At 52.0% G+C, this 46907-nt stretch carries 43 protein-coding genes, 1 tRNA gene and 1 riboswitch; of the genes, 36 read left to right on the top strand and 8 right to left on the bottom strand.

The features are described 5' to 3' along the window. From HMPREF2606_RS10305 to HMPREF2606_RS10210, 20 genes are all read left to right on the top strand, one after another. Nucleotides 1-490, top strand: a 490-nt coding sequence (locus HMPREF2606_RS10305; protein WP_283122363.1) for a pseudouridine synthase, incomplete at its 5' end; no start/stop codon positions are given. 97 nt (nucleotides 491-587) lie between these two features. Then, nucleotides 588-1691: a peptide chain release factor 2 gene (prfB, locus tag HMPREF2606_RS10300; RefSeq protein ID WP_049328751.1), complete on the top strand. Its 1104-nt coding sequence runs from the start codon at nucleotides 588-590 to the stop codon at nucleotides 1689-1691. A gap of 450 nt (nucleotides 1692-2141) precedes the next feature. Then, complete coding sequence (locus HMPREF2606_RS10295; RefSeq protein WP_070843627.1) at nucleotides 2142-3599, top strand: oligopeptide:H+ symporter; 1458 nt, start codon at nucleotides 2142-2144, stop codon at nucleotides 3597-3599. Between the two features lie 325 nt (nucleotides 3600-3924). Then, a complete protein-coding gene (locus HMPREF2606_RS10290) occupies nucleotides 3925-4281 on the top strand; it encodes an NADH-quinone oxidoreductase subunit A (protein ID WP_003708115.1) in 357 nt (118 codons plus the stop codon). Further along, entirely contained in the window at nucleotides 4272-4754 is a 483-nt protein-coding gene (locus HMPREF2606_RS10285) for a NuoB/complex I 20 kDa subunit family protein (protein ID WP_002215610.1), read from the top strand. The genes HMPREF2606_RS10290 and HMPREF2606_RS10285 overlap by 10 nt, the downstream gene beginning before the upstream one ends. 12 nt (nucleotides 4755-4766) lie before the next feature. After that, on the top strand, nucleotides 4767-5360 hold the full coding sequence (locus HMPREF2606_RS10280; protein ID WP_002258030.1) for an NADH-quinone oxidoreductase subunit C: 594 nt from the start codon (nucleotides 4767-4769) through the stop codon (nucleotides 5358-5360). Further along, the gene (gene nuoD / locus HMPREF2606_RS10275) at nucleotides 5350-6606 is read left to right on the top strand and encodes an NADH dehydrogenase (quinone) subunit D (protein WP_049332998.1); all 1257 of its coding nucleotides are present in this window, start codon (nucleotides 5350-5352) and stop codon (nucleotides 6604-6606) included. The genes HMPREF2606_RS10280 and nuoD overlap by 11 nt, the downstream gene beginning before the upstream one ends. Before the next feature lie 72 nt (nucleotides 6607-6678). Beyond that, on the top strand, nucleotides 6679-7119 hold the full coding sequence (locus tag HMPREF2606_RS10270) for a hypothetical protein (protein WP_049335747.1): 441 nt from the start codon (nucleotides 6679-6681) through the stop codon (nucleotides 7117-7119). 53 nt (nucleotides 7120-7172) lie between these two features. Continuing rightward, nucleotides 7173-7646 (top strand): NADH-quinone oxidoreductase subunit NuoE, encoded by a 474-nt coding sequence (nuoE, locus tag HMPREF2606_RS10265; RefSeq protein WP_070712384.1) that lies wholly within the window; start codon nucleotides 7173-7175, stop codon nucleotides 7644-7646. Between the two features lie 57 nt (nucleotides 7647-7703). Further along, nucleotides 7704-8999 carry an NADH-quinone oxidoreductase subunit NuoF gene (nuoF, locus tag HMPREF2606_RS10260; RefSeq protein ID WP_070712383.1) on the top strand — a complete coding sequence of 432 codons (1296 nt, stop codon included), beginning with the start codon at nucleotides 7704-7706 and terminating at the stop codon, nucleotides 8997-8999. Between the two features lie 58 nt (nucleotides 9000-9057). Continuing rightward, a complete protein-coding gene (gene nuoG / locus HMPREF2606_RS10255; RefSeq protein WP_070843625.1) occupies nucleotides 9058-11319 on the top strand; it encodes an NADH-quinone oxidoreductase subunit NuoG in 2262 nt (753 codons plus the stop codon). Nucleotides 11320-11321: 2 nt separating this feature from the next. Next, on the top strand, nucleotides 11322-12398 hold the full coding sequence (gene nuoH / locus HMPREF2606_RS10250; protein WP_070843624.1) for an NADH-quinone oxidoreductase subunit NuoH: 1077 nt from the start codon (nucleotides 11322-11324) through the stop codon (nucleotides 12396-12398). A gap of 75 nt (nucleotides 12399-12473) precedes the next feature. Further along, nucleotides 12474-12869: a GFA family protein gene (locus HMPREF2606_RS10245; RefSeq protein ID WP_003676990.1), complete on the top strand. Its 396-nt coding sequence runs from the start codon at nucleotides 12474-12476 to the stop codon at nucleotides 12867-12869. 55 nt (nucleotides 12870-12924) lie between these two features. Then, complete coding sequence (gene nuoI, locus HMPREF2606_RS10240) at nucleotides 12925-13404, top strand: NADH-quinone oxidoreductase subunit NuoI (protein WP_002216341.1); 480 nt, start codon at nucleotides 12925-12927, stop codon at nucleotides 13402-13404. Between the two features lie 11 nt (nucleotides 13405-13415). Further along, nucleotides 13416-14087 (top strand): NADH-quinone oxidoreductase subunit J, encoded by a 672-nt coding sequence (locus tag HMPREF2606_RS10235; RefSeq protein ID WP_070843623.1) that lies wholly within the window; start codon nucleotides 13416-13418, stop codon nucleotides 14085-14087. Then, complete coding sequence (gene nuoK, locus HMPREF2606_RS10230) at nucleotides 14084-14389, top strand: NADH-quinone oxidoreductase subunit NuoK (protein WP_003759427.1); 306 nt, start codon at nucleotides 14084-14086, stop codon at nucleotides 14387-14389. Before HMPREF2606_RS10235 ends, nuoK begins: the two co-directional genes overlap by 4 nt. Nucleotides 14390-14391: 2 nt before the next feature. After that, a complete protein-coding gene (gene nuoL / locus HMPREF2606_RS10225) occupies nucleotides 14392-16416 on the top strand; it encodes an NADH-quinone oxidoreductase subunit L (protein WP_070584412.1) in 2025 nt (674 codons plus the stop codon). Between the two features lie 95 nt (nucleotides 16417-16511). After that, nucleotides 16512-18008: an NADH-quinone oxidoreductase subunit M gene (locus HMPREF2606_RS10220; protein WP_070584411.1), complete on the top strand. Its 1497-nt coding sequence runs from the start codon at nucleotides 16512-16514 to the stop codon at nucleotides 18006-18008. A 9-nt stretch (nucleotides 18009-18017) separates the two neighbouring features. After that, complete coding sequence (nuoN, locus tag HMPREF2606_RS10215; protein ID WP_070584409.1) at nucleotides 18018-19460, top strand: NADH-quinone oxidoreductase subunit NuoN; 1443 nt, start codon at nucleotides 18018-18020, stop codon at nucleotides 19458-19460. A gap of 220 nt (nucleotides 19461-19680) precedes the next feature. After that, nucleotides 19681-19980 (top strand): DUF2818 family protein, encoded by a 300-nt coding sequence (locus tag HMPREF2606_RS10210; RefSeq protein ID WP_003686671.1) that lies wholly within the window; start codon nucleotides 19681-19683, stop codon nucleotides 19978-19980. Nucleotides 19981-20065: 85 nt separating this feature from the next. Here HMPREF2606_RS10210 and HMPREF2606_RS10205 read toward each other — a convergent pair whose 3' ends face one another. Next, nucleotides 20066-20518: a hypothetical protein gene (locus HMPREF2606_RS10205; protein WP_036493924.1), complete on the bottom strand. Its 453-nt coding sequence runs from the start codon at nucleotides 20516-20518 to the stop codon at nucleotides 20066-20068. Nucleotides 20519-21095: 577 nt separating this feature from the next. On the opposite strand from HMPREF2606_RS10205, the gene frr reads away from it, so the two are divergent. From frr to murJ, 13 genes are all read left to right on the top strand, one after another. Beyond that, entirely contained in the window at nucleotides 21096-21653 is a 558-nt protein-coding gene (gene frr / locus HMPREF2606_RS10200; RefSeq protein WP_004519127.1) for a ribosome recycling factor, read from the top strand. Nucleotides 21654-21710: 57 nt separating this feature from the next. After that, complete coding sequence (locus HMPREF2606_RS10195) at nucleotides 21711-22457, top strand: isoprenyl transferase (protein WP_070843621.1); 747 nt, start codon at nucleotides 21711-21713, stop codon at nucleotides 22455-22457. Between the two features lie 5 nt (nucleotides 22458-22462). Next, nucleotides 22463-23257 carry a phosphatidate cytidylyltransferase gene (locus HMPREF2606_RS10190; protein ID WP_070843619.1) on the top strand — a complete coding sequence of 265 codons (795 nt, stop codon included), beginning with the start codon at nucleotides 22463-22465 and terminating at the stop codon, nucleotides 23255-23257. 33 nt (nucleotides 23258-23290) lie between these two features. After that, entirely contained in the window at nucleotides 23291-24040 is a 750-nt protein-coding gene (locus HMPREF2606_RS10185) for an SIMPL domain-containing protein (protein ID WP_070843617.1), read from the top strand. 117 nt (nucleotides 24041-24157) lie between these two features. Continuing rightward, entirely contained in the window at nucleotides 24158-25339 is a 1182-nt protein-coding gene (gene ispC, locus HMPREF2606_RS10180; RefSeq protein WP_070843629.1) for a 1-deoxy-D-xylulose-5-phosphate reductoisomerase, read from the top strand. A gap of 132 nt (nucleotides 25340-25471) precedes the next feature. Continuing rightward, nucleotides 25472-26812 carry an RIP metalloprotease RseP gene (gene rseP / locus HMPREF2606_RS10175; protein WP_070843615.1) on the top strand — a complete coding sequence of 447 codons (1341 nt, stop codon included), beginning with the start codon at nucleotides 25472-25474 and terminating at the stop codon, nucleotides 26810-26812. 3 nt (nucleotides 26813-26815) lie between these two features. After that, nucleotides 26816-29218, top strand: a complete 2403-nt coding sequence (gene bamA / locus HMPREF2606_RS10170; RefSeq protein WP_070712376.1) for an outer membrane protein assembly factor BamA — start codon at nucleotides 26816-26818, stop codon at nucleotides 29216-29218. 111 nt (nucleotides 29219-29329) lie between these two features. Beyond that, a complete protein-coding gene (locus HMPREF2606_RS10165) occupies nucleotides 29330-29839 on the top strand; it encodes an OmpH/Skp family outer membrane protein (protein ID WP_070712375.1) in 510 nt (169 codons plus the stop codon). A gap of 101 nt (nucleotides 29840-29940) precedes the next feature. Further along, entirely contained in the window at nucleotides 29941-30981 is a 1041-nt protein-coding gene (gene lpxD, locus HMPREF2606_RS10160; protein WP_070584396.1) for a UDP-3-O-(3-hydroxymyristoyl)glucosamine N-acyltransferase, read from the top strand. Between the two features lie 73 nt (nucleotides 30982-31054). After that, complete coding sequence (fabZ, locus tag HMPREF2606_RS10155; protein WP_003681704.1) at nucleotides 31055-31504, top strand: 3-hydroxyacyl-ACP dehydratase FabZ; 450 nt, start codon at nucleotides 31055-31057, stop codon at nucleotides 31502-31504. Between the two features lie 74 nt (nucleotides 31505-31578). Then, complete coding sequence (gene lpxA, locus HMPREF2606_RS10150) at nucleotides 31579-32355, top strand: acyl-ACP--UDP-N-acetylglucosamine O-acyltransferase (protein WP_070712374.1); 777 nt, start codon at nucleotides 31579-31581, stop codon at nucleotides 32353-32355. A gap of 159 nt (nucleotides 32356-32514) precedes the next feature. Beyond that, complete coding sequence (lpxB, locus tag HMPREF2606_RS10995; RefSeq protein ID WP_070712373.1) at nucleotides 32515-33690, top strand: lipid-A-disaccharide synthase; 1176 nt, start codon at nucleotides 32515-32517, stop codon at nucleotides 33688-33690. 9 nt (nucleotides 33691-33699) lie between these two features. Next, nucleotides 33700-35238: a murein biosynthesis integral membrane protein MurJ gene (gene murJ, locus HMPREF2606_RS10990; RefSeq protein WP_070712372.1), complete on the top strand. Its 1539-nt coding sequence runs from the start codon at nucleotides 33700-33702 to the stop codon at nucleotides 35236-35238. Between the two features lie 91 nt (nucleotides 35239-35329). Here murJ and thiC read toward each other — a convergent pair whose 3' ends face one another. Further along, nucleotides 35330-37219: a phosphomethylpyrimidine synthase ThiC gene (gene thiC, locus HMPREF2606_RS10135; protein ID WP_070712371.1), complete on the bottom strand. Its 1890-nt coding sequence runs from the start codon at nucleotides 37217-37219 to the stop codon at nucleotides 35330-35332. 95 nt (nucleotides 37220-37314) lie between these two features. Further along, nucleotides 37315-37414: riboswitch (TPP riboswitch) on the bottom strand. A gap of 111 nt (nucleotides 37415-37525) precedes the next feature. On the opposite strand from thiC, the gene HMPREF2606_RS10130 reads away from it, so the two are divergent. Then, nucleotides 37526-37602 (top strand) — tRNA-Met (locus tag HMPREF2606_RS10130). A 181-nt stretch (nucleotides 37603-37783) separates the two neighbouring features. Here the strand turns inward: HMPREF2606_RS10130 and HMPREF2606_RS10125 are convergent. Next, nucleotides 37784-38914 (bottom strand): FUSC family protein, encoded by a 1131-nt coding sequence (locus HMPREF2606_RS10125; RefSeq protein WP_070584389.1) that lies wholly within the window; start codon nucleotides 38912-38914, stop codon nucleotides 37784-37786. A gap of 154 nt (nucleotides 38915-39068) precedes the next feature. Here HMPREF2606_RS10125 and rnhB point away from each other — a divergent pair, with 154 nt between their 5' ends. Continuing rightward, nucleotides 39069-39662 carry a ribonuclease HII gene (rnhB, locus tag HMPREF2606_RS10120; protein WP_063068644.1) on the top strand — a complete coding sequence of 198 codons (594 nt, stop codon included), beginning with the start codon at nucleotides 39069-39071 and terminating at the stop codon, nucleotides 39660-39662. Between the two features lie 57 nt (nucleotides 39663-39719). Here rnhB and HMPREF2606_RS10115 read toward each other — a convergent pair whose 3' ends face one another. Next, complete coding sequence (locus HMPREF2606_RS10115) at nucleotides 39720-40724, bottom strand: quinone-dependent dihydroorotate dehydrogenase (protein ID WP_070461070.1); 1005 nt, start codon at nucleotides 40722-40724, stop codon at nucleotides 39720-39722. Between the two features lie 249 nt (nucleotides 40725-40973). Here HMPREF2606_RS10115 and HMPREF2606_RS10110 point away from each other — a divergent pair, with 249 nt between their 5' ends. Next, a complete protein-coding gene (locus HMPREF2606_RS10110; RefSeq protein WP_070584387.1) occupies nucleotides 40974-42983 on the top strand; it encodes an OPT family oligopeptide transporter in 2010 nt (669 codons plus the stop codon). Nucleotides 42984-43323: 340 nt separating this feature from the next. Here the strand turns inward: HMPREF2606_RS10110 and waaA are convergent, their stop codons facing one another. From waaA to HMPREF2606_RS10090, 4 genes are all read right to left on the bottom strand, one after another. Further along, complete coding sequence (gene waaA / locus HMPREF2606_RS10105) at nucleotides 43324-44592, bottom strand: lipid IV(A) 3-deoxy-D-manno-octulosonic acid transferase (protein ID WP_070843614.1); 1269 nt, start codon at nucleotides 44590-44592, stop codon at nucleotides 43324-43326. 138 nt (nucleotides 44593-44730) lie between these two features. Further along, nucleotides 44731-45162: a plastocyanin/azurin family copper-binding protein gene (locus HMPREF2606_RS10100; protein ID WP_070584383.1), complete on the bottom strand. Its 432-nt coding sequence runs from the start codon at nucleotides 45160-45162 to the stop codon at nucleotides 44731-44733. 261 nt (nucleotides 45163-45423) lie between these two features. Beyond that, on the bottom strand, nucleotides 45424-46191 hold the full coding sequence (locus HMPREF2606_RS10095; RefSeq protein ID WP_070843612.1) for an ABC transporter ATP-binding protein: 768 nt from the start codon (nucleotides 46189-46191) through the stop codon (nucleotides 45424-45426). A 10-nt stretch (nucleotides 46192-46201) separates the two neighbouring features. Then, nucleotides 46202-46907, bottom strand: a 706-nt coding sequence (locus HMPREF2606_RS10090; RefSeq protein ID WP_070843610.1) for a FecCD family ABC transporter permease, incomplete at its 5' end; no start/stop codon positions are given.

The following is a 46907-nucleotide window of genomic DNA, read 5'->3' as shown; positions in this document are numbered from 1 at the left end:
CTGTTGGGGAAGGGCTTTTTTGCAAAGGTCTCGGGCGATTGTTCGCGGTCATCTGCCTTCAGACGGCCTGATTGATTACGCCCTCAAATATATGCCCGACAAAATCGCCGAAGCGCAGACCGAAGCCACATTGCAGGAAGCGCAAACCGCCTACCGTTGTCTGGCACAAACCGAGTTGCCGTTCCAGTCCGCCCTGCGTTATCCGACCTCGCGTTATTCGTGGGCCGAACTTACGCCGCACACAGGTCGCAAACACCAACTCCGCCGCCATATGAAACACATTTTCCACCCCATCGTCGGCGACACCAACTACGGCGATTTGCGCCAAAACTATGCCGTTGCCGAACATATCGGCACGCAACGCTTAATGTTGCACGCGCGAAGCCTCAGTTTCCAAAGCATAGAAGACGGCAGCCGGATGACTGTACAAGCGCCGATAGACAACGACTGGCGGCTTTGGATGGAAAAATTCAAAATCGAGGCCGTCTGAAAAGCCAAACTGCACATTTTCAGACGGCCCGGTCATGGAAAAAAACAGGCAAATCCCTTACAATACGCCCCTAAAATTTTGAAAGAACACAAGAATCATGGAAGCCGAAGTAATCAACCAGCTTAACAACACCCTAAACGACTTGGAGAAGCGCAGCGAAGACATCCGTGTCTATATGGACTATCAGGGCAAGAAAGACCGATTGGAAGAAGTCATCGGCCTCTCCGAAGACCCGGAACTCTGGAACGACCCCAAACGCGCCCAAGAAATCGGCAAAGAGCGCAAAATCCTCGAAGGCATCGTGGTGACCCTCGACAACATCGCCACAGGCATCGAAGACAACCGCATGCTGATCGAAATGGCCGTCGAAGAAAACGACGAAGAAGGTTTCGCCGCCGTGCAGGAAGATGTGGCCGGTTTGGAAAAACAAATGGCCGACCTCGAATTCAAACGAATGTTCAACCAGCCTGCCGACCCGAACAACTGCTTTATCGACATTACCGCAGGCGCGGGTGGTACCGAAGCCGAAGACTGGGCGGGTATGCTGTTCCGTATGTACAGCCGCTACGCCGAACGCAAAGGCTTCAAAATCGAAATCCTTGAAGAAGACGACGGCGAAATCGCAGGCATCAACCGCGCCACCATCCGTGTGGAAGGCGAATACGCCTACGGCCTGCTGCGTACCGAAACCGGCGTTCACCGCTTGGTTCGCTATTCGCCGTTTGACTCGAACAACAAACGCCACACGTCGTTCTCGTCCGTGTTCGTGTACCCCGAAATCGACGACTCCATCGAAATCGAAATCAACCCCGCCGATTTGCGTATCGACACTTACCGCGCATCCGGTGCAGGCGGTCAGCACATTAATAAAACCGACTCCGCTGTGCGTATTACCCACGAGCCGACAGGGATTGTGGTGCAATGTCAAAATGACCGTTCGCAACACGCCAACAAAGCCGCCGCGATGGAAATGTTGAAATCCAAACTGTACGAATTGGAAATGCGCAAACGCAACGAAGAGAAGCAGGCATTGGAAGAAGGCAAGTCCGATGTGGGTTGGGGCAGCCAAATCCGTTCGTACGTCTTGGATTCCTCACGCATCAAAGACTTGCGTACAGGCTACGAAGTCGGCAACACCAAAGCCGTATTGGACGGCGACTTGGACGGCTTCATCGAAGCCAGCCTGAAACAAGGTGTGTAAACCGTAAGAGATAAACAGGCCGTCTGAAAGGTTTCAGACGGCCTGTTTGTTGTTGAATATGGCAGTAACTATATCCACTCCGATGATTTATATTTCCAGCGGGTAAAAGGTTTTATCTATTTGAATAAGCTAAAGTCTTATCAGTCTAAATGGAATGCCGAACGCCGTAAATATATCCGTTTTCGGCCGCATGAAAAATACAATATAGCAAATCTAAAAATTAATAGGTTTTTGAATATGTAGGGCATGACGGAGATGGCCGCGATATGCTTGTTATGTAGCTATTGAGTTCTTTTTTAAATGCGAATATTAATCTTTCTGTAAGAATATGCTTTTTAATGTTTTGCAAATGCAAAGATTGACGGTAATATATGGCTTCCATAAAAATGATTGGTAGGTATAACAGGCCGTCTGAAGCCTGAGCCTGTCTAATATATAGGAGAACTCATAATGTCCGGTCAAAAGCCATCTTCTGCCGAGAAAACTTTCTTCGGCCATCCTTTGCAATTATCCACCCTATTCCACATTGAGCTGTGGGAACGTTTTTCCTTCTACGGTATGCAGGGCATCCTGCTGATTTATCTGTATTACGCCGCGAATCAAGGCGGTTTGGGTATGGATAAGGCTTTGGCCGGCGGCATTGTCGGCGCGTACGGTGGCAGCGTTTACCTGTCCACCATTCTCGGTGCATGGTTGGCCGACCGCATTTGGGGTGCGGAGCGTACCCTGTTTATCGCCGGTATCGTCGTGATGACCGGCCATATTTTATTGGCGATTGTGCCGGGCTTAATGGGATTGCTGTTGGGCTTGGTGTTTATCGCGCTGGGCAGCGGCGGCGTGAAATCGTCTGCCGGTTCGATGGTCGGCTCTTTGTATGAACGGGACGACCTGCGCGAATTACGCGATGCCGGTTTCTCCATTTTCTATATTTCCATCAATATCGGCGGTTTCTTAGGCCCTTTGTTGACCGGTATTTTGCAAGACAGAATGGGTTTCCATTACGGTTTCGGCGCAGCGGCCGTCGGTATGGCATTTGGCCTGCTGTGGTATTCGCGCGGCCGTAAAAACCTGCCGCATACTCCGGCTCCGAATCCGTTGCGTCCTGAAAAGATACAGACTGCAATAGCTGTCGGCGTGTTGCTGGTTTTGGTGTTGAGCAGCGTGATTGCTTCCGGCGCGCTCAATCTTGAGAACTTTTCACGCTGGCTTTTGGGCGTGGTCATTATCACCGTTATCGCTTATTTTGCACGCTTGCTGGGCAGCAGCCAAGTTGAGGCAGCCAATAAACGTTACATCATGGCCTATATTCCGCTGTTTTTGACTATTTGTATGTTCTGGGCGGTTTGGTTTCAGGTGTACACCGTTGCAACGGTTTATTTTGACGAAACGGTTGACCGTACTTTCTTCGGCTTTACCGTGCCTGTTTCATGGAAAGATTCGATACAGGCCATGTGGGTGGTCCTCTTTTCCGGCGTGATGGCGGCGGTGTGGACGAAAATGGGCAAACGCCAACCTAAAACGCCGTTGAAGTTTGCACTGGCCATGTTGGTAACCGGCGTCTCTTATTTGAGTTTTATTCCGTATATTTCATCCGGAACCCCGATGCCGATTATCGTGTTTATGCTGGTGTTGCTGGCGATTACGATAGGCGAGCTGATGCTGTCACCGATTTCGCTGTCGTTTTCTACCAAAATCGCACCGAGCATGTTTAAAACACAAATGGTTGCTTTGAATTTTTTGGCATTGTCCATCGGCTTTACTTTGGGCGGAGTGTTGTTTAAAGACTACTACAATGCTCAGTCGCCATTGGATTTCTACTGGATGCTGGCCACCATCGGCGCAGTAACCTGCGGTATCCTGTTGGTACTCGCCCCGGTATTGAACCGCATGCTCAAAGGTGTCGATTGATTTGTCCATTTAAATGGATGTGATGTATACAGGCCGTCTGAAAATAATCTATTTCAGACGGCCTCATGTTTTATTGGGAATTGGAAAGAGGGCGGATTCGGGGCATAAATCGGATAGGCGGAGAATCCGAATGAAATGATACATGATTAAACTGAAATTAAAATTGTGAAATATTAAATAAGAATAATAATTGTTCTCACAACTTTATTGAATTTATTGAGGTTTTTTTGCTGATTTGCTGATATTTACCTTTAAATGGCTTTTGAAATTCGATAAAATGGTAATCTATTTTTAAGATTTGTCTGTCAACCAGTTAGGTACGACCATGTTGGCCAGTTATTTCCCCGTCCTCGTATTCATCCTCGTCGGCCTTGCGGCCGGCGTGCTGTTTATTCTGCTCGGCACGATTTTAGGCCCGAAACGCCACTACGCCGAAAAAGACGCGCCTTACGAATGCGGTTTTGAAGCCTTTGAAAACGCAAGGATGAAGTTCGACGTGCGCTATTACCTCGTCGCCATCCTCTTCATCCTGTTCGATTTGGAGGTCGCGTTCATGTTGCCGTGGGCTGTCGTGTTCAAAGATTTGGGCGCATACGGCTTCTGGTCTATGCTGGTGTTTATCGTCGTTCTGACGGTAGGCTTTATTTACGAATGGAAAAAAGGTGCGCTGGAATGGGAATAGAAGGCGTTTTGAAAAAAGGTTTCATCACCACCAGCGCGGATACGGTGTTGAACTATATGCGTACCGGTTCATTGTGGCCGGTTACTTTCGGCTTGGCCTGCTGCGCCGTGGAAATGATGCATGCGGGTATGGCGCGTTATGACCTTGACCGTTTCGGTATCATTTTCCGTCCGTCCCCACGTCAGGCCGACCTGATGATTGTGGCAGGTACGCTGACCAACAAAATGGCGCCTGCCCTGCGCCGCGTATACGACCAGCTCGCCGAGCCGCGTTGGGTATTGTCTATGGGCTCATGTGCCAACGGCGGCGGCTATTATCATTACTCTTATTCCGTTGTGCGCGGTGCCGACCGCGTCGTGCCGGTAGACGTTTATGTGCCGGGTTGTCCGCCGACTGCGGAAGCCCTGATTTACGGCCTGATTCAGCTCCAACAAAAAATCAAGCGCACTTCCACCATCGCGCGTGACGAGTAAGGAGAGGACGATATGGCAAGCATTCAAAACTTATACGAGACCGTCATCGGCGTGCTTGGCGATCAGGCAAGCAAAGTCATTTCAGCTTTGGGCGAGATTACCGTCGAGTGTCTGCCCGAACACTATATTTCAGTCATGACCGCATTGCGTGACCATGAAGAGCTGCATTTCGAGCTTCTGGTTGACTTGTGCGGTGTCGATTACAGCACTTACAAAAACGAAGTATGGCAGGGCAAACGCTTTGCCGTCGTCAGTCAGTTGCTTTCCGTTAAAAACAATCAACGCATCCGCGTACGCGTCTGGGTTTCAGACGACGACTTCCCCGTAGTCGAATCCGTAGTCGATATTTACAATAGCGCGGATTGGTATGAACGCGAAGCCTTCGATATGTACGGCATCATGTTCAACAACCACCCGGACTTGCGCCGCATCCTGACCGATTACGGCTTTGTCGGACATCCGTTCCGCAAAGACTTCCCGATTTCCGGCTATGTGGAAATGCGTTACGACGAAGAGCAAAAACGCGTGATTTACCAACCTGTTACCATTGAGCCGCGCGAGATCACGCCGCGTATCGTCCGTGAGGAGAACTACGGTGGCCAATAAATTAAGAAACTACACCATCAACTTCGGCCCGCAACACCCTGCGGCGCACGGCGTATTGCGTATGATTTTGGAGTTGGAGGGCGAAACCATCGTCCGCGCCGACCCGCATATCGGCCTCCTGCACCGCGGTACTGAAAAACTGGCTGAAACCAAAACCTATCTGCAAGCCCTGCCCTATATGGACCGCTTGGACTACGTCTCCATGATGGTCAACGAGCAGGCATACTGCTTGGCGGTAGAAAAACTCGCCGGCATTGATGTACCTATCCGCGCCCAGTATATTCGTGTGATGTTCGCCGAAGTAACGCGCATCCTCAATCACTTGATGGGCATCGGTTCGCACGCATTCGACATCGGTGCGATGACCGCCATCCTTTACGCCTTCCGCGATCGCGAAGAGCTGATGGACTTGTACGAAGCCGTGTCCGGCGCACGTATGCACGCAGCCTACTTCCGTCCTGGCGGCGTTTACCGCGACCTGCCCGACTTCATGCCCAAATACGAGAGCAGCAAATTCCGCAACGCCAAAGTATTGAAGCAGCTCAACGAATCCCGTGAAGGCACCATGCTCGACTTTATCGACGCCTTCTGCGAACGTTTCCCGAAAAACATCGATACACTCGAAACCCTCCTGACCGACAACCGTATTTGGAAACAGCGTACCGTCGGCATCGGCGTTGTCACTCCTGAGCGCGCCATGCAAAAAGGCTTTACTGGCGTTATGTTGCGCGGTTCAGGCGTGGAATGGGACGTGCGTAAGACACAACCTTACGAAGTGTACGACAAAATGGATTTCGACATCCCCGTTGGCGTCAACGGCGACTGCTACGACCGTTACCTCTGCCGTATGGAAGAAATGCGTCAATCCGTACGCATCATCAAACAATGTTCCGAGTGGTTGCGTGTCAATCCGGGTCCGGTCATTACCACAAACCACAAATTCGCTCCGCCCAAACGTACCGAAATGAAAACAGGTATGGAAGACCTGATTCACCATTTCAAACTCTTTACCGAAGGTATGCACGTTCCTGAGGGCGAGACCTACACCGCTGTCGAACATCCGAAAGGCGAGTTCGGCGTTTACATCATTTCAGACGGCGCAAACAAACCCTACCGCCTGAAAATCCGCGCACCCGGCTTTGCCCACCTGCAAGGTATGGACGAAATGGCAAAAGGCCACATGCTGGCCGACGTCGTTGCCATCATCGGCACGCAAGACATCGTATTCGGGGAAGTGGACAGGTAAGCCGCAAAAAAAACAGCCTGCACTTTTCAGGCTGCCTGAAAGCTGGGCAAACAAATACGAGGAATATTAGAAATGAATTTTTGGCATATGCAGATGCATCCAACTGGCGAAATGGAATTTTCTGAAAACATTGATTGGATTTTAGAACACAAAAAAATCATCGGTTTGGGACAGTGGAAAGGCGGAGAAGGTCAAATTGCCGCATTTATCAATGAAATTCAGGTTAATGACATTGTTGCGCTAAAACGCGGTCAAGAATTGATTGCGCTTGTCCAAGTTACCGGCGGAGCATATAAGGTTACCGATGATGCAAATCCGGAAACTGCATGGATTGTGAACCGCCGTCCTATCCGCGTATTGGATTGGGCGATTGACCCAAAAATATTAAAACAGCCGCGCGGTACACTAAACCGCTGCGCCAATGATGATGTGGAAACCACTCAAACCATTAAACAATGGTATGAAGCCGTAGTGAAATCATTTGCAAAACGAAGAGTGGATTTAACCGTTTAAATTAGTCTTCAGGCAGTCTGAAACCTGCCCATCATTTTATCGAGAATAAAACCATGTTATCCGCACAATCGTTGCAACAAATCGACACAGAACTGGCCAAATACCCAGCTGATCGCCACCGCTCCGCCATTATGGGTGCGCTGCGTATTGCCCAGACCGAAAAAGGCTGGCTTGCTCCTGAGACCATCGCCTTTGTCGCAAACTATATCGGCATCTCGCCTGCACAAGCCTACGAAGTCGCTACTTTCTACAATATGTACGACCTTGAGCCCGTCGGCAAATACAAACTGACCGTCTGCACCAACTTGCCCTGCGCTCTGCGTGGCGGCATGGATACCGGCGAATACCTGAAGAAAAAACTCGGTATCGGCTACGGCGAAACCACGCCCGACGGCAAATTCACCCTCGTCGAAGGCGAATGCATGGGCGCATGTGGCGATGCTCCGGTCATGCTGGTCAACAACCACAGCATGTGCAGCTTTATGACCGAAGAAGCGATTGACAAGAAACTTGCCGAACTGAAATAAAAGGCCGTCTGAAAACAACGGCTGCAACCGATACGAAAACGAACAGGCACACCAAAAATGGCTATTTACCAATCAGGCGTGATTTTTGACCAAGTGGATACCGCCAATCCCGATTGCTGGACATTGGACGAATACGTCAAACGTGGCGGCTATTCCGCCCTGCGTAAAATCCTGTCCGAAAACATCTCGCAAACCGATGTGATTGACGAAGTCAAAACCTCCGGCTTGCGCGGTCGTGGCGGTGCGGGCTTCCCGACCGGTTTGAAATGGAGCTTTATGCCCCGTTCCTTCCCAGGCGAAAAATACGTCGTCTGCAATACCGACGAAGGCGAGCCGGGTACATTTAAAGACCGCGACATCATCATGTTCAATCCTCATGCCCTGATTGAAGGCATGATTATTGCCGGTTACGCGATGGGTGCGAAAGCCGGCTACAACTACATCCACGGCGAAATTTTCGAAGGTTACCAACGTTTTGAAGCTGCTTTGGAGCAGGCGCGTGCCGCAGGCTTTTTGGGTAAAAATATTTTGGGTTCGGATTTTGAATTTGAACTCTTCGCCCACCACGGCTACGGCGCATATATTTGCGGCGAAGAAACCGCATTGCTCGAATCGTTGGAAGGAAAAAAAGGCCAGCCTCGCTTTAAACCGCCATTCCCTGCTTCGTTCGGCCTGTACGGCAAACCGACTACCATCAACAATACCGAAACGTTCTCCTCCGTCCCCTTCATTATCCGTGACGGCGGACAGGCATTTGCCGATAAAGGTATTCCGAATGCAGGTGGTACCAAATTGTTCTGTATTTCCGGTCATGTCGAGCGTCCGGGCAACTATGAAGTGCCATTGGGTACGCCGTTTGCCGAAGTCTTGAAAATGGCGGGCGGTATGCGTGGCGGTAAAAAACTTAAAGCCGTCATTCCCGGCGGTTCGTCCGCGCCCGTGTTGCCTGCCGATATCATGATGCAGACCAATATGGACTATGACTCGATTTCCAAAGCCGGCTCGATGCTGGGTTCCGGCGCGATTATCGTCATGGACGAAGACGTGTGCATGGTCAAAGCCCTTGAGCGCCTGAGCTACTTCTACTATGACGAGTCTTGCGGTCAATGTACGCCTTGTCGTGAAGGTACCGGCTGGCTCTACCGCATCGTCCACCGCATCGTAGAAGGCAAAGGCCGCATGGAAGACTTGGATTTGCTGGATTCTATCGGTAACCAAATGGCAGGCCGCACCATCTGCGCCCTTGCCGATGCCGCTGTCTTCCCAGTTCGCAGCTTTACCAAGCATTTCCGTGATGAGTTTGTGCATTACATCGAACACGGCGGACCGATGAAACCGAATAAATGGTGCTAAGTTTTCAGACGGCCTCTAAAAGAATTATTTATTAAATACCCGTAACTAGGAACGAACCATGTTACAAATCGAAATCGACGGCAAACAGGTATCTGTGGAGCAGGGCGCGACGGTAATTGAAGCCGCGCACAAGCTCGGTACTTATATCCCGCATTTCTGTTACCACAAAAAACTTTCCATCGCCGCCAACTGCCGTATGTGTTTGGTAGACGTGGAAAAAGCCCCCAAACCTCTGCCCGCCTGTGCCACGCCGGTTACAGACGGCATGATTGTGCGTACGCATTCGGCAAAAGCCCGAGAGGCGCAAGAAGGCGTGATGGAGTTCCTGCTCATCAACCATCCGCTTGATTGTCCGACCTGCGACCAAGGCGGCGAATGCCAGTTGCAGGATTTGGCGATGGGCTACGGCAAAACCACCAGCCGTTATACCGAAGAAAAACGTTCCGTCGTCGGCAAGGACATGGGTCCTTTGGTTTCCGCCGAGGAAATGAGCCGTTGTATCCACTGTACCCGTTGCGTTCGTTTCACTGAAGAAATCGCCGGCGTGCAAGAAATCGCCATGGCCAACCGCGGCGAACATTCCGAGATCATGCCTTTTATCGGCAAAGCAGTGGAAACCGAATTGTCAGGCAACGTCATCGATTTGTGTCCTGTCGGCGCATTGACCAGCAAACCGTTCCGCTTCAACGCGCGTACTTGGGAATTGAACCGCCGTAAGTCCGTTTCCGCCCATGACGCTTTGGGCAGTAATCTGATTGTGCAAACCAAAGACCATACCGTCCGCCGCGTGTTGCCGCTGGAAAACGAAGCCATCAACGAATGCTGGCTATCCGACCGCGACCGTTTTGCCTACGAAGGCCTGTATCACGAAAGCCGTCTGAAAAACCCGAAAATCAAACAGGGCGGCGAGTGGATGGACGTGGATTGGAAAACCGCGTTGGAATATGTCCGCAGCGCGATTGAATGTATCGCCAAAGACGGCAACCAAAACCAAGTCGGCGTTTGGGCCAATCCTATGAATACGGTTGAAGAGCTGTATCTGGCCAAAAAATTTGCCGACGGCTTGGGTGTTAAAAACTTTGCAACCCGTTTGCGCCAACAAGACAAACGTCTTTCAGACGGCCTTAAAGGTGCGCAATGGTTGGGACAAAGCATTGAATCTTTGGCTGACAACGATGCCGTATTGGTAGTCGGCGCGAACTTGCGCAAAGAACAGCCGCTCCTAACCGCCCGTCTGCGCCGCGCTGCCAAAGACCGTATGGCGTTGAGCGTATTGGCTAGCAGTAAAGAAGAATTGTTTATGCCGCTTCTGTCTCAAGAAGCCGCACATCCCGACGAATGGGCAGGCCGTCTGAAAAACCTGTCTGCCAATGCGGAACACGCAGTTACCGCCAGCCTGAAAAATGCTGAAAAAGCAGCAGTGATTTTGGGCGCGGAAGTGCAAAACCATCCTGATTACGCCGCCATTTATGCCGCCGCGCAAGAGCTGGCTGACGCGACCGGCGCAGTGCTGGGCATTTTGCCGCAAGCCGCCAACAGCGTTGGTGCGGATGTCTTGAATGTAAACTCCGGCGAGAGCGTTGCCGAAATGGCAAACGCGCCGAAACAGGCAGTCTTGCTGCTCAACGTCGAGCCTGAAATCGATACGGTTGACGGTGCGAAAGCGGTTGCCGCGTTGAAACAGGCGAAAAGTGTGATGGCGTTTACACCGTTTGTCAGCGAAACGCTGCTGGACGTGTGCGACGTATTGTTGCCGATTGCGCCGTTTACCGAAACATCAGGCAGCTTCATCAATATGGAAGGCCGTCTGCAATCTTTCCACGGCGTGGTACAAGGCTTCGGCGATTCGCGTCCGATGTGGAAAGTATTGCGCGTATTGGGCAACCTGTTTGACCTGCAAGGCTTTGAATACCACGATACTGCCGCGATTCTGAAAGACGCGTTAGACGCGGAAAGCCTGCAGTCCAAACTGAACAACCGTAGCACATGGACAGGGGAGGGCATTCAGACGGCCTCAGACCGCCTCGTCCGTGTCGGCGGCGTCGGTATTTATCACACTGATTCTATTGTGCGCCGTTCCGCACCGTTGCAAGAAACCAGCCATGCCGCCGTGCCTGCCGTGCGTGTAAATCCGAACACATTGGCGCGCTTGGGCCTGCAAGACGGACAAACCGCTGTCGCCAAACAAAACGGCGCAAGCGTATCGGTTGTAGTCAAAGCCGATGCCGGTTTGCCTGAAAACGTGGTGCATCTGCCGTTGCATACCGAAAATGCCGCGCTGGGTGCGTTGATGGACACTATTGAACTGGCGGGAGCTTGATCATGCAAGAATGGTTCCAAAACCTCTTTGCCGCAACGCTCGGTCTGGGCGATTTGGGTATTACCGTAGGCTTGGTGGTATCCGTCATCGTCAAAATCGTGATTATCCTGATTCCGCTGATTCTGACCGTTGCCTACCTGACATATTTCGAACGTAAAGTCATCGGCTTTATGCAGCTTCGTGTCGGCCCGAACGTAACCGGCCCGTGGGGTCTGATTCAGCCGTTTGCCGACGTGTTCAAACTCTTGTTTAAAGAGGTAACCCGTCCGAAGCTGTCAAACAAAGCTCTGTTCTATATCGGCCCGATTATGTCGCTTGCTCCGTCTTTTGCGGCATGGGCAGTGATTCCGTTTAACGAAGAATGGGTGCTGACCAACATCAATATCGGCCTTTTGTACATCCTGATGATTACCTCGCTGTCGGTTTACGGCGTGATCATCGCAGGCTGGGCTTCCAACTCCAAATATTCGTTCTTAGGTGCAATGCGTGCTTCCGCACAAAGCATTTCCTATGAGATTGCCATGAGTGCCGCGCTGGTGTGCGTCGTGATGGTATCGGGCAGCATGAACTTCTCCGACATCGTTGCCGCACAAGCTAAAGGTATTGCTGGCGGTTCGGTATTCTCTTGGAACTGGCTGCCGCTCTTCCCCATCTTCATCGTCTATCTGATTTCCGCCGTTGCCGAAACCAACCGCGCGCCGTTTGACGTGGCAGAGGGTGAGTCTGAAATCGTTGCCGGTCACCACGTCGAATACTCCGGCTTCGCATTCGCGCTGTTCTTCCTTGCCGAATACATTTTCATGATTCTGATTGCCGCGCTGACATCGCTGATGTTCCTCGGCGGCTGGTTGTCTCCGTTCCCGCAAAGCTGGGGCTTTATCGGTACGCCTGCCGCATTCTGGATGTTCGTGAAAATGGCGGCGGTGCTGTACTGGTACCTGTGGATCCGTGCAACTTTCCCACGCTACCGTTACGACCAAATCATGCGTTTGGGCTGGAAAGTGCTGATTCCGATCGGCTTCGCCTACATCGTGATTTTGGGCGTGTGGATGATTTCACCGCTGAATTTGTGGAAATAGGGCCGGGAGGCCGTCTGAAAGTTTTCAGGTAGCCTGAACCCCAAATTTTTAACCGTTTCAAACCGAGAGAAACCGATGAAAGCTCAATGCCTGTGCGGCGCAGTATCACTGGAAACCGCCGAAAACCGCGAACTCCACGCCTGCCATTGCGGGAAATGCCGCACATGGGGCAGCGGCGCGTCTTTTACTTTGGCCGCCCGGTCGCCCGAAATCACAGGCAGCGAGCACATCGCGCATTATCAGTCGTCCGAATGGGCGCAACGCTGTTTTTGCAAACACTGCGGCACACACCTGTTTGTGCAGGTTGGCAACGATTATTACATCAACGCCGGGCTGTTTGCCGACAACGCGGGCTTTGAAACTACCTCACAAATCTTTATTGATTGCAAAGCTCCGTATTATGACTTGGCCAACGATACCCCGAAGCTGACCGAAGCCGAGTTTTTAGAAATGGTGGGCGCGGCAGGTTAAAAAAACCGCTTTCAGACGGCCTGTAAACAGAACAATCCGAAAAGAGCATCCGAAAATGGCTAATTTAGTAAAAACCTTCCTGCTGGGCGAATTGGTGAAAGGCATGGGCGTAACGCTCAAAAACTTCTTCGCCCGCAAAGACACGATTTACTTCCCCGAAGAAAAAACGCCGCAATCCGTGCGTTTCCGTGGCCTGCACGCGCAACGCCGTTATCCGAACGGCGAAGAGCGCTGTATTGCGTGTAAATTGTGCGAGGCAGTTTGTCCGGCAATGGCGATTAACATTGAATCGGAAGAACGCGAAGACGGCACCCGCCGCACCAAGCGTTACGACATCGACCTGACCAAGTGCATCTTCTGCGGTTTCTGCGAAGAGGCCTGCCCGACCGATGCGATTGTGGAAACCCATATTTTTGAATACCACGGCGAGAAAAAAGGCGACTTGCACATGACCAAGCCGATTCTTTTGGCCATTGGCGACAAATACGAAGCTGAAATCGCCAAACGCAAAGCCGCTGACGCGCCGTATCGTTAAGGAGCAGACGAATGACTTTTTCCGCGATTCTGTTCTATATTCTTGCCGCCATCGTTTTGTACGGTGCGGTTCGTACCGTTACCGCTAAAAACCCTGTGCACGCCGCTTTGCATTTAGTGCTGACCTTCTGTGTGAGCGCGATGATTTGGATGCTGATGCAGGCCGAATTCTTGGGCGTGACGCTGGTGGTGGTTTACGTCGGCGCCGTGATGGTGTTGTTCCTGTTCGTTGTGATGATGTTGAACATCGACATTGAAGAAATGCGCGCCGGTTTCTGGCGTCATGCGCCTGTTGCCGGTGTGGTCGGCACATTGTTGGCAGTTGCCCTGATTCTGATTCTGGTCAACCCGAAAACCGACCTGGCCGCATTTGGTCTGATGAAAGACATTCCGGCCGATTACAACAATATCCGCGATTTGGGCAGCCGTATTTATACCGACTACCTGTTGCCGTTTGAATTGGCGGCGGTATTGCTGCTGTTGGGTATGGTGGCCGCGATTGCGCTGGTTCACCGTAAAACTACCAATCCGAAACGCATGGATCCTGCCGACCAAGTTAAAGTACGTGCCGATAAAGGCCGTATGCGTCTGGTGAAAATGGAAGCCGTGAAACCACAAACCGAATCTGCGGAAGAAAACGAAGTTTCAGACGACCTCAAGCCGAAAGAGGAGGGCAAAGCATGATTACCTTGACGCATTATTTGGTATTGGGCGCGCTCCTGTTCGGTATCAGCGCGATGGGCATCTTTATGAACCGCAAAAACGTGCTGGTATTGTTGATGTCCATCGAGCTGATGCTTTTGGCGGTAAACTTCAACTTTATCGCCTTCTCGCAACATTTGGGCGATACTGCCGGACAGATTTTCGTATTTTTCGTACTGACCGTTGCTGCTGCCGAATCTGCCATCGGTTTGGCGATTATGGTATTGGTGTACCGTAACAGAAAAACAATCAACGTTGCCGATTTGGATGAGTTGAAAGGGTAATCATGAACGACATGACTTTATATTTGGTAATTGCCCTTGTGCCTTTGGCAGGCTCGCTGATTGCGGGTTTGTTCGGCAATAAAATCGGACGTGCCGGCGCGCATACGGTTACGATACTCGGCGTGGCGGTGTCCGCCGTGCTGTCGGCTTATGTGCTGTGGGGCTTTATCGACGGCAGCCGTGCCAAGTTTGACGAGAACGTCTATACCTGGCTGACAATGGGAGGTTTGGATTTCTCCGTCGGCTTCTTGGTCGATACGATGACGGCGATGATGATGGTCGTGGTAACGGGCGTGTCGTTGATGGTGCATATCTACACCATCGGCTATATGCATGATGAAAAAGTCGGCTACCAACGCTTCTTCAGCTATATTTCTTTGTTTACTTTCAGCATGTTGATGCTGATTATGAGCAACAACTTCATCCAGCTCTTCTTCGGCTGGGAGGCTGTGGGCTTGGTGTCGTATCTCTTGATCGGTTTCTATTTCAAACGTCCAAGCGCAACATTTGCCAACCTGAAAGCCTTTTTGATCAACCGTGTCGGCGACTTCGGCTTTTTGCTCGGTATCGGCTTGGTGCTTGCCTATTTCGGCGGTAGCTTGCGCTATCAAGATGTATTCGCTTATCTGCCTAATGTTCAGACGGCCACTATCCAACTGTTCCCCGGTGTGGAATGGTCTTTGATTACCGTAACCTGTTTGCTCCTGTTTGTCGGTGCGATGGGTAAATCGGCACAATTCCCACTGCATGTCTGGCTGCCTGATTCGATGGAAGGCCCGACTCCGATTTCTGCATTGATTCATGCCGCAACCATGGTTACCGCCGGTCTGTTCATGGTATCGCGTATGTCGCCGATTTATGAGATGAGCAGCACTGCGCTGTCTGTCATCATGGTAATCGGTGCGATTACCGCCTTGTTTATGGGTTTCTTGGGCGTGATTCAAAACGACATCAAACGTGTGGTTGCGTATTCCACCCTGTCGCAACTGGGCTACATGACCGTGGCTCTGGGCGCGTCTGCCTATTCCGTGGCGATGTTCCATGTGATGACTCACGCTTTCTTTAAAGCCTTGTTGTTCTTGGCCGCAGGTAGCGCGATTATCGGTATGCACCACGACCAAGACATGCGCCACATGGGTAACCTGAAAAAATACATGCCGATTACTTGGCTGACCATGCTGATCGGTAACTTGTCGCTGATCGGTACGCCATTCTTCTCCGGCTTCTATTCTAAAGATTCGATTATCGAAGCAGCGAAATACAGCACCCTGCCGGGTAGCGGCTTTGCTTATTTTGCCGTCCTCGCCAGCGTGTTTGTTACTGCGTTCTACGCGTTCCGCCAATACTTTATGGTGTTCCACGGCGAAGAGAAATGGCGCAACCTGCCTGAGCATCATGACGATCATCATGGCGAAGAACATCACGGCTTGGGCAAAAACGACAATCCGCACGAAAGCCCGCTGGTTGTTACCCTGCCTTTGATTTTGCTGGCCATTCCGTCCGTCATCATCGGCTATGTTGCCATCGAGCCTATGCTTTACGGCGATTTCTTCAAAGACGTGATTTTCGTCAACGCCGACGCGCATCCGACTATGCACATCATGAAGGAAGAGTTCCACGGCGCATTGGCAATGGTGTCGCACAGCCTGCATTCGCCTGTACTCTACCTCGCTATCGCAGGTGTCTTGAGCGCATGGCTTTTGTACGTCAAACTGCCGCACCTGCCTGCGAAAATTGCACAGGCGTTCCGTCCGGTTTACGTTTTGTTTGAAAACAAATACTACCTCGACGCCCTGTATTTCAACGTCTTCGCTAAAGGCACGCGCGCATTGGGTACTTTCTTCTGGAAAGTCGGCGATACCGCCATTATCGACAACGGTATTGTCAACGGCTCCGCCAAACTGGTTGGCGCGATTGCCGCGCAAGTGCGTAAAGCCCAAACCGGCTTTATCTACACCTATGCCGCCGCTATGGTATTTGGCGTATTGGTACTGCTCGGCATGACCTTCTGGGGATTGTTCCGATAAGAATAAGGTTTTAGACGGCCTTAAACCTTCAGGCCGTCTGAAACGAAGAAATATCCACATAAACACATTTTTATTTTAACCACAGGTTAACCACTATGTTTTCCAACTACCTACTCAGCTTGGCAATATGGATACCCATCGCCGCAGGTGTGCTGGTTTTGGCGACCGGTAAAGACAGCCGTGCGCCGCTGGCGCGTGTGCTTGCCTTCATGGGTGCGCTTGCCGGTTTCTTGGTAACGCTGCCCCTGTTTACCGGTTTCGACCGTTTGAGCGGCGGCTATCAATTTACCGAGTTCCACGAGTGGATTCCGCTTCTGAAAATCAACTATGCATTGGGCGTGGACGGTATTTCAGTGCTCTTTATCATCTTGAATGCGTTTATTACGCTGTTGGTGGTATTGGCCGGTTGGGAAGTCATTCAGAAACGTCCGGCGCAGTATATGGCGGCATTCCTGATGATGTCGGGTTTGATTAACGGTGCGTTTGCTGCGCAGGATGCAATTCTGTTTTATGTGTTCTTCGAGGGTATGCTGATTCCGCTGTACCTGATTATCGGTGTATGGGGCGGCCCGCGTCGCGTCTATGCGTCGGTCAAGCTGTTCCTCTATACGCTGATGGGTTCACTCTTGATGCTGGTTGCTATGGTTTACCTGCACTATCAGACAAACAGCTTCTCTATTGTTGATTTCCAAAACATCAAACAGATTCCGTTGGGCGTACAACAGCTTTTGTTTGTAGCGTTCTTCCTGTCATTCGCCGTAAAAGTGCCGATGTTCCCTGTGCACACTTGGTTGCCGGATGCCCACGTTGAAGCGCCGACCGGCGGTTCGATGGTGTTGGCGGCAATTACGCTGAAACTGGGTGCGTATGGTTTCTTGCGCTTTATCCTGCCGATTATGCCGGATGCGGCACGCTATTTCGCCCCTGTAATCATTGTATTGAGCCTGATTGCCGTGATTTACATCGGTATGGTGGCTTTGGTGCAAACCGATATGAAAAAACTGGTGGCGTATTCTTCCATCAGCCATATGGGTTTTGTCACTTTGGGTATGTTCCTGTTTGTGAACGGCCAATTGAATGATTGGGCATTGAAAGGTGCAATCATTCAAATGATTTCCCACGGTTTTGTGTCTGCCGCGATGTTTATGTGTATCGGCGTGATGTACGACCGCCTGCATACTCGCAATATTGCCGATTATGGCGGCGTGGTCAATGTGATGCCTAAGTTTGCGGCGTTTATGATGTTGTTCGGTATGGCCAATGCCGGTCTGCCTGCGACTTCCGGCTTCGTGGGCGAGTTTATGGTGATTATGGGCGCGGTTAAAGTGAATTTCTGGGTAGGCGCTTTGGCTGCCATGACCCTGATTTACGGTGCGTCTTATACCCTGTGGATGTACAAACGCGTTATTTTTGGTACGATCCACAATCCGCACGTTGCCGAAATGAAAGACATCAATTGCCGCGAATTTGCGATTTTGGCAATTTTGGCGGTTGCTGTATTGGGCATGGGTCTGTATCCGCAAGCGTTTATCGAAGTGGTGCATCAAGCGGCAAACGATTTGATTGCCCATGTGGCACAAAGCAAGATTTGAGGTGTGTAAATGAACTGGTCTGATTTGAATTTAATGCCCGCCATGCCCGAAATCGTGCTGCTTGCGCTATTGGGTGTCGTATTGCTGGCAGACTTGTGGATTTGCGATAAAAACCGCTATTTGACCCATCTGATGAGTTTGGGAACGGTCATTATTGTGGCTATTACCCAATTGGCGGTATGGGAGCAGGGCAGTGTCGATGCCTTTCACGGTATGTATATTGCAGACGGCATGTCCTGTTTGGCAAAACTGGTGCTGTATGCACTGACGTTTGGTCTGTTTATTTACAGTAAACCGTACAATCAAGACCGCCAAATCTTTAAAGGCGAGTTTTACACCCTGTCATTGTTTGCCCTGTTGGGTATGAGCGTTATGGTCAGCTCGGCACATTTCCTGACTGCGTATATCGGTTTGGAATTGTTGTCTTTGTCGCTGTACGCCATGATTGCCCTGCGCCGCGATTCCGGCCGCTCTGCCGAGGCTGCGCTGAAATACTTCGTATTGGGCGCGTTGGCCTCCGGTTTGCTGCTCTATGGTATTTCTATGGTTTACGGCGCCACCGGTTCCCTTGATTTTGCTTCCGTCTTGGCTTCTGCTTTCAATGAGCAGGCCAATGAATGGTTGTTGAAATTGGGTATGGTGTTTATTGTGGTCGCCATTGCATTTAAATTGGGTGCGGTTCCATTCCATATGTGGGTGCCCGATGTGTACGATGGTGCGCCGACCTCTGTTACCGCCTTTGTGGGTACTGCTCCGAAAATCGCCGCCGTTGTCTTTGCGTTCCGTATCCTTGTTACCGGCATGGGTACCATACATTCAGACTGGGCGCCGATGTTGGCCATTCTTGCCGTTGCTTCTTTGGTGGTCGGTAACCTTGCTGCCATTATGCAAACCAATATCAAACGTATGCTTGCCTATTCCACCGTATCGCACATGGGCTTTATCCTGTTGGCGTTTATGGCAGGCGCGGTCGGCTTTACCGCAGGTTTGTATTACGCCATTACCTATGCTGTGATGGCGGCAGTCAGCTTCGGTGTTTTGATGGTATTGTCTACCAAAGACATTGAGTGTGAAGAAATCAAAGACCTCGCTGGCCTTAACCACCGCCATGCATGGTTTGCCTTCTTGATGTTGCTGTCCATGTTCTCCATGGCAGGTATTCCGCCGCTGATGGGCTTTTATGCCAAGTTCGGCGTGATTATGGCGCTCTTGAAACAAGGCTATGTTTGGTTGTCAGTGTTTGCCGTCATCATGTCTCTGATTGGCGCGTTCTACTACCTGCGCGTGGTCAAAGTCATCTACTTCGATGCGCCTGACCATGACCAGCCGGTCGGCAGTAACTATGCCGCTAAATTTGTCCTGACGGTCAATGCCTTCCTGCTGCTCCTCTGGGGTATCATGCCGCAAACCGTTATCGACTGGTGTGCCAAAGCATTGGAAAATACCCTGTAAGCTTCAAACAAAACCAACGGCGGCTGTTCCAAAGTCGCCGTTTTTGTTAGGATTCGCATTCGGATGAAATATACCCAAAGTTCAGACGGCCTCAAGCCTTTGAACAATCATCAAGCAGGTATCATCAAGATATTGAATATCCCACGGATAATGATGGGCAAGAATGCCCATTTAACATGTTAAAATCACACGCAGGCCGTCTGAAAACAGAAAGACCATCATGACCGCATCCATGTACATTCTTTTGCTGTTGGCACTTATCTTTGCCAACGCACCATTTATTACCACCAAATTCTTCGGCATCATCGCCCTGAAACGCAAACACATCGGCCATCACTTGATCGAATTGTTGGCAGGCTTCCTTCTTACCGCGATTCTCGCCTATATCCTCGAATCGCGCGCCGGAGCCGTACATGCCCAAGATTGGGAGTTTTATGCGACCGTTGTCTGCCTCTACCTGATTTTTGCCTTCCCATGCTTCGTATGGCGTTACTTTTGGAATGAGCGGAATAGAGAGTAGGATTTGAATAAGGAAAAGGCCGTCTGAAAGATTTTCAGACGGCCTTGTATTTGAGAATGTAGGTGGCAATGACTACATCTTTGAGTTAGGTAGATATGGATTCAATAAAGACTTTATCTTCTTTTTGGATAAAAGTAGCGGAGAGACAATAATCTGTCTCATAAACACATCCCATAATTTTGACTTTATTTTTGTTTTTCCATTCAATACCGGCAACAATGGTCTCCAAAGGATAGTCTTTAGTTTCTGAGAAAGGCGTTACAGAACGAGATTTTGGTAATTGTGCCATTGTTACGGTTGTTTTGGGTATGCCGTTTTTTAAAATGGGAAACCAAAGAAAAGGGATGGACTCACCTTTCTTTTTATTCCATTGAGCAGAATATTTGCTAAAAGCAGTAATGGCATCGCTTAGTCCCCCTTGGTAAAAGCATCTTTGGCTTTCCCCAATCATTTCTTCTACGGGCTTTTTACAATGTAAGTTTCCAGCCAAAGAAAAAGAGGGGAGGATGAATAGAACTGTAAAAATAAGTTTTCGCATAATTAATACCCCGTATTTAGAGTCAGAAGACTGATGGAAAAGATAGAAAAGGCTTTTTTCATTTTTTATCTCTCAATGGTTGAATGAAATATAAGTCTTTAAAAGTGATTAAAAAGAAATCTCATATCGAGATTTCTTTACGTAGTTATGTGTAACATTTGCAAACATTGTAACATAGTAAATTCAATGCTACAGTTATTTGATATGTTTAATCAATTTAGATAATTGGTCATTATAACCGATTATCGGTATATTTCCCGAGGAAATTCATTTCGATTGAAAAGAGTAGAGTTGTTTATATCTATTAGCAATAAAATTCGTTCTTTGTGTGGATGGAAACAATGGTCTCAAGATAGAAGCTTAGTTTCCAAATAAATTCAGGAAAAGGCCGAGTTGATGTAGTTGCTTGAAACAATAAAGGCCGTCTGAAAGATTTTCAGACGGCCTTTATTTTGTTTGATGTTAAATATCGGTTAGAAAACAAGGATGTTGGGGCGTAAAGCCTTGTCGTGGGGGCGGTTTAACGGTACTATTCTCGGTTAATCCTGTTTTATTCCTATGAAATTGAAAGTATAAGATGATTAATGATATTCAAAAGACAGCTGAAGGCAAAATGCAGCGTTCTCTGGAAGTATTGAAAGACAATTTGGCTAAAGTGCGTACCGGCCGTGCGCATACCGGCCTGCTCGACCAAGTGGAAGTGGAATACTGGGGCAGCATGGTGCCTGTGAGCCAAGTGGCAAACGTGACGCTTTTGGATGCGCGTACGATTGGGGTGAAACCTTTCGAGAGCAATATGGCTTCAAAAGTTGAGAAAGCGATCCGTGATTCCAACTTGGGCCTAAACCCTGCTTCTGTCGGCGATTTGATCCGTGTCCCTATGCCTATGCTGACTGAGGAACGCCGTAAGGATCTGATCAAAGTGGTACGCAGCGAGGCAGAAGAGGGTCGTGTGTCTATCCGTAATGTGCGCCGTGATGCAAACGACCACATCAAAAAATTGTTGAAAGACAAAGAAATTTCTGAAGATGAAGCCCGCCGTGGCGAGGAAGCGGTTCAGAAGTTGACCGACAAATATATTGCTGAGGCAGACAAGCTCTTGGCTGCCAAAGAAGAAGATTTGATGGCGATTTAATCCTGTGTGCAAACCGTTCAGACGGCCTTTGGACGGTTTGCTCCCTGAAAGGCAGACATGAAAAGCAGTACGCAGACAATTTTGGAACACTCTGCCATCCCCCGACATATTGCTGTGATTATGGACGGCAACGGACGTTGGGCAAAGAAGCGTTTTCTTCCCCGTGTGATGGGGCATAAGCGCGGCTTGGATGCGCTGGAGAACATGGTGAAGCATTGTGCTGAGCTGGGTGTGCAGTATTTGACCGTGTTTGCTTTTTCGACTGAAAACTGGCGACGCCCCGAGGAAGAGGTTTCTTTTCTGATGGGGCTGTTTTTGCAGGCTTTGCAAAAGCAGGTGCGCCGTTTGCACGATAACAATATGCGCTTGAGGGTCATCGGCAGCCGCGAGCGGTTTAATGCTGAAATCCTGAAGGGGATTGAGGCGGCCGAGGCGTTGACGGCAAACAATACCGGCTTGACTTTGAGCATTGCCGCCGATTATGGCGGCCGCTGGGATATTTTGCAGGCGGCAAATCAGTTGATTGCCGAGGGTGTAACTGAGATTACGGAAGAGGCGTTGTCGCGCTATTTGATGTTGGGCGATGCACCCGAGCCAGATTTGTTTATCCGCACCGGAGGAGAGACGCGCATCAGTAATTTCCTGCTGTGGCAGATGGCGTACGCTGAATTGTATTTTACGGATACGCTGTGGCCTGATTTTAATGAGAAATCGCTGAATGAGGCGATTACTTCGTTCCAAAAACGGGAACGCCGCTTCGGGCGGACTTCCGAGCAGCTGCCGGTTGAGCAGCAACGGGGTTGAGGACTATGTTGAAACAACGGATTTTGACGGCGCTGTGGCTTTTGCCGCTGATGCTGGGTATGCTGTTTTATGCGCCTATGTGGCTGTGGGCGGCGTTTTGCGGCCTGATTGCCATGCTGACTTTGTGGGAATATGCCCGCATGAGCGGCTTGGACAAGCTGAAAATCAATCATTATTTGGCTTCAACGCTGGTGTTTGGTGTGATTGCCTATGCCGGCGGTTGGCAGTTGCCTGATTTGGTTTGGTATGTCGTATTGGTGTTTTGGCTGATTGTCATGCCTTGGTGGCTGAAAGCGAAATGGAAGTTAAACGGCGGCTGGCAGGCTTACACGGTCGGTTGGTTGTTGGTGATGCCGTTTTGGTTCGCACTGGTTTACCTGCGCCCTCAGCCTGAAGACGCGTTGTCTTTATTGGCAATTATGGGTTTGGTGTGGGTGGCCGATATTGGCGCGTATTTCTGTGGCAAATCGTTTGGCAAGCGCAAAATTGCGCCGACCATCAGCCCGGGTAAAAGCTGGGAAGGTGCGATCGGCGGCGCATTGTGCGTTGCCGTGTACATGACCATCGTATGGAAAGCCGGTTGGCTGGCTTTTGAAGCCGGTTGGTTCAAAACGATTTTGATCGGCTTGATTCTGATTGTGGTCAGCGTGTGCGGCGATTTGCTGGAAAGCTGGCTCAAACGTGCGGCCGGTATCAAAGACAGCAGCAATCTGCTGCCGGGGCACGGCGGCGTGTTCGACCGTGTGGACAGCCTGATTGCCGTTATCAGCATTTATGCTGCCTTTGTATATTTGTTTTAAACCGCCTGTCTCACGTTGTTGAGGGAGCTGATTATGTCCGAACAAAAACAGATTTCATCTTTATCGATTTTGGGCGTATTGTTGGCACTGGGATTGATGGCTGCGGCGTTTATTTTGGGCGTGCAGTTTAAGAATCTGCGCCAACCGGGGACGATTACCGTAAAAGGTTTGGCGGAGAAAAACTTCCAATCCGACAGCGCGACGTGGAATACGGGCGTGAACGCGCACGGCGAGAGCTATCAGGAAGTTTTGGATTTGCTGACGGCAAGACGCAAGAAGCTGTCTAAGTTTTTGGGCGAGCAAGGCTTTACGGCGGCTGAAATGAAAGTGGGCCTGCCCGAAGTATCGCGCGTTTTCAATGAAACCCGCGACGAACTGGGCAACGTAACCCGCACACCCAACGGCTACGACGGCGACCTCAATATTGTGGTCAACACCAAAAAACTGGACAAAATCCAAGCCGCCCAGCGCACCATTTTGAATTTCCGTGCGCAAAACGAATTTATCCGCTTCGACAATCCGCAATATTTGCTGGGCAATTTGGAAACCATCAAACGCGATTTGATCACGCAGGCGACTGAGGATGCGCAGAAACGCGCGGCCGAATTTGCCAAAACCGGCGGCGGCAAAGTGGGCGCCATGCGTTCTGCTTCGCAAGGCTCGTTCAACATCTATGCCGACACCGGCAGCAGTGAGGACGACGAATACGGCGGTTCTTACGATAAAAGCACCGTCGGCAAACAAGTCCGACTGGTTGTTACCATCGAATACGGCATTGAGTAATTCTTTCAGACGGCCTGTTTAGCCGGGAGGCAAAAGGCCGTCTGAAAATTGGAAACGGCAAAGAAATCTATTTCAAACACAATGAATACCGTTTGCACAGCACACAAAGAACACACCATGACACAACAAGTTCTGACCATATTAGGCAGTACCGGCAGCATAGGCGAAAGCACTTTGGACGTTGTTTCCCGCCATCCCGAAAAATTCCGCGTGTTTGCGCTGGCAGGGCATAGGCAGGTGGACAAGCTGGCGGCGCAATGCAAACAGTTCCGCCCGGAATATGCCGTTGTCGGCGATGCCGGCCATGCGGCCGAGCTGGAAAAGAAACTCAAACAAGAAGGCATCGATACGCAGGTTTTATATGGTGCTCAAGCCCTGATTGATGTGGCTTCGGCCGATGAAGTCAGCGGCGTGATGTGTGCCATTGTCGGCGCGGCCGGTTTACCCTCGGCTTTGGCCGCCGCTCGAAAAGGCAAAACCATTTATCTGGCCAACAAAGAAACGCTGGTGGTTTCCGGCGCATTGTTTATGGAAACCGCCCGTCAAAACGGCGCCACCGTCTTGCCGATTGACAGCGAACACAACGCCATCTTCCAAGTATTGCCAAGGGATTACACAGGCCGTCTGAATGAGCACGGTATCAATTCGATTATCCTGACCGCATCGGGCGGCCCCTTCCTTAACGCCGATTTAAGTACATTTGACAGCATTACGCCCGAGCAGGCGGTCAAGCATCCGAATTGGAGCATGGGGCGCAAAATTTCCGTCGATTCCGCGTCAATGATGAATAAGGGCTTGGAGTTGATTGAGGCGCATTGGCTGTTTAACTGTCCGCCGGAAAAACTGGAAGTCGTCATCCATCCGCAATCCGTGATACACAGCATGGTGCGTTATCGCGATGGTTCGGTATTGGCGCAGTTGGGCAATCCCGATATGCGTACGCCGATTGCTTATTGTTTGGGCCTGCCCGAACGCATCGATTCCGGCGTGGGCGAACTGGATTTCGGCGCATTGTCCGCGTTGACCTTCCAGAAGCCTGACTTTGACCGTTTCCCATGTCTGAAACTTGCCTATCAGGCCATGAATGCAGGCGGCGTCGCGCCTTGCGTGTTGAACGCCGCAAACGAAGTGGCCGTAGCTGCTTTTTTAGATAAACGCATCAAGTTTACCGATATTGCCAAAGTCGTTGCCCACTGCCTTGCCCAAGATTTTTCAGACGGCCATCATGATATTGAAAGCCTGCTGGCGCAAGACGCACAAACACGCAGACAGGCAGAAGCCTTTATCGGTAAATATTAAAGCTTCAATGACAGGCCGTCTGAAACGCCAACCGCTTGGCATTTAGGCAGACAAAATGGAACAACTGCCTTTATAATCGGTTTTCAGACGGCCTTATCCGTTGATTGTCACATTCCACCCAGGGGATTTTTTTTGCAAACCTTTTTAGCCTTTATCGTCGCCATTCTGATTTTGGTCAGCCTGCATGAGTTCGGACACTATATTGTTGCCCGCTGGTGCGGCGTTAAAGTCGTGCGCTTTTCCGTCGGCTTCGGTAAGCCCTTTTTCACCCGAAAACGCGGCGATACCGAGTGGTGTCTTGCCCCGATTCCGCTGGGCGGTTACGTTAAAATGGTTGATACGCGCGAAGGCGAGGTGGCGGAGGCAGATTTGCCGTATGCCTTTGACAAGCAGCATCCGGCCAAGCGCATTGCCATTGTCGCCGCCGGCCCTTTGACCAATTTGATTTTGGCCGTTTTGCTTTACGGTTTGAGCTTTTCCTTCGGCGTAACCGAGTTGCGCCCCTATGTTGGCATGGTCGAGCCTGCCAGTATTGCCGCCAAAGCAGGTTTTCAGGCAGGCGATAAGATTGTATCGGTCAACGGAATCTCCGTAAAAGACTGGAGCGATGCGCAAACCGAGATGGTGTTGAACCTTGAAGCCGGCCCTGTAAAAGTTGCTGTTCAGACGGCCTCAAATACCCAAGCCATCCGCATAATTGATGCCGCCGGCACGCCTGAAGCAGGTAAAGTTGCGAAAAACCAAGGCAACATCGGCCTTTTGCCTTTTAGAATTACTAACCGCATCGGCAAAGTCTTGGCTGACAGTCCGGCCGAAAAAGCAGGTTTGAAGGAAAACGACAAACTGCTGACCGCCGATGGGAAGCCCATCGAGAGCTGGCAGGCATGGACGGAACTCTTCCGCGCCAGCCCCGGCCAACGAATCGAACTGACTTACGAGCGCGACGGTAAAATACTGGCGACCGCTATCCGGCCGGACAGCGTCGAGCAGTCGGCAGGCGTGCTGGTGGGTAGGGCAGGGCTTGCCGCCCAGGCGGATAAAGAGTGGGATAAAACCATCCGCTACCGTTATACGCCTTCCGTTGCCCAAGCCTTTGAATTGGCTTGGAACAAAACCGTCAACTATTCGTGGACGACCCTCAAATTTTTCGGAAAACTGGTTACGGGCAATGCCTCTTTGAACCATATTTCCGGCCCCCTGACCATTGCCGATGTCGCCGGACAGTCCGCCAAACTCGGATTGCAGAGCTACCTCGAATTTCTGGCCTTGGTCAGCATCAGCTTAGGCGTGTTGAACCTTTTGCCCGTACCCGTTTTAGACGGCGGACATTTGGTTTTCTATACCGCCGAATGGATACGCGGAAAGCCTTTGAGCGAGCGCATACAGGCAGTCGGCCTGCGCTTCGGACTGGCAGCCATGCTTTTGATGATGGCTGTGGCTTTCTTTAATGACATCAACCGTTTGTTTGGATAATTTATGAAACTGAACCAGATTGCTTCCGCTTTAATGGTATTGAGCCTGTCTCCCTTGGCATTGGCTGACTTTACCATTCAGGACATCCGCGTCGAAGGCCTGCAACGCACCGAGCCGAGTACCGTCTTCAACTACCTGCCCGTTAAAGTCGGTGATAATTTCAATGATGCGCGCAGTGAAGAAATCATCAAAAAACTCTACGCAACCGGTTTCTTTGACGACGTACGCGTCGAGACCATGGACAATCAAGTCCTGCTGACCGTAATTGAGCGTCCGACCATCAGCTCGCTCAATATTACCGGCGCGAAAATGCTGCAAAACGATGCCATCAAGAAAAACCTTGAAGCCTTCGGTTTGGCGCAATCCCAATACTTCAACCAAGCAACACTGAACCAAGCCGTCGCCGGTTTGAAAGAAGAGTATTTGAGCCGTGGCAAACAGTCGGTCAAAATCACGCCGACCGTCACCAAACTCGCCCGCAACCGCGTGTCTATCGACATTGCCATCGAAGAGGGCAAATCTACCAAGATTACCGATATTTCCTTTGAAGGCAACGAAGTTTATTCCGACCGCCGCCTGCTGAAACAAATGTCCCTGAGCGAAGGCGGCATGTGGACTTGGGTGACCAAGAGCAACCAGTTCAATGAGCAAAAATTTGCTCAGGACATGGAAAAAATCACCAATTACTACCAAAACAACGGCTACTTCAACTTCCGTATTTTGGATACCGACATCCAAACCAACGAAGACAAAACCAAGCAGACCATTAAAGTAACCGTCAGCGAAGGCGACCGCTTCCGCTGGGGCAATGTACGCATCGAAGGCGATACGCTGGAAGTGCCGAAAGAAGATTTGGAAAAACTGCTGACCATGAAGCCGGGTAAATGGTACGAGCGCGCGCAAATGTCCAATTCGCTCGAAGCCATTCAAAACCGCATGGGTCAGGCAGGTTACGCATTCAGCGAAATCAATGTCCAACCGATTCCAAATGCAGAAACGCATACCGTTGATTTTGTGCTGACCGTTCAACCGGGCCGCAAAATCTATGTAAACGAAATCAACATTACCGGCAACAACAAAACCCGCGACGAAGTTATCCGCCGCGAGTTGCGCCAAATGGAATCGGCGCCTTACGACTCTGCCAAACTGCAACGTTCTAAAGAGCGCGTTGAGTTGTTGGGCTACTTCGACAACGTTCAATTTGATGCGGTTCCTGTGGCAAATACCCCTGACCAAGTTGACCTGAACATGAGCCTGACCGAACGTTCGACCGGCTCGCTCGACTTGAGCGCAGGTTGGGTTCAGGATACCGGTTTGGTAATGTCTGCCGGCGTGGCTCAAGACAACCTGTTCGGTACGGGTAAATCCGTTGCCCTGCGCGCGTCCCGCAGTAAAACCACAGTAAACGGCTCGTTGTCGTTTACCGACCCATACTTCACACCGGACGGCGTAAGCTTGGGTTACGATATTTACGGCAAGACTTACGACCCGCGTAAAGCTTCTTCCAGCGCGAAACAATATAAAACCACGACTTTCGGCGGCGGTTTGCGTATCGGTATTCCGGTTACCGAATATGACCGTGTGAACTTCGGTTTGGCTGCAGAACGCTTGACCGTGAACACCTACAAAGGCGCGCCTAAACGCTATGCCGACTTTATCAACCAATACGGTAAAGGCAACGGCAACGGCGTGGGTAACTTCAAAGGTTGGTTGTATAAAGGCACCATCGGCTGGGGCCGTAACAAAACCGACAATGCCTTGTGGCCGACCCGCGGTTACCTGACCGGCGTAAACGGCGAAATCGCACTGCCGGGCAGCGACCTGCAATACTACACCCTGACCCACAACCAAACTTGGTTCTTCCCGTTGAGCAAAGATTTCACGCTGATGCTGGGTGGCGAAGTCGGTTATGGCAACGGCTACGGCAAAACCAAAACCATGCCGTTCTTTGAAAACTTCTACGGCGGCGGCTTAGGCTCCGTCCGCGGCTTCGAAAGCGGTACGCTGGGCCCGAAAGTCTATGACGAATACGGCGAGAAAATCAGCTACGGCGGTAACAAAAAAGCCAACGTTTCCGCAGAGTTGCTCTTCCCGATGCCGGGCATTAAAGACTCGCGTACCGTCCGTCTGAGCCTGTTTGCCGATGCAGGCAGCGTGTGGGACGATAAAACCTACAACGACAGCAGCAGCAATACTTATTACACCAATGGCGCGCTCCAAAACGTGTACGGTGTAGGCACAACGCACAAATCGACATTCAAAAACGAATTGCGTTACTCTGCCGGTGCTGCCGTGACCTGGCTCTCTCCGCTGGGTCCGATGAAGTTCAGTTATGCTTATCCGATTAAGAAAAAAGAAGGCGACGAAATCCAACGCTTCCAATTCCAACTCGGTACGACATTCTGATGATGTTTAGGCCGTCTGAAACCGGGTTTGTCCGTTTCAGACGGCCTCATGGCAGATTGGCGGCAGGCTTATTGCCAACCGCCCGTCTGTTTTCAAGCAAGGATTTTTATCATGAGTAAAATAGCCGGCACCCTCCGTGTCCTCGCCGTAGCCCTGCCGGGTTTCGTGCTGTTGCCGCAAGCGGCGGCAGATGGCGTACAGAAAATCGGTTTTATCAATACCGAGCGCGTTTATCAGGAATCCAAGCAGGCACAAAGCATTCAGACGACTTTGGAAAAAGAGTTCAAAAGCCGTCAAACCGCCTTGCAAAAGCTGCAGCAGGAAGGCGAGGCTTTGGAGCGAAAACTGAGCAGCGACAAGCTCAGCGACAGCCAAAGGGAAGCGGAAACCCAAAAATGGCGCAATCTGGTACAAAAATTCCGCAAACAGCAGACCGAGTTGGCTGAAGACTACAACTTGCGCCGCAATGAAGAATTCGCCGCGCTCCAGCAAAATGCCAACCGCGTCATCGTCGATTTAGCCAAACGCGAAGGTTATGACTTCATCTTGCAGGACGTGATTTACGTCAACGGCCGCTACGACATTACCGACAGCGTTATTAAAGCCCTAAATGCTCACTGACCCTGCTCGGCAGCGAATGTAACCATACAGACAAACCTAAGGCCGTCTGAAACCCAAACCGGCATCTTTCAGACGGCCTGACATCTTGACGGCAGATTATCATGACTTCACAAGCATACACCCTGTCCCAAATCGTTTCCCAACTCGGCGGCGAATGGAAAGGCGAAGACATCGCCATTACCGCCGTCCGTCCGTTGGATCAGGCGCAGGCAGAACACATCAGCTTTTTGGCTAACCCGAAATACAAAGCCGAAGTACACGACAGCCAAGCAGGCGCAGTGATTGTGTCGCCGAAAGCCGCAGATGAATTTGCGGGCCGCAACCTGATTGTGGCTGCCGACCCTTATCTTTATTTTGCCAAAGTGGCACGATTGTTCTCGCCGATTGTCAAAGCACAGGGCGGCATACATCCGACTGCCGTTATCGAGGCCAGCGCCAAAGTACCGGCAAGCTGCGAAATCGGCGCGAATGCCTATATCGGCGCGAATACCGTATTGGGCGAAGGCTGCCGTATTTTGGCCAATGCCGTTGTTCAACACGATTGCACGTTGGGCGATGAAGTCGTATTGCATCCCAACTCCGTCATCTATTACGGCTGCACTTTGGGCAACCGTGTCGAAATCCACAGCGGCGCCGTCATCGGCGCGGACGGTTTCGGCTTAGCCTTCGCCGGCGATTCATGGTTTAAAATTCCGCAAACCGGCGCAGTCACGCTGGGCGATGATGTGGAAATCGGTTCGAACACCAATATCGACCGTGGCGCAATGAGCGACACGACCGTCGGCAACGGCACCAAAATCGACAACCAAGTCCAAATCGGCCACAACTGCAAAATCGGTTCGCACACCGTTATCGCCGCCAAAACCGGTATTTCCGGCAGCGTCACCATCGGCAATTATTGCATTATCGGCGGCGGCGTCGGCACGGTCGGACACATCGAAATCGCCGATAAAACCACCATCGGCGGCGGTACATCAGTTACCCACAGCATTACCGAAAGCGGCCAGCATCTGGCCGGTATTTTCCCGATGTCGGGCTACAAAGACTGGGCGCGCAATGCCGTTTATATCCACCGTTTGAGCGAAATGAACAAACGCCTCAAAACGCTGGAAAAACAGCTTGCCGACAGCGACGAAGCCTAAAGGCGGCGCAAACAGTCCGCGCCCCGCATCCGAATACGTTTAAACCCAATACAAATAAGGAAAGACGAACATCATGGACGTACAACTCCCGATCGAAGCCAAAGACATTCAAAAACTTATCCCACACCGTTATCCGTTTTTGCAACTCGACCGCATTACTGCGTTCGAACCGATGAAAACCCTGACTGCGATTAAAAACGTCACCATGAACGAGCCGCAGTTCCAAGGCCACTTTCCCGACCTGCCCGTGATGCCTGGCGTGCTGATTATCGAAGCCATGGCGCAAGCGTGCGGCACACTCGCCATCCTCAGCGAAGGCGGCCGCAAAGAAAACGAATTCTTCTTTTTTGCCGGTATCGACGACGCCCGTTTCAAACGCCAAGTTATTCCCGGCGACCAACTGGTTTTTGAAGTCGAGCTGTTGACCAACAAACGCGGTATCGGCAAATTCAACGCCGTTGCCAAAGTTGACGGCCAAGTTGCCGTTGAAGCCGTGATTATGTGCGCCAAACGCGTGGTGTAAAAATGGGACAGGCCGTCTGAAAGTTCAGACGGCATCTTGCAGGCAATACCTGTATCAGACAGCAAGGAGACAGCATGACCCTTATCCATCCGACCGCCGTCATCGACCCTAAAGCCGAACTCGACTCCAGCGTCAAAGTCGGCCCATACAGCATTATCGGCCCCAATGTGCAAATCGGTGCGAATACCGAAATCGGCCCGCACGTCGTCATCAACGGCCATACGACCATCGGTGAAAACAACCGCATTTTCCAATTTGCCAGCCTCGGCGAAATTCCGCAGGACAAGAAATACCGCGACGAGCCGACCAAGCTGATTATCGGCAATGGCAACACCATCCGCGAATTTACGACGTTCAACCTCGGTACGGTTACCGGTATCGGCGAAACCCGTATCGGCGACGACAACTGGATTATGGCGTACTGCCACCTCGCGCACGACTGTGTCATCGGCAACCACACCATCTTCGCCAACAACGCCTCACTCGCAGGCCATGTGACCATCGGCGACTACGTTGTCTTGGGCGGCTACACGCTGGTGTTCCAATTCTGCCAAATCGGCGACTACGCCATGACCGCGTTTGCTGCCGGCGTACACAAAGACGTACCGCCGTACTTCATGGCTGCAGGCTACCGCGCCGAACCGGCCGGCCTCAACAGCGAAGGTATGCGCCGCAACGGTTTCACGGCCGAACAGATTGCCTCCGTCAAAGATGTGTATAAAACCATTTACCATCGCGGCATTCCGTTTGAAGAGGCCAAGGCAGACATTCTGAAACGTGCCGAAACCCAAAGCGAATTGGCGGTATTTAAAGACTTTTTTGCACAATCCACACGCGGCATTATCCGTTGATTGATGGATTGAAGGCCGTCTGAAACTTTTTCAGACGGCCTTTGGATTGCAAAAATCCGCGCGTAGGGCAGGTTTCCTGTCCGTTTGCTGCCGATGCCGTCTGAAAACGGGTGGGCAAATGTCCGCCCCAAAATCTTTTAGCTTCCGAACTTCAACAACATGAACCCCAATTCTTCCCCCCTTATCGCCATCAGCGTCGGTGAAGCTTCCGGCGACTTGCTTGGCGCACATTTAATCCGTGCCATTAAGGCGCGTTGCCCGAATGCGCAGTTTACCGGTATCGGCGGAGAGCGCATGAAGGCGGAGGGTTTTGAGAGTTTGTACGATCAGGAAAAGCTGGCGGTGCGCGGTTTTGTTGAGGTCATCAAACGCCTGCCGCAGATTTTGAAAATCCGCAAAGGGCTGGTGAACGATTTAATCCGCCTCAAGCCGGATGTGTTTATCGGCATCGATGCGCCGGACTTCAATCTCGGCGTGGCGGAAAAACTCAAGCAGGCAGGCATTCATACCATTCATTACGTCAGCCCGTCGGTTTGGGCGTGGCGGCGCGAACGGGTCAATAAAATCGTGCATCAGGTCAACCGCGTGTTGTGCCTGTTTCCGATGGAGCCACAGCTTTATATCGATGCCGGCGGCAAGGCTGAGTTTGTCGGCCATCCGATGGCGCAAACCATGCCGGTGGAAGCGGATAGGGCGGCGGCGCGGCAGAAGCTGGGCGTTCCTGCGGACGTGCCCGTGTTTGCCATATTGCCCGGCAGCCGTGTGAGCGAAATTGATTACATGGCGGCGGTGTTTTTTCAGATGGCCTTATTGCTGCTGAAACGTTATCCGCAGGCACAGTTTTTGTTGCCTGTGGCAACGGCTGCAACGCGCAAACGCATTAGCGAAATTTTGGCGCAGCCCGAGTTTGCCTCTCTTCCCATCACGTTGACCGACAAGCAGTCGGATACGGTTTGCACCGCTGCCGACGTGGTATTGGTTACCAGTGGTACGGCGACTTTGGAAGTGGCTTTGTGTAAACGGCCTATGGTCATCAGCTACAAAATTTCGCCGCTGACTTATGCGTATGTGAAAAATAAAATCAAAGTGCCGCATGTCGGTTTGCCCAATATTCTGTTGGGTAAAGCCGCCGTTCCCGAGCTGCTGCAACACGATGCCGTCCCTGAAAAACTGGCGCAGGCCGTGGCAGACTGGTATGACCACCCTGAAGCCGTGGCCGCGTTGGAACAAGATTTCCACGCCTTGCATCTGCTGCTGAAAAAAGATACGGCGGCATTGGCGGCGGCGGCAGTATTGGAAGAAGCCGGATTTTCAGACGGCCTGAAAGACAAGTAAGGAAAATACATGAATTTATTGGGAGCCTTGGCCAAGGTTGGCAGCCTGACGATGGTGTCGCGCATTTTAGGCTTTGTGCGCGATACGATTATTGCCCGTGCGTTTGGTGCCGGCATGGCGACGGATGCGTTTTTTGTCGCGTTTAAACTGCCCAACTTGTTGCGACGCGTGTTTGCAGAGGGCGCATTTGCCCAAGCCTTCGTACCGATTTTGGCGGAATACAAAGAAACCCGCTCTCCCGAAGCCACGCAGGCGTTTGTGCGTCATGTAGCCGGTATGTTGTCGTTTGTGTTGGTCATCGTTACCGCGCTGGGCATACTCGCCGCGCCGTGGGTGATTTATGTTTCTGCACCCGGTTTTGCCAAAGATGCCGATAAGTTTCAGCTCTCCATCGACCTGCTGCGGGTAACGTTTCCTTATATCTTTTTGATTTCCTTGTCGTCTTTTGTCGGTTCGATACTCAACTCCTATCATAAATTCGGTATTCCCGCCTTTACGCCGACTTTTTTGAACATCTCCTTTATCGTCTTTTCCCTGTTTTTTGTACCGTATTTTGATCCGCCTGTTATGGCTTTGGCGTGGGCGGTATTTGTCGGCGGCGTGTTGCAGCTGGTGTTCCAACTGCCTTGGTTGGCGAAACTGGGCTTCTTGAAAATGCCCAAACTCAGCTTTAAAGACGCAGCGGTCAACCGCGTGATGAAACAGATGGCGCCGGCTATTTTGGGCGTGAGCGTGGCGCAGATTTCCTTGGTTATCAACACCATTTTTGCCTCATTTTTGCAGTCCGGCAGCGTGTCATGGATGTATTACGCCGACCGACTGATGGAATTGCCGACCGGCGTTTTGGGCGTGGCACTCGGTACAATCTTGCTACCTACCTTGTCCAAACACGCCGCCAGTCAGGATACCGAGCAGTTTTCCGGCCTGCTCGACTGGGGTTTGCGCCTGTGCATGCTGCTGACCCTGCCTGCCGCCGTCGGCCTTGCCGTGTTGTCTTTCCCGTTGGTTACGACCTTGTTCATGTACCGTGAATTTACGCTGCACGACGCGCAAATGACCCAACACGCGCTGATTGCCTATTCCTTTGGCTTGATCGGGCTGATTATGATTAAAGTGTTGGCCCCCGGCTTCTACGCGCGCCAAAACATCAAAACCCCCGTTAAGGTCGCTATTTTCACGCTGATTTGCACGCAGCTGATGAACCTTGCCTTCATTTCGCCGCTCAAACACGTCGGTCTGTCCCTCGCTATTGGTTTGGGCGCGTGTCTGAATGCAGGCTTGCTGTTTTTCCTTTTGCGCAAACACGGCATCTACCGCCCCGGCAAAGGTTGGGCAGCGTTTTTAGTTAAAATGGCCATCTCTTTGGTCGTCATGGGCGGCGGTTTGTGGCTGGCGCAATATTATCTGCCGTTTGAATGGGTGCACGTCGGCGGCTTTAAAAAAGCAGGCCAACTCTGCGTCCTGATTGCCTTGGGCGGAGGCCTCTACTTCGTTTCCCTCGCCGCGCTCGGTTTTCGTCCGCACCATTTCCGCAGGGTGGAAAAATAAGCAGCCGTAGTGCGTATTGCTTTGGCTTAAAGGCTATTCGCTAAAAAGGCCGTCTGAAATATTTTCAGACGGCCTTTTCTTGCGTTACGTTTTAACTGTAAAGCTTCGCCCCTTTTTTGACGAACTCAATCGCTTTTTCTTCCATACCCTGCCGCTGGGCTTTTTGCTTGTCGGCGTAGTCGCGCACTTCCTGCGTGATTTTCATCGAGCAGAATTTGGGGCCGCACATTGAGCAGAAGTGGGCGATTTTTGCTCCTTCGGCAGGCAGGGTTTCGTCGTGGAAGCTCTCGGCGCGTTCGGGGTCGAGGCTGAGGCGGAATTGGTCGCGCCAGCGGAACTCGAAACGCGCTTTGCTCAGGGCGTTGTCGCGCAACTGTGCGCCCGGCCAGCCTTTGGCGAGGTCGGCGGCATGGGCGGCGAGTTTGTAGGTGATGATGCCGGTGCGCACGTCTTCTTTGTCGGGCAGGCCGAGATGCTCTTTCGGGGTAACATAGCAGAGCATGGCCGTACCGTACCAGCCGATGTTGGTCGCGCCTATGCCCGAGGTGATGTGGTCGTAGCCGGGGGCGATGTCGGTAACGAGCGGGCCGAGGGTGTAGAAAGGTGCTTCAAAGCAATGTTGCAGCTCTTCGGTCATGTTTTCTTTCACGCGTTGCAGCGGTACATGGCCGGGGCCTTCGATCATAACCTGTACGTCGTGTTCCCATGCTTTGGCGGTCAATTCGCCCAAGGTGTGCAGCTCGGCAAATTGGGATTCGTCGTTGGCATCGGCAATGCAGCCGGGACGAAGGCCGTCGCCGAGGCTGAACGATACGTCGTAGGCTTTCATGATTTCGCAGATTTCGTCGAAATGTGTGTAGAGGAAGTTTTCCTGATGATGGGCGAGACACCATTTCGCCATGATGGAGCCGCCGCGTGATACGATGCCGGTCAGGCGGTCGGCCGTCATCGGTACATAACGCAGCAATACACCTGCGTGCAGGGTGAAATAGTCCACGCCTTGTTCTGCCTGCTCGATTAAGGTATCGCGCACCAAATCCCAAGTCAGGTCTTCGGCAATGCCGCCGGTTTTTTCCAAAGCTTGGTAAATCGGCACCGTGCCGATGGGGACGGGCGCGTTGCGGATAATCCATTCGCGCGTTTCGTGGATGTGCGCGCCTGTGGATAAGTCCATAATCGTGTCCGCGCCCCAACGCAGCGACCATACCATTTTTTCGACTTCTTCGGTCAGGCTGGAGGTTACGGCGGAGTTGCCCAAGTTGCCGTTGATTTTGACGCGGAAGTTGCGGCCGATAATCATCGGTTCGAGTTCGGGGTGGTTGATGTTGGCAGGGATAATCGCACGTCCGGCGGCGATTTCTTGGCGCACGAATTCGGGCGTGATTTGGTCGGGATGGGTTGGGATATTCGCGCCGAAACTTTGCCCTGCGTGTTGTTTCAAGAGCTTGGCGTATTCAGGCCGTCTGAAAAGTTCGTCCAGCTTCATGCGTTCGCGTATGGCGACAAACTCCATTTCCGGCGTAATGATGCCTTGGCGGGCGTAGTGGAGCTGGGTTACATTGCGGCCTGCTTTGGCGCGGCGCGGACGGGTGATTTGGTTGAAGCGCAGATGGGCGGTTTTCGGATCGTGTGCGCGTTCGGTGCCATATTCGCTGGAAAGCTTGGGCAGGATTTCGGTATCGTCGCGTTCATCCAGCCATGCGGTGCGGACGTGTGGCAAACCCTGTTTTAAGTCGATGTGTGCCGCCGGGTCGCCGTATGAGCCGCTGGTGTCGTACACTGGAATTGGCGGATTGGCTTCCGTACCTTGTGCCGTGTAGGTATCGTCCTGACGGATTTCGCGCAAAGGCACGCGGATGTCGGCGCGGCTGCCCGGGATATAGACGCGGTTGGAATTGGGATATTGGAAGCGGATGCCGATGTCTTCGCTCAAGTCGGAAAGACGGCGCGCCTCATCGCCGGTTTTTTTAGCGGTAGTCATAAAAAATTGCTCCTGTTTTTCGGTTATGAAATGGAAACAGGAGCATTGCTTTTTTTTCAGACGGCCTTGTGGATATCTTCAATCAACCGTCTAAAAACACATTTGCCGAAACTCCCCACGCAGGTATTATCCTGTTCGGGTGTAAAGGGTATTTCTCAGCCGCTCGGTTTGAAAGCAGCACCCCTGTTTCTTTATTAACGAAAAATTAAACCATGCGGATGGTTTTTTGTAAAGCGGCGTTTTTCGCATTTTCTGTCAAAAACGCTTGACAGCGATTCCGTCTTTCCGTATAGTTACAACTTCTGACGCGGGATGGAGCAGCATGGTAGCTCGTCGGGCTCATAACCCGAAGGTCGTAGGTTCGAATCCTGCTCCCGCAACCAAATATAAAAATCCCCTGCAATCGCAGGGGATTTTGCTTTATGCGGTATTTATTGTTGCTTGGATTGATTGAAAGAGGCCGTCTGAACCATTGGGTTTCAGGCGGCCTTTTTTATGTGCTGATGTCATCAGCGGCTAATTCGCTTTTATTTTGTGAGTTTGCGTTTTTCAGACGGCCTATTGTTACTCCGGATCGGTATCGTTGCGTAGGTATTCTTTCAAGCGTTGCAATTCTTTTTTGTCCAACCATTTATTGCGCGAACGTTGCAACAGGATCACCAATGCGGCGATTTCGTTACGCATATTGGTGCTGAGCCAGAGGAAGCCTTGCCAGTCGTAATGCAGGCGGGCGGCCGGTTTGCTTAGTTCGGTATTGAGCGAAGTATCGATGCGAATGCGGCGGGCGTAGTGGCCTTTGATGAGGCGGACGGTCAGCCGAAGCTCGCGTTGGAGTTGGTTGAAATGGCGGTCGAGCAGGCGGATTTCGCTTTCGTTGAGCGTGGGCGCGCGCAGTTTGGCGGCTGTGGTCAGGAGCAGCTCGGTGGTGTTGACGATTTTGCGGTGGGCATGCTGCATGGCTTCCATCATATTGTTGCTGATGTGGCTTTCACCGGATGTTGCGGCCAGATGGCTGCGGCTTTTGACCATGCGGGCGTTGATTTTGCGCATTTTAATCATGTTTTGCTCCAAACGCTCGCGCGTCATGCGCTTACCGTTGCTGATTTCTGCAATCATTTTGGCGCAGTCGGTGAGGTTGTCGGCAAGCATGAAGCGCCACATCAGGGTGGAGCGCAGGGGCAGAAGTTTGGCGGCGGCAATGGCGATGGCGGCACCAATCAAAACGTTCATGGCGCGCATCAGACCGCTGTCGAGCCAATGGTGGCTGCTGTCGCCGATGAGCATACACATGGTCAAACCGGCAAGCATGGCGACGTAGCCGTTTTTGCCGACCGCAGACCAACCGGCCACCGCGCTGGCGGCACCGATAATCAGATAGAAGAAAACGCCGTCTTGCAAATAATGCTGGTTCAACCATAAAACGGCCAAACCGACGCCCAAACCGATGGCCGTGCCGAGCATGCGTTCGACTGCTTTGGAGTAAATCGCGCCTTGGAATTGCAGCATGCCGAGGACGACAAAGACGGTCATGCCGATCCACTCGCCGTGTTGCAGGTGGAAGACTTTGGCCAACAGGGTGGAAAACACGATTGCCAAGCCGAGGCGGAAGGCGTGGATATGGCGGCGATAGCGGTAGCGTTCGTAGGCGTTGAGCCAGCGTTCGGAAAAATGGAGGCGTTCGGATTGGGCAGGCATGTTGTAAGACGTATGGGTATGTGGGGATGTAAATTATAACTGATTGGTAAAGCAGATGAAATTTGAACTGCTCCCAAACGGCTTGTCCTATTGCGGATTTTATCTGCCGCAAGCGGATATAATGGCGGCTTTGAATCAGACAGGCGGTGAAGAAATGGCGACGGTTTTAAGCGCAGGCGTGGACGAAGCGGGGCGCGGCCCTTTGGTCGGCAGCGTATTTGCGGCGGCAGTGATTTTGCCGGAACATTTTGACCTGCCGGGTTTGACCGACTCAAAAAAACTGAGCGAAAAAAAGCGCGATATGTTGGCGCAGATGATTAAGGAACAGGCGGTTGCATGGAGCATTGCCTTTGCCGATCCCGACGAAATCCTGCAACTGAACATCCTGCACGCAACCATGGCCGCGATGAAGCGCGCAGTCGAGGGGTTGTCGGTCGTGCCTGACAAAGTATGGATAGACGGCAACCGTGTGCCGAAAGATTTGAATGTCCCTGCAGAGGCCGTGGTCAAAGGCGACAGCAAAATTATTGAAATCTCCGCCGCTTCGGTTTTGGCCAAAACCGCGCGTGATGCAGAAATGTATGAATTGGCGAAACGCTATCCGCAATACGGGTTTGACCGCCACAAAGGCTACGGCACGGCGCAACATTTGGCCGCATTGAAACAATACGGCGTATTGCCGGAACACCGCCGCGATTTCGCACCGGTCAAAACCTTATTGGCACAAGGCAATCTGTTTGAAGAATGAAAGCATAGCAAAAGGCCGTCTGAAAGATTTCAGACGGCCTTGTTTTTTAGGAAAGTATCATTTCAACGCAGCCAAACACTCTTTAATCAACTCAGGGCCGCGATAAATCAAACCGCTGTACACCTGAACCGCACTGGCACCCAAGCGGATTTTTTCTGCCGCGTCCGCGCCGTTCATGACGCCGCCGACGCCGATAATCGGCAGCTTGCCGTCAATGCGTTCCGCCAAAAGTTTCAACACCTGATTGCTTTTCTCGCGAACGGGCAAGCCGCTCAAGCCGCCTTGTTCGCCTGCGAGCGGATGGCTGTCCAAGCTTGATTTGTCGATGGTTGTGTTGGTGGCGATGATGCCGTCCATTTCCACAGATTTGACCACATGGGCGATGTCGTCGATTTGCGCTTCGTCCAAATCCGGCGCGATTTTGACCGCCAGAGGCACATATTTGCCATGCGCGGCTGCCAGTTGCGCCTGTTTGTTTTTCAAGGCCTCCAACAATGCGCTCAATTCGTCGCCGCCCTGCAAGGCGCGCAGGTTTTTCGTATTGGGGGAGGAAATATTGACCGTGATGTAGCTTGCGTGGGCGTAGGCTTTTTCCAAGCAAATCAGATAATCGTCGGCCGCATTTTCAATCGGCGTAACGGCATTTTTGCCGATGTTGATGCCCAAAATGCCTTTAAAACGGCTGTTTTCAATGTTGCGGATCATTGCGTCGATGCCGTGGTTGTTGAAACCCATGCGGTTAATGATGCCTTGGTGTTCGGGAACGCGGAAAAGGCGCGGCTGCGGATTGCCCGGCTGCGGCTTGGGCGTTACCGTGCCGATTTCGACAAAGCCGAAACCCAAAGCGGCAAACGCATCGATGCACTCGCCGTTTTTGTCCAAACCCGCCGCCAAGCCGACCGGATTGGGCAGCTGCAAACCCATCAGCTCGGTTGGCCGGGTGTGGCTGTCTACTTTGGGCAGCAGGCCGAGTTTTTCGATAGAACGCAAACTGTTGAGCGTGAAATGATGGGCCTTTTCTGCATCGAAACGGAACAGGATAGGGCGGACGAGTGAATACATGGCGGCGGCTTTCTGAACGGTTGATGAATTTGGCGTTATTCTACCTGAAACCGTCAAACTGCCCCAAACGTCTGTATCGATATGATTTTATTGTTTGGCGTCAAATGAAAATAAATAGGGCTTTTGCGTGTAATCGGATAGTTCATTAAAATGGTAAGAGAGAGGCTTTTCAGACGGCCTGATGGATGTATCAAAAGGCCGTCTGAAAAGTTTTGATTTGATTGTTTACCTGATACAGGAAGATTTTTTATGAAACAGGCGGTTGATCCTTATGCGAGTTTCCGTGAACTGACGCTGCGGGGGATGATACTCGGCGCGTTGATTACGGTGATTTTTACGGCATCCAATGTGTATTTGGGCTTGAAGGTGGGCTTGACTTTTGCGTCTTCGATTCCGGCTGCGGTGATTTCGATGGCGGTTTTGAAGTTTTTTAAAGGCAGCAATATTCTGGAAAATAATATGGTGCAGACTCAGGCTTCGGCCGCGGGGACGCTCTCCAGTATTATTTTTATTCTGCCGGGTTTGCTGATGGCCGGTTATTGGGCGGGCTTTCCGTTTTGGCAGACTACGCTGCTGTGTATGTCCGGCGGTATTTTGGGCGTGATTTTCACTGTGCCTTTGCGTTATGCGATGGTGGTGAAGAGCGATTTGCCTTATCCGGAAGGCGTGGCGGCGGCCGAGATTTTGAAGGTCGGCGACCATGATGCGGACCAGCAGGAAGGCGGCAGCGGTATCAAGGAATTGGTGTCGGGCGGCGCATTGGCCGGTTTGATGAGCTTCTGCGCAAGCGGTTTGCGCGTGGTGGCGGACAGTGCGAGCTTTTGGTTTAAAGGCGGTGCGTCGGTGTTCCAAGTGCCGATGGGCTTTTCGCTGGCTTTGTTGGGCGCGGGCTATTTGGTCGGACTGACCGGCGGTATCGCGATTTTGCTGGGTATCTCGATTGCTTGGGGCGTGGCCGTGCCTTATCTGTCGGCACATATTCCGCAACCTGCCGATATGGAGATGATTCCTTTTGCGATGTCTTTGTGGAAGGAAAAAGTTCGTTTTATCGGCGCGGGTACGATCGGTATTGCGGCTATTTGGACGCTGTTGACTTTGATGAAACCGATGGTCGAGGGTATGCGCCTGTCTTTCCGCAATTTCGGCGGTGCGCAGATGACCGAACGCACGGAACAGGATTTGTCGCCTAAGGCGATGATTGCCTGGGTGTTGGCGATGATGCTGGTGTTGGGCGTGTCTTTCTTCCACTTTATCGGCGACTCGCATATTTCCGGCGGTTTGGCTTGGCTGTTGGTGGTTGTATGTACGCTGCTGGCTTTGATTATCGGCTTTTTGGTGGCGGCGGCTTGCGGTTATATGGCTGGTTTGGTTGGTTCGTCTTCCAGCCCGATTTCGGGTGTGGGCATCGTCTCTATCGTTATTATTTCGCTGGTGTTGCTGTTGGTTGGTGAATCCGGCGGCTTGATGGCTGATGAGGCAAACCGCAAATTCCTGCTGGCGTTGACGCTGTTTTGCGGCGCGTCTGTGATTTGTGTGGCTTCGATCTCCAATGACAATCTGCAGGATTTGAAAACGGGTTATCTGGTAAAAGCGACGCCTTGGAAACAGCAGGTTGCGTTGATTGTCGGCTGCGTTGTCGGTGCATTGGTGATTTCGCCTGTGTTGGAGCTTTTGTATGAAGCCTACGGCTTTACCGGCGCGATGCCGCGCGAAGGCATGGATGCGGCCCAAGCACTTGCCGCGCCTCAGGCAACTTTGATGACCACCATCGCCCAAGGTATTTTCTCGCACAATCTGCAATGGGATTATATTTTTACCGGCGTGGGCATCGGCGTGGCGTTGATTGCGGTCGATCTCACATTGCGTAAATCTTCCGGCGGCAAGCGCGCTTTGCCGGTATTGGCCGTGGGCATGGGCATTTACCTGCCGCCGTCTGTGAATATGCCGATTGTAATCGGCGCGGTATTGGCGGCGGTGTTGAAATCCGTCATCGCCCGCCGTCAGGAAAACCGTGAAGGCCGTCTGAAAAATGCGGAACGTATCGGTACGCTGTTCTCCGCCGGTTTGATTGTCGGCGAGAGCCTGATCGGTGTGATTATGGCGTTTATCATCGCCTTCTCCGTAACCAACGGCGGTTCGGATGCGCCTTTGGCCCTGAACCTGGAAAACTGGGATACGGCCGCCAAATGGCTGGGCTTGGCGTTTTTTGTTTTCGGTATGTTCGTGTTTGCACGCCGCGTGTTGAAAGCAGGACGTTAAGTTTGTAGGTTGAGAAAAGGCCGTCTGAAACCCAAAAAATTGGGGTTTCAGACGGCCTTTTTAGTGGAAATTTGTTTGGAATGATTTTAGGAAGTTTGGGTATAATTGTTGCGGGGCTGGTAGCAAAAAAGCCCCATTGCAGTGGGGCTTTGTGCTGAAACCGCCCTAGAAAGGATGGTTTCAATCATGAAACATACCACTCGCACGGGTCGTTCATGGCTGAGACTGCGGACAGTCGTTAGGATTATCTTAACCCTGTTCCTGCTCTTAGTCAATTAAACGGCTGAAAACAAAAAACTGTTTTTCAGTTTCCGCCTGTTTGTCATGAACAGGCGGTTTTTTATTGTTTAACGCTATTCAAACAATCTGCAATCGCTTTGGCAATTTTGGCACTGGCGCCTTGGTGTTGCGAAATGAATTGCTCGGTGTGGCTAATTAGCTGTTGACGCAGCGTTTCGTTGTCGAGGTATTGGCGCGTGGTTCTGTACCAGGCTTTGGCAGTTTCGACGCGGACGGCGGCTTTGGCTTCGACTGCGCCTTTGCAGGCTTGGGCGAAGTTGTAGTTGGAGTAGCCGAAGAGGGTGGGGACGCGGCAGGAGATGGGTTCGATGATGTTTTGGCAGCCGGCATCGACGAGGCTGCCGCCGACGAAGGCAATGTCTGCGCTGAGATAGTAGGCGGCAAGCTCGCCCATGCTGTCGCCTATCCAAACCTGTGTATCGGGGGAAACGGGTTGTCCGTCGCTGCGTTTTTGGACGGTATAACCAAGCGATTTGGCGGTATCGTAGGCCGTCTGAAAGTTTTCAGGGTGGCGCGGTACGATGACCAGCAAGGCATTGCCGCGGTAGCCCTGCCATGCTTTGAGGAGCAGCTCGGCTTCGTCTGTGCCTTTGTACACGCGTGTGCTGGCGCAGACGACGACGGCTCGTGCGCCGATGCGTTCTTTAAAGGCAGCGGCAAGCGGGCGCGAGTCGTCGGGGGGCGCGATGTCGTATTTGGTGTTGCCGCAGACGTGGACGTTGGACGCGCCGATAAGGTGCAGGCGTTCGGCATCGGCGGCGGTTTGGGTAAAGCAGCCGGAGAGGCTCTGCATGGCAGGCTCGACCAGCTTACGGATTTTGAGGTAGCCGCGTTGGGATTTTTCGGAGAGGCGCGCATTGGCCAAAAAGAGGGGAATGCCTGCTTCTTGGCAGCCGTGCATCAGGTTGGGCCAGATTTCGGTTTCCATCAAAATGCCGCAGATGGGGCGGTGTTCGGCTAAAAATCGGGCGACCCATTCGGATTTGTCGTAGGGCAGGTAACGGCATTGCGCCTCGGGGAACAGGGATTGCGCGGTGGCGCGGCCGGTCGGCGTCATTTGGGTAATCAAAAACGGCGAGTCGGGAAAATGGCGGCGTAATGCCTGCACCAAAGGTTCGGCCGCACGCGTTTCACCGACGGATACGGCGTGTATCCAAATCGGGCGTTGCACGGGATTGGGATACGCCTGCCCGAAACGCTCGTCCCAATGCTCGAGATAGGCTGGGGATTTGAGGGCGCGGCGGCGCAGGTGGCGGCGGATCAGGAAGGGGGCGAGGTGCCACAACGTGGCGTAAAGGCGGCGTATCATGCTTACGGGTCTTGTGTCGGAATAGGCCTATTTTATCGGAAACTGAAACGGAAGATATAGCTTTGATGCGTGTTTTACGCAAAGGAAACAGGCCGTCTGAAAGGTTTCAGACGGCCTTTAATACAGGCATAAACGCGTTTACTTCACTTGCGCCATGTATTTTTTCAGACGGCCTTTGCTTTGCATGGCGCGGTTTTCCATTTCATCGACAACGGCTTGCGCTTTGGCTTTGTTCACCGGTTTGCCGACCTGAATCACGCCGCTCATGTTCATCATGCGGTGCGGCGGACAGGTGTAGACGTACACGCCTTCTTTGTCGAGTTTGAGCGTGAAGTCTTTGCCGTCTTCGGAAAGGAAGTCGGCAACGCCGTCGGGCAGGGCTTTGCTTTGCACCCAGTGGCCGCTGTTGGCGGCTTTGAAGGTAACAGTGTCGCCGACTTTGGCGTTGACGTAGCCGGGCTCGAACACCATGCTGCCGTCTTTGCCGTTGTCGAGCATTTTGACTTCGTGGTTGGCGGCGTATGCGCTAAGGGACGCGGTCAGCATCAGGAGGAAGAGGGTTTTTTTCATGGAGAAAGTCCTTTCTAAGGATATAGTGGATTAAATTTAAATCAGGACAAGGCGACGAAGCTGCAGACAGTACAGATAGTACGGCAAGGCGAGGCAACGCCGTACTGGTTTAAAGTTAATCCACTATAAAAAATATGGGACGGGCTGATGAGTCTAAGAGGCAAACCTTGGGCTTACCGCCCTCTCCCGCAGGAGAGGGGATAAGTTGCAGGGAGTTTGCAGGCCGGATGCTCACATCCGACATTTGCAGGAGCGGTTAAGTTACGCACTCTTCCGCATCGGGCGGATAACGGGCAGGCCTTTGCTGTCGTATAAGAGCTCGATGTCCACTTTATACAGCCTGCCGATCATGTCTGCCTGTAACACGTCCTGCGGCGCGCCCTGCGCCTGTACTTTGCCTTCGCCGAGCAGAATCACGCCGTCTGAAAACTGCGCGGCGAGGCTCAAATCGTGCAAGACCATCAGCGTAACCAGATTGTGTTCGTGCGTGTATCGCACCACGCGCTCCAAGAGGTTCAACTGGTGGTGCATATCCAGCGCGCTGACCGGTTCGTCCAGCATCAGGATTTCGGGACGGCGCAGCATGACTTGGGCAAACATGACGAGCTGCCGCTGTCCGCCGGAAAGCCGCATGACGTCTCGGTGCGCCAGATGGCCGATGCCCAGCTCCGCCATAATACTTGCGGCTTCGTGCAGCAGTTCGTCGCCGACGTGCATGTGCAGCGCGTCCATGCGGCCGAGCAACACGACTTCCAGCGCGGTCAGCGAGGCTTCGGCAGCGGTGTCCTGCGGCATATAGCCTATGCGTTTGCGCCAGCTTTGCAGGTGGATTTTGCTCAACACTTCGTCGCCGTAGCGGATGGTGCCTTTGTGCGCGACTTCGCCGAAAATCGTTTTCATCAGCGAGGATTTGCCCGTGCCGTTGGGGCCGAGCACGGAATAGACTTTGCCTTGTTCCAGCGTCAAATCGATATTGTCGGCGACCACATAATCGCCGCGCCGGATGTGTACGTTTTCAAGTTTCAACATTTCAGACGGCCTATCGTTTCGTTAATACAATCCAGAAGAAGAACGGCACGCCGACAAACGACGTAACAATCCCCACCGGAAACAGCGCGCCCGGGATAATCACCTTGGACAACACACTGGCGACCGACAAAAACGCCGCCCCCGCCAGCATCGCGCCGGGCAGGAAGAAACGTTGGTCTTCGCCCAAAAGAATCCGCGCCACATGCGGCGCAACCAAGCCGATAAAGCCGATTACGCCGACAAAACTGATGGCCGTCGCCGTCATTACCGCCACCAACACCAGCGTTTTCAGGCGCAAAAATTGCAGATTGATGCCCAGACCGACGGCGCGTTCTTCGCCCAAGCGCAGCGCAGTCAGCTTCCACACATCGCGCGAAAGCAGAAACACGCATACCGCCGTAACCGCCGCCGTAACGATGACTGTTTCCCAAGTCGCCTTGGTCAGGCTGCCGAACAGCCAAAACAGAATCTGCTGCGAAATCTCAGGCGCGGCGATAAATTGAATCAGCGACAAAATCGACTGAAACAGGAACAACAGCGCAATCCCCACCAACACCAACATCGCCGAATTGAAGCGGCGTGCCGAGGCAAACAGAAACAAGATGCCCGAAGCCAGCATGGTCATCACAAACGCGCCGATGGGAACGGCGACCGTTTCAGGCAGCCCGAAACCGCCGAACGCAATCACCGCCGACGCGCCCAAACCCGCCGCCGCC

The sequence above is a fragment of the Neisseria sp. HMSC070H10 genome (assembly GCF_001837635.1).
In the GTDB taxonomy this organism is placed as follows: Bacteria; Pseudomonadota; Gammaproteobacteria; order Burkholderiales; family Neisseriaceae; genus Neisseria; species Neisseria subflava_A.
This window is presented reverse-complemented; position numbering and strand designations above follow the sequence as displayed.

What these genes read in the sequence shown, in the direction of transcription:
- prfB (WP_049328751.1), top strand. Translation starts at nt 588, where the DNA reads ATGGAAGCCGAAGTAATCAACCAGCTTAACAACACCCTAAACGACTTG.
- HMPREF2606_RS10295 (WP_070843627.1), top strand. Translation starts at nt 2,142, where the DNA reads ATGTCCGGTCAAAAGCCATCTTCTGCCGAGAAAACTTTCTTCGGCCAT.
- HMPREF2606_RS10290 (WP_003708115.1), top strand. Translation starts at nt 3,925, where the DNA reads ATGTTGGCCAGTTATTTCCCCGTCCTCGTATTCATCCTCGTCGGCCTT.
- HMPREF2606_RS10285 (WP_002215610.1), top strand. Translation starts at nt 4,272, where the DNA reads ATGGGAATAGAAGGCGTTTTGAAAAAAGGTTTCATCACCACCAGCGCG.
- HMPREF2606_RS10280 (WP_002258030.1), top strand. Translation starts at nt 4,767, where the DNA reads ATGGCAAGCATTCAAAACTTATACGAGACCGTCATCGGCGTGCTTGGC.
- HMPREF2606_RS10270 (WP_049335747.1), top strand. Translation starts at nt 6,679, where the DNA reads ATGAATTTTTGGCATATGCAGATGCATCCAACTGGCGAAATGGAATTT.
- nuoE (WP_070712384.1), top strand. Translation starts at nt 7,173, where the DNA reads ATGTTATCCGCACAATCGTTGCAACAAATCGACACAGAACTGGCCAAA.
- nuoF (WP_070712383.1), top strand. Translation starts at nt 7,704, where the DNA reads ATGGCTATTTACCAATCAGGCGTGATTTTTGACCAAGTGGATACCGCC.
- nuoG (WP_070843625.1), top strand. Translation starts at nt 9,058, where the DNA reads ATGTTACAAATCGAAATCGACGGCAAACAGGTATCTGTGGAGCAGGGC.
- nuoH (WP_070843624.1), top strand. Translation starts at nt 11,322, where the DNA reads ATGCAAGAATGGTTCCAAAACCTCTTTGCCGCAACGCTCGGTCTGGGC.
- HMPREF2606_RS10245 (WP_003676990.1), top strand. Translation starts at nt 12,474, where the DNA reads ATGAAAGCTCAATGCCTGTGCGGCGCAGTATCACTGGAAACCGCCGAA.
- nuoI (WP_002216341.1), top strand. Translation starts at nt 12,925, where the DNA reads ATGGCTAATTTAGTAAAAACCTTCCTGCTGGGCGAATTGGTGAAAGGC.
- HMPREF2606_RS10235 (WP_070843623.1), top strand. Translation starts at nt 13,416, where the DNA reads ATGACTTTTTCCGCGATTCTGTTCTATATTCTTGCCGCCATCGTTTTG.
- nuoK (WP_003759427.1), top strand. Translation starts at nt 14,084, where the DNA reads ATGATTACCTTGACGCATTATTTGGTATTGGGCGCGCTCCTGTTCGGT.
- nuoL (WP_070584412.1), top strand. Translation starts at nt 14,392, where the DNA reads ATGAACGACATGACTTTATATTTGGTAATTGCCCTTGTGCCTTTGGCA.
- HMPREF2606_RS10220 (WP_070584411.1), top strand. Translation starts at nt 16,512, where the DNA reads ATGTTTTCCAACTACCTACTCAGCTTGGCAATATGGATACCCATCGCC.
- nuoN (WP_070584409.1), top strand. Translation starts at nt 18,018, where the DNA reads ATGAACTGGTCTGATTTGAATTTAATGCCCGCCATGCCCGAAATCGTG.
- HMPREF2606_RS10210 (WP_003686671.1), top strand. Translation starts at nt 19,681, where the DNA reads ATGACCGCATCCATGTACATTCTTTTGCTGTTGGCACTTATCTTTGCC.
- HMPREF2606_RS10205 (WP_036493924.1), bottom strand. Translation starts at nt 20,518, where the DNA reads ATGCGAAAACTTATTTTTACAGTTCTATTCATCCTCCCCTCTTTTTCT.
- frr (WP_004519127.1), top strand. Translation starts at nt 21,096, where the DNA reads ATGATTAATGATATTCAAAAGACAGCTGAAGGCAAAATGCAGCGTTCT.
- HMPREF2606_RS10195 (WP_070843621.1), top strand. Translation starts at nt 21,711, where the DNA reads ATGAAAAGCAGTACGCAGACAATTTTGGAACACTCTGCCATCCCCCGA.
- HMPREF2606_RS10190 (WP_070843619.1), top strand. Translation starts at nt 22,463, where the DNA reads ATGTTGAAACAACGGATTTTGACGGCGCTGTGGCTTTTGCCGCTGATG.
- HMPREF2606_RS10185 (WP_070843617.1), top strand. Translation starts at nt 23,291, where the DNA reads ATGTCCGAACAAAAACAGATTTCATCTTTATCGATTTTGGGCGTATTG.
- ispC (WP_070843629.1), top strand. Translation starts at nt 24,158, where the DNA reads ATGACACAACAAGTTCTGACCATATTAGGCAGTACCGGCAGCATAGGC.
- bamA (WP_070712376.1), top strand. Translation starts at nt 26,816, where the DNA reads ATGAAACTGAACCAGATTGCTTCCGCTTTAATGGTATTGAGCCTGTCT.
- HMPREF2606_RS10165 (WP_070712375.1), top strand. Translation starts at nt 29,330, where the DNA reads ATGAGTAAAATAGCCGGCACCCTCCGTGTCCTCGCCGTAGCCCTGCCG.
- lpxD (WP_070584396.1), top strand. Translation starts at nt 29,941, where the DNA reads ATGACTTCACAAGCATACACCCTGTCCCAAATCGTTTCCCAACTCGGC.
- fabZ (WP_003681704.1), top strand. Translation starts at nt 31,055, where the DNA reads ATGGACGTACAACTCCCGATCGAAGCCAAAGACATTCAAAAACTTATC.
- lpxA (WP_070712374.1), top strand. Translation starts at nt 31,579, where the DNA reads ATGACCCTTATCCATCCGACCGCCGTCATCGACCCTAAAGCCGAACTC.
- lpxB (WP_070712373.1), top strand. Translation starts at nt 32,515, where the DNA reads ATGAACCCCAATTCTTCCCCCCTTATCGCCATCAGCGTCGGTGAAGCT.
- murJ (WP_070712372.1), top strand. Translation starts at nt 33,700, where the DNA reads ATGAATTTATTGGGAGCCTTGGCCAAGGTTGGCAGCCTGACGATGGTG.
- thiC (WP_070712371.1), bottom strand. Translation starts at nt 37,219, where the DNA reads ATGACTACCGCTAAAAAAACCGGCGATGAGGCGCGCCGTCTTTCCGAC.
- HMPREF2606_RS10125 (WP_070584389.1), bottom strand. Translation starts at nt 38,914, where the DNA reads ATGCCTGCCCAATCCGAACGCCTCCATTTTTCCGAACGCTGGCTCAAC.
- rnhB (WP_063068644.1), top strand. Translation starts at nt 39,069, where the DNA reads ATGGCGACGGTTTTAAGCGCAGGCGTGGACGAAGCGGGGCGCGGCCCT.
- HMPREF2606_RS10115 (WP_070461070.1), bottom strand. Translation starts at nt 40,724, where the DNA reads ATGTATTCACTCGTCCGCCCTATCCTGTTCCGTTTCGATGCAGAAAAG.
- HMPREF2606_RS10110 (WP_070584387.1), top strand. Translation starts at nt 40,974, where the DNA reads ATGAAACAGGCGGTTGATCCTTATGCGAGTTTCCGTGAACTGACGCTG.
- waaA (WP_070843614.1), bottom strand. Translation starts at nt 44,592, where the DNA reads ATGATACGCCGCCTTTACGCCACGTTGTGGCACCTCGCCCCCTTCCTG.
- HMPREF2606_RS10100 (WP_070584383.1), bottom strand. Translation starts at nt 45,162, where the DNA reads ATGAAAAAAACCCTCTTCCTCCTGATGCTGACCGCGTCCCTTAGCGCA.
- HMPREF2606_RS10095 (WP_070843612.1), bottom strand. Translation starts at nt 46,191, where the DNA reads ATGTTGAAACTTGAAAACGTACACATCCGGCGCGGCGATTATGTGGTC.